Raw genomic sequence first — 56,757 nt, forward strand, 5'->3', positions numbered from 1 at the left:
GCGCAGGCTCCGGCTGTCGCGGCGGACCGCGCGCGGATCGTGTGGCGGATGCCGACCGAGTATCCCGCCAGCACCATGCCGGGCGAGGGGCTCGCCACCTTCGCGCACCTCGCAGCCGAGCGCAGCGGCGGGCGGCTCGCGGTCGCGCCGAGCTTCGATGCCGCCGCGGGCTTACGCTCCGGCGCGATGATCGACGCCGTGGCGGCCGGCACGGTCGAGGCGGCGGACGCCTTCACCGGGCCGCTGGCGGCGGTCGATCCGGTCTTCGCCCTGTCCTCCCTGCCCTTCCTGGCGACCTCGATCGAGGAGGCGAAAGCCCTTGCGGCGATCGCCCGGCCGGCCTATGCCCGGGTGCTGGCCGCGCATGGCCAGCGGCTGCTCTACGTCACGCCCTGGGCGCCGTCGGGAATCTGGTCGCGCCGTGCCCTCACCGACACCGCCGACCTGAAGGGCCTCCGGATCCGCACCTACGACGCGACCTCCACGGCTCTGTTCGCCGCGGCGGGGGCGCAGGCCGTCAACCTGTCCCAGGCCGACGCGATCCCGCAGGTGAAGGCCGGCGCCGTCGACGCGATGCTCTCCTCCGGCGACGGCGGGGTCGGGCGCCGCCTGTGGGAGCAGCTGCCGCACTTCACGGCGGTGCAATACGCGATGCCGATCTCGATCGCCGTGGTGTCCATCCGGGCCTACGAGGCCCTGCCGGAAGCGTTGCGCCAAGCCGTCGACGCGGCGGCGGCCGAGACGGAGGCGCGGCAATGGGCGGCGATCCGCACCCGCCTCGACGAGAATTTTTCCCGCATGCGCCAGAACGGCGTCGTCATCGGCGACCCGCCCGCGCCGGCGATCACCGCATTGCTCGCCAAGGCCGGCGAGGCGGCCGTCGCGGCCTGGGAGGCGAAGACCGGTCCGGAGGGTGCGCGGATCCTGGCTGCCTATCGCGGGCGCTGACGCGGTCTCACGCCTCGGCGGGAGCCTGCCGGCGCAAGCCTGCCTTCGCGGCCTCCATCCGCATCCCGGCCTCCTCGGCTGCAAGGGACGGTGCCTGCCGGCCGAGCCCCAGGGCCTCGTCGAGAATCGCCACCGCCTCGGCCCAGGCGCCGGGCCAGAACAGGGCGGCGGCCTCGACCGCGTCGGCGGCGGTGCGGGCATCGATCTCGGCGGCGAAGAGCGCGGCGCGGGCGGCCGCCGCCGCACGGGCGCCCCGCACCCAGGTGCCCTGGCGGCCGGCGGCCTCGGCCAGCGAGCCGGCCGACCAGGCGGCGTGGCGCGCCACCGTCACGGCAGCGTCCAGGTCCGGCGCCGCCCGGCAGGCGGCGGCGTGCCGCACCAGCCCGGCCCGCTCCAGCACCGGCGCCAGCAGGCGGCGCACACCCTCGTGCACGAGGTGGGCGGTGCGCGCCGCCTCGACCGCCGCGGAATCGGCGGAGCCAGCGAGGCGCAGCACGAAGGCCATCAGCCGCGGGCGCTCGGCATCCGGCATGGCGTCGTTGAGGCCGAGCGCGTAGGCCGCGAGCGGGCCCGAGAAGCAGGGTGGGCAATCGGCCGAGGAGCGGATCGCCCGGTAGGGCAGGCCCGCCGCCACCACCGCCGCCTCGTTGATGCAGGTGCCGCCATCCGGGCCCGGGAAGGTGTGCGAGCCCGGCAGCAGCCGCCAGTTCAGGATGGAGTCGAAGGGGCCGGGCATGAATTCTCCCGCCGGGGGCTTTTCGCGGTCCGTGGCCCGCGAAACTGGCAGGGTTTCCGTCCGGCGGCGAGCCCTATTCATGGAGACGGGACGGCCGCGCGCGAAGGACGACATGGAGTGCGGCATCGCGTCCCCGTCCCGATCGGGTTGCGAACTCGGAACATATAGTGAACATTAACCCGTATGGGCATCGCCCGCCCGGGCGCGCGACCATCGGGGAGAGAGGATCGGCATGACACGCTACCGCTTCCACTGCACCAACGGGTCCGAGTGCGTCCTGGATGCCGAGGGCAGTCTCGTCCGGAGCCCGATGGCCCTCGCCCGCCACGCCCGCGCGGTCGCCGAGGCGGCGATGCGGAGCCTCGACGTCGACGACTGGGCCGAGTGGCGGGTGAGCGTGCACGACCTGACCGGAAAGCGGGTCTGGGTCGAGCCATTCGTGACGCAGGACTTGTCGGCGGAAGACGCGGCGCTGGCGGCGTGAGACTCGTCGCCCGGGCGCTCAGGGGTCAGTCGCTCGCGAGGAAGGTATCGTAGACGGCGCGAATCCCCGGCAGATCCTCTTGCGCCGTCCAGGCCTCGACGATGCTGCGATAGGCCGGGCCCGGCCGATCGGTCGCCAGCACGGCGTCGATACGCGCCACCACCTCGCGCCCCCAGGGCGTGCCGGCGCACATCACCCGGGCGAAGACCGGTTGCCGGTTCTCCTCGGCGAAGGGCAGGCCCACGAAGGCGCTCGGCTGCCCGATCTGACGGGCATTGTAGGCCGCAATGCTGGAGAACTCGACGAGGTAGTCGAGCCGGTCGTTCAGCAGCATGCGGAACGCCTCGCCGAACTCGGAATGGGTCTGTCCCGGCGGATATTGCCGGAACAGCGCATCGACCGCCGGCGCGATGGCGCGGTTGCGCAGCATGCTGGTGCGCAAGTCGCGGTGCTCGGTGAGCAGGCTGCGCAGGGACAGGGGCTCGAGCGCCTCGAAGCGGGCGCGGTTCGCGGCGCGCACGACGATGCGCAGGGGATAGAACATCGCCACCGGGCGCGAGAACACCGCGAAGCCCTCGCGCTCGGGGGTCCTCACGCCGCCGACGAAGCACCATTCCTCGCCGTTCTTGAGCGAGGTCATGATGCGCGGGAACGGCACGTTCAGCGTGGCGTGAGTGTACTCGGTCAGCCGATCGCTCAGGAGCCGGCGGATTCGGTCGAAGATGCCGGTGTCGCGGTTCTCGCCCTCTGTCATCATGTAAGGGGGGGCATCGTAGACCGACCACGTGATCTGCCTGGTGATCTGCGTGTCCCGAGCCTGCGCGACGACTTGGTCCTGCGCGACGACTTGGCCCTGCGCGACGACTTGGCCCTGCGCAGCTTGGGTGCGCGCCGGCACCGGGACCGACAGAGCGAGCGCGATGACCAGACCGGTGAGACCGCGCCGCTTCACCATGACGATTCCTGCGATGTCCTTAAGGCCGGTCGTCGGTCAATGCCGGCCTCGTCTTCAAGATCGGGTTAAATACAGCCGGTTTTCGGGAAAATTTTCAAGGCATAGGCTGCCGATCGTACAATTCTAGATTGTATGTGCGGCGTCGATCCCTCGGTGATCCGGCCGTCCGGCATGAACTGCGCCGGCCTTCGCGGGTGCCCGTCGACCCGGGCCGCGCGTGACGTCAATCGCTCGCCAGGAAGGCGTCGTAGACGGCACGGATGCGCGGCAGGTCCTCCGGCGCGGCCCAGGCCTCGACGATGCTGCGATAGGCTGGGCCCGGTCGCTCGGTCGCCAGCACGGCGTCGATGCGCGCCACCACCTCGCGCCCCCAGGGCGTGCCGGCGCACATCACCCGGGCGAAGACCGGCTCGGGGCTCTCGGCGAAGGGAAGGCCCACGAAATCGTCGGCCTGAGCGATCTGGCGGGTGTGGTAGGCCGTGATGCTGGAGAAATCGACGAGGTAGTCGAGCCGGTCGTTCTGCAGCATGCGGTACGCCTCGATGAACCGGGCATAGGTTTGCCCCGGCGGATACTGCCGGAACAGCGCATCGACCGCCGGTGCGATCGCGCGGTCTCGCAGCACGCTGGTGCGCAAGTCGCGGTGCTCGGTGAGCAGGCTGCGCAGGGAGAGCGGCCCGAGCGCCTCGAAGCGGGCGCGTTTCGAGGCATGCACGACGATGCGCAGCGGATAGAACATCGCCACCGGGCGCGAGAACACCGCGAAGTCCTCGCGCTCGGGGGTCCTCACGCCGCCGACGAAGCACCATTCCTCGCCGTTCTTGAGCGAGGTCACGATGCGCGGGAACGGCACCGTGACGCTCGTGACGGCATAATCGGTCAGCCGCGAGGCCAGGAGCCGGCGGATTCGGTCGAAGATGCCGGTTCCGCGGTGATCGCCCTCGGTGATGGTGAAGGGCGGCGCGTCGAAGACCGGCCACGTGAGCGGCGTGCTTCCGGCCAGCGCCGGTTCCGGGACGACGAGGCCGAGCGCAAGGACCAGACTGACGAGATCGCGTCGCCTCACGATGCTGGTTCCCGCAAACCTCGTTCGTCCACCAATGAATAGGTGCCGTCCCTTCAAGATCGGGTTAATCGCGTGAGGCCATAGGGACCACGTCGTCTCTTGCGAGAGTCGCGCCGTGATCGGGCGCCGGAATTCGGTTCTCGGCAGGGTGGCGGCGCATTATGGGCTCACGTCGGCGGCACGATCCAGGGCACCCGGCGCCAGCGCGTCTCGCGCAAGGTGCGCTCGGCATAGGTGCCGGCCACCGCCTCCCGCCCGCCCTGGGCCGCGAGGTCGAGGACGAGGGCGCTGTGGATGAAGGCGAGGTGGCTGAAGGCCTGCGGGAAGTTGCCCAGGAAGGTGCGGTCCTCCGCCACCTCCTCGGCGTAGAGCCCCAGATCGTTCTGGAGCGCCCGCAGGGCGTCGAACCGGGTCCGGGCCTCCTCGGTCCGGCCGAGCCAGGCCAGCGCGTCGACGAGCCAGAAGGCGCAGATCAGGAAGGTGCCCTCGTGGCCGGGCAGCCCGTCGTCGTTGCGGTAGCGGTAGACGAGCGGGCCGTGGCCGAGGCGCTCGATCACCACCTCGACCGTGCGGGCGAAGACCGCCTCGTCGACCGGAAAGCCCACCATCGGGGCGATCAGCAACGCCGCATCGGGATCGTCGCCGCCGACATATTGCGGGTAGTAGCCGTCCCGCGAGTGAACCGCCTCGCCGTTGACCCGGGCCACGATGGCGTCGCGGGCCGCGCACCAATGCGGCCGCTCGCCGAACAGCCGGATCGCCCGGTCGACCGCGACCCAGTTCATGATCGCGGCGTGCAGGTAATGCTCCTCGGGCTTGCGCGGCTCCCACAGGCCGGCATCCGTCTCGTGCCAGTGGGCGGCGGCGAAATCGGCCAGCCGGATCGCCTGGCGCTCCATCGCCTCGGGGATGGTGCCGCCGAGGGTGCGGTACAGGTGGATGAGGTCGAGCACCTGACCGTAGGCGTCGCTCTGGTGCTGCTCGGCCGCCTCGTTGCCGTAGCGGACCGGGGCGCTGCCGCGCCAGCCCTCGAAATGCGCCGCCTCGTGTTCTGTCAGGTCGGTCTCGCCGGCGATGGCGTAGAGGGGGCGCAGGCCCCCCTCGTCGCGCTCGGCCAGGGTGCCGACGAAGCGGAAGAAGGCTTCCGCCTCCGCCACCATGCCGAACTTCTTCAGCACGTAGAAGGACAGGCAGGCGTCGCGGATCCAGCAGAACCGGTAATCCCAGTTGCGGATGCCGCCGATCTCCTCCGGCAGCGAGGTGGTGGCCGCCGCCACGATGGCACCGGAGGGTGCGTAGGTCAGGGCCTTGAGGGTGAGCGCGCTGCGCAGGAGCTGGTCGCGGAGCGGCCCGTCATAGGCGGCGCCGGCCGACCAGCCGGTCCAGGCCCGGCGCGCCGTCTCCATCAGCTCGCGCGGGCGCAACGCCGTGCGGGCCGCTGCGCCGCCGGGATAGAGCGCGAAGGCCTGCTCGCCGCCATGCTCGATCGTGAACCGGGCCACCGCCGCGCCGCCCTCGATCGCGAGAGGCAGATCGGTAATCACGTCCGGCAGCCCCTCGGCGCCGGCGCCGCCCGACACCGGCCTGAGCGTGGGGAAGGATTCCGAAAAACCCGCCAGCGGCCGGTAGACCGCCCGCATCGGCACCGCGCCGGACACGCCGGAGACGAGGCGCACCAGGCAGGGCAGCGTCCGTCCCGATTCTCGAGCGAGCATGAAGTCGTGCACCGTCGCCGCCCCGGTGGCGCAGGTGAAGGTGGTCTCGAGGATGTTGGTGCCCGGCAGATAGAGCCGTGCACTCTCGAACGGCCCTTCCGGCGCGAGGGCGAAGAAGCCGCCGCGCCGGCGGTCGAGCAGGCGGGAGAAGACCGGGGGCGCATCGAATCGCTCGAGGCAGGCCCAGTCGATCGAGCCGTCGCGGGCGACGAGGGCGCAGCCGTGGCAGTTGCCGATCAGGCCGTAGGCCTCGATGGGCTGGTAGGGCCGGGCGTCCGGATCGTGCATCGGCAAAGGCTCGGGCGAGAGGAGGCGGAATTGCGGGGATGGGTGCCCCGGGAACCGGCGTCGCCGCCGCCTCCCCCTGACGCCCTTGCCCCAGCGGCATTGCGGACGAATCGCGCGGTTTCGCCGGGTGTTCCTGCAGGCGAGCGGAAATTTTTCCGCGGATGAAGGCCAGGGTGAAAACGTGGCCTTCGTTTCGGCACCGCCGGTCGTTCGATGGCGTCGATGGTGCGGCTCCCGTAAAAGTTCCCGATCGCCCCGCCCGCCCCCTTCCCGTTCCTGCGCATCGGTGACATCGACCGACGTCGCGCCCGGCGCCTGCCCGAAGCCGCCCCAGGAGAAACCCCGTGATCGTCTGCTTCGGCTCGCTGAATGCCGACCTGATCTTCCGCCTCCCCGAGATCCCGCGCTCGGGCCAGACGCTGCTGGCCGACGATCTCGCCGTGCAGGCGGGCGGCAAGGGCGCGAACCAGGCCGTGGCCGCGGCCCGGGACGGGGCAGAGGTCGCGATGGTCGGCGCCGTCGGCGGCGATGCCCTCGCCGAGGTGGCGCTGTCGGGTCTGCGCGAGGCGGGTGCCGACATCGCCCGGGTCCGTACCGTGGCGGCGGCGACGGGCTGCGCCTCGATCTGGATCGACGCGGCGGGCCGCAACCGCATCGCGGTGGCGCTGGGGGCGAACGCGCAGGCCCGGGCCGATCAGGTTGCGGATACCGATCTCGCCCGGGCGACCTCGCTGCTCCTCCAGATGGAGGTCGAGGCGGCCGAGACCGCTGCGCTCCTGCGCCGGGCCCGGGCTACGGGCCTGCGGGCGATCCTCAACCTCGCTCCCGCCCTGCCGCTCGACGCCGACACCCTGCGGCTCGCCGGCCTCCTCGTCGTCAACGAGGACGAGGCGGAGGCGACCGCCGCGCGGCTCGGCTGCGCGCCGGAGGCGGCCTCCCTGCGGGCGGTGCTCGGCATCGACGTGGTGCACACCCTCGGCGAGGCCGGCTCGGAGGCGGCGACGGCGGACGGCGCCTGGCACGTCCCGGCCCGGGCGATCGACCCGGTCGACACCACCGCGGCGGGCGACTGCTTCGTCGGCGTCCTGGCGGCGGCGCTCGATCGCGGCACGCCGTTGCGCGCGGCGATGGAGCGGGCGAGCGTCGCGGCCGCCCTCGCCTGCGGGCGGCGGGGCAGCCAGGCGAGCCTGCCGTGGTGCGCGGAGACCGACCGGGCGCTCGGAGCCTGATCAGACCGGGCAGGTTCCGGGATCGGCCTGGACCGGGAAGGCGGCCTCCCGCGCCTTGATCAGGGCGACCACGGTGTCGTTGACCGGTGTCGCCACCCCGCATCGCCGGCCCAGGCGCGGAATCGACCCGTTGATCGCCTCGACCTCGCCGCGGCGCCCGGCCCGATGGTCGAGCAGCATCGAGGGCCGGGCATCGGGAATCCTGCCGCCGAGGCGGCGGATATGCTCGATCGGGTCACCGACCTGGAGGTTCACCCCCATGGCCTCCGCCACGGCGATCGCCTCCTCGGCGCATCCCTTCGCCACTCGCCAGGCCTCCGGATCGGCCATCACCCCGCCGATAGTCAGGCCCGTGAGCGTGGTGGTGCCCGAGAAGGTGACGTTCATGATCAGCTTCTCCCACACCATCCGGCCGAGATCGTCGAACAGGCTGGTCCTGAACCCGGCCGAGTCCCAGATCGCCGCCGAGGCCTCCAGGCGCTCGCGCGGCAGGCCCGCGAAGGCGCCGAAGCGGATCATCTCGAGGCCGTTATGATGCGCGTGGCCGGGGGCCCGCATCGAGGCGCCGAAGCCGCCGACCACGCCGACGGCGATCCGGTCCGGGTCGATGAATGTCGCCGCCACCTCCGGCGAGCCGAGCCCGTTCTGGATCGTCTGCACCACCGTCCCGGGCCCGATCAGCGGGGCGCAACTCCCGGCCGCCGCCGCGACGTCGAAGGCCTTGGTGGCGACGATGACGAGGTCGCAGGGGCCGATCCCCTCCGTCGTGGTGCCGGCGCTCGCGAGCCGCACGGTGCGGTCGCCGCTCGCGCCCTCGACGCGCAGGCCGTTCTCCCGCATCGCCGCCGCATGATCGGCCCAGAGCGTGACGGCGTGCACCGCGTGGCCCACCGACGCCATCAGGCCTGCATAGACCGAGCCCATGGCGCCGCATCCGACGATCGCGACCTTCGCCATCCTGTTTCCTCCCGGGGGCGTCATCCGATTCCGGAGCGCCCGTCTCGTTGGAGGACAATCGACAGGACCGGCGCGCGGCTGTCCAGACGAAAGATCGGCTCGGGTTTCCCCTCTCCCCGCGGGCGGGGAGAGGCCTGAGCTCCGAAGGGGCTCAGGGAGCCCGAAGGGCGGGGGTGAGGGGGTGTTTCCGCAGGAGCCTTACGCGTCGAGACCCCCTCACCCTCTCTCCGGCTGCGCCTCCGCTTGCTGCGTCTCCTGAACGGAGACGCAGCCCTCTCCCCGCCCGCGGGGAGAGGAGAGAACCCGCGGCCTTTCGTTTCCCGGATGATCCTCGTGCGAGACGAACGAACGGAAAATCGTGCATCGCCGCTGGCCGATCCGGCGCCGCTCCCGTATCAGGCGGTAGGAGCTTTCCTCTCATTCGTCATACCAGGAGCCCGATGCCCAAGCTGGCGAGCCTCGCCGTCGCCGCCCTGCTGGCCGGCACCGTCCTGCCGATGACCGTGGCGGCCGCGGACGGCCCACAGCTCACCTATTCCTGGCCGACCAATGTCGGGCCGCTGAACCCGCATCTCTACGCCCCCAACCAGATGTTCGCGCAGGCCAGCGTCTATGAGCCGCTGGTGAGGGCCCGCGCCGACGGCACGGTCGAGCCCTGGCTCGCCACCGCCTGGACGATCTCGACGGACGGGCGGACCTACGACTTCACCTTGCGTCCGGGCGTGACCTTCAGCGACGGGACGCCTTTCGACGCCGCGGCGGTGAAGGCGAACTTCGATGCGATCCTGGCCAACCGTGCCCGCCACGACTGGCTCGACCTGGCGCGGCAGATCGACCGCACCGAGGTCACCGGCCCCCTCGCCTTCCGGCTGGTGCTCAAGGCCGCGCACGATCCGACGTTGAAGGAACTCGCACTGCCGCGGCCCTTCCGCTTCGTCTCGCCCGCCGCCATGGGCCCGGGGAGCACCACGGCGGGCGGCATCAGGGCGCCGGTCGGCACCGGGCCGTGGCGCCTCGTCGAGACGCGGCTCGGCATCTCCGATACCTTCGCCGCCAACCCGACCTACTGGGGCGACAAGCCGGCCTTCGCGCGCCTCGTCGTCAAGGTGATCCCCGACCCCAACACCCGCGCCATCGCGCTCCAGACCGGCGAGGTCGATCTCGTCTACGGCGCCGCCGGGCAGATCCCGTCGGAGGCCTTCCTGCGCCTGCGCGAGCAAGCCCCGGCCTTCTCGGCCGCGGTATCAGGGCCGCTCGCCACTCGGGTCCTCGCGCTCAACTCCGCGCGATTCCCCACCGACGATCCCGCGGTGCGGCGCGCGATCAACCAGGCGGTCGACAAGGACACCCTGGTCCGCACCGTCCTCGACGGGATCGAGCCCCGCGCCGATTTCCTGTTCGCCCCCACCATTCCCTACGCCGATGTCGGGCTGACACCCTACGGCTTCGACCGGGCGGCGGCGGACAAGTTCCTCGACGAGGCCGGCTGGGCCCGGGGCCGCGACGGGGTACGCGCGAAAGCCGGGCGCCCGTTGGCGCTCGAACTCGACTTCGTCGGCACCAACGCCCAACAGAAGGCCATCGCCGAGGTGATCCAGGCCGATCTCGCCCGGATCGGCATCGCCGTGCGCCTCGTCGGCGAGGAGGAGAGCGCGATCCTCGCCCGCCAGAAGGACGGGCGCTTCGGCCTGATCTTCGGCGAGACCTGGGGGCCGCCCTACGATCCCGCCTCCTTCGTCAGCGCGATGCGGGCGCCCTCGCACGCCGATTACCAGGCGCAGAAGGGCCTGCCCGACAAGGCCGGGATCGACGCCGCGATCACGGCGGCCCTCGCCGCCACCGACCCGGCCGAGCGGCAACGCCTTTACGCGAGAATCCTGACCATGCTGCACGAGGCGGCGGTGTACCTGCCGATCTCCCATGCCGTGGCGATCGAGGTCCACCGCGCCAGGGTCACGGGCGTGCGGTTCGGTGCGACGCTCAACGAGATCCCCTTCGCCGCCATGCGGCCGGCCGGGGCGTCCCGCTGATGCTGCGCTTTGCCGCCGCCCGCCTGGCACTGATCCCCCCGATGCTGCTCGGCGTCTCGCTTCTCGTCTTCACCATGTTGCGGCTGGGGCCGGGCGACCCGGCGCTCGACTATCTGCGCCTGTCGCAGGTTCCGCCGACCGACGCGGCCATCGCCGATGCCCGGGCGATGCTCGGCCTCGATCGCCCCTTCGTCGTCCAGTACCTCGACTGGCTGTGGCACGCGCTGCACGGCGATTTCGGCCTCTCCTACGCCACGCGCCGGCCGGTACTGCCGGAGCTTCTCGGCTACCTGCCCGCCACGCTCCAGCTCGCCGGGACGGCACTCGTGGTCAGCCTCGCATTGAGCCTGCCGCTCGGCGCCTGGGCGGCCGGGCATCGCGGCGGGTGGCAGGACCGGCTGGTGCGCGGCGTCGCGGTGCTCGGGGTCTCGCTGCCGAATTTCTGGATCGCCTTCCTGCTCGTCGCCACCTTCTCGGTGTCCCTCGGCTGGCTGCCGGCAACGGGGAGCGGCACCGCGCTCCACCTCGTCATGCCGACGCTGGCGATCGGCCTGATGTCGCTCTCGGTCAATGCCCGGCTCCTGCGGGCGAGCATGCTGGAGGTGGCAGGCGCGCGTCACGTGCTCTATGCCCGCCTGCGCGGTCTTCCTGAGCGCGCCGTGACCCGCCGCCATGTCTTGCGCAACGCCCTCGTGCCCGTCGTCACGGCGACGGGGATGCATGTCGGCGAGCTACTGGGCGGCGCTCTGGTGGTCGAGACGATCTTCTCCTGGCCGGGCATCGGCCGCTACGCCGTCTCGGCGATCTACGATCGCGACTACCCGGTGATCCAGTGCTTCACCCTGGTGATGACGGTGGTGTTCGTCCTGTGCAACCTCGCGGTCGACCTCGCCTATGCCTGGCTCGATCCGCGCATCCGCCTCGCGGGAGACGCCGCGTGAGGATCTCCGGCCTCGCCACCGCCCGCCCCGGGCCGGTCACCGTTGCGGGAGCGCTCGCCGCCTGCTTCGTGCTCCTCGCCCTCGTCGGACCGCTCGCGGCCCCCCACGATCCCCTGGCGGTCGATCTCGCCCATCGGTTCGAGGCGCCGAACCTCACGCATCTCCTCGGCACCGACCATCTCGGCCGCGACATCCTCTCGCGGCTGATCGCCGGGGCGCGCACCACCCTCGGCTCGGTCCTGGTCGTGCTCGCGCTTGTCGTGGCGCTCGGCCTCTCGGTCGGGGGGCTCGCCGGGATGGTGGGAGGACGGGTCGATGCCGGGCTGATGCGCCTGTGCGACGTCTTCCTCACCGTGCCGACCTTCGTGCTGGCCCTGTTCATGATCGGCGCGCTCGGCACCGGCCTCGTCAACGTGGTGGCGGCCATCGTGCTGTCGCACTGGGCCTGGTACGCGCGGATCGTGCGCGGCCTCGTCCTGGAGTTGAAGACCCGCGATTACGTGCTGGCGGCGCGGATCGCCGGCGCGCCGCCGCTCGCGATCTTCGCCGAGCACGTGCTGCCCGGCGTGGTGCCGCCGCTCGCCGCGCTCGCCACCCTCGATATCGGCCACATGGCGCTCCACGTCGCCGGGCTGTCCTTCCTCGGCCTCGGCGTGCAGCCGCCGACACCGGAATGGGGCGTGATGATCAACGACGGGCGCCCGTTCTTCTGGACCCGGCCGTTCCTCGTCGTCTGGCCGGGGCTCGCGATCGCCCTTTCGGTGCTGGCCTTCAATCGCCTCGGCGACGCCCTGCGCGACCGCCTCGACCCGACGCTCGTCGCGGGACGCGGACTGTGAGCGCGCAGACGCTCCGGATCGACGGCCTTCGCGTCGAGACCTGGCGAGGGCGCGAGACACGACCTCTGGTGCGGGACGTGACCCTGGATCTGCACGAAGGCGAGGTCCTGGCCCTCGTCGGCGCCAGCGGGTCCGGCAAGTCGCTCGCCTGCGCCGGCCTCCTCGGGGTATTGCCGCCGGGCACGCGGCAGGCGGGCGGGCGCATCCTCCTCGGCGGGACGGAGGCGAAGCCGGAGGCCTTGCGCGGCCGGGCCGTCGCCAGCGTGCTCCAGGCGCCGCGCACCGCCTTCAACCCCCTGCGGACGCTTCGAGACCATGCCGGCGAGACCCTGGCGGTGGCGGGGATCCGCGGCCGGGCCGGGCGGGAGGCAATGAACGAGGCCCTAGCGGCGGTCGGGCTCGGCGAGGATCCGGGCGTGCCGGACCTCTATCCGTTCCAGATGTCGGGCGGGATGCTGCAGCGGGCGATGATCGCGCTGGCACTCCTTTCCCGGGCGCCCTTCCTCGTCGCCGACGAACCGACCACCGATCTCGACCTCGTCGCGCAGGCCGGCATCCTCGATCTCCTCGCTCGCCTCGTCCGCAAGCACGATCTGGGATTGCTGATCGTCACCCATGATCTCGGCGTCGTCGCCCGCCTCGCCGACCGGGTGGCGGTGATGGAGGAAGGCCGCATCGTCGAGACGGGCGATGTCTCCCGCCTGTTCGCAGAGCCGGCGCATCCGGCGACGCGGGCCCTCCTCGACGCCCATCGTGCGCTGCACGAGGTCCAGGCATGACGGCGCTGCTGACGGCGGAAGGGCTCGGCAAGACCTATCCGGGCGCCGGCTGGCGGAAGGCGGCCCGACCGGTCCTGGCCGGGATCGACCTCGCCCTCGCGGTGGGGGAATGCGTCGCCCTGATCGGCCGCAGCGGCTCGGGCAAGAGCACGCTGGCCCGCCTGCTCCTCGGGCTGGAAGACGCCGATGACGGAACGGTTCGGTTTCGCGGCGCGCCCCTCGGCACGCTCGACCGCGACGGCCGGCGGGCCTTCCGCGCCGCGGTGCAGATGGTGCTCCAGGATCCGCTCTCGGCGGTGAATCCCCGGCACAGTATCGGGCGGATCGTCGCCGAGCCCCTGCGCCACCTGACCGGCCTGTCGGGCCCGGAGCGGGAGGCGCGGGCCGCGGAAGTCCTCGACATGGTCGGCCTCGACCCGGCCGAAGCCGGTCGGCTGCCCGGCCAGCTCTCCGGCGGCCAGGTGCAGCGGGTCGGACTCGCCCGGGCGCTCGCCACCCGGCCCGCCCTCGTGCTCCTCGACGAGGCGATCTCGAACCTCGACGCGCCGCGCCAGGTCGATATCCTCGACCGCCTCTCGGACCTGCGCCGCCGGCACGGGACCGCCTTCCTCCTCGTCACCCACGACGTGCGGCTGGCACGCCGCTTCGCCGACCGGGTCGTGGTGCTGAGCGAGGGGCGGATCGTCGATATGTCGGCCTGCAGGTCGGGTCTCGGCAGGACTTGCCTCACCCTGTCGCACCCGGCGGCGTGCGCCCTCGTGGATGCCGTCCTGCCCGCCACGCCCAAGGAGATCGGCTGATGCAGCGGATCACCGTCACCCTCGACCCGGACCTCGTGGCCGAGGTCGACCGGATCGCCGAACGGCGCGGCTATGCCGGCCGTTCGGAGGCGATGCGCGACCTTCTGCGGCGCGGCCTCGCCGAGACCCGCCGCGCGCTCGACCCCGACCTTTGTTGCGTGGCGACCTTCACCTTCGTCGCCGAGGCCGGCCTGCGCGACCTCGGCCAGCGCCTCGCCGCGATCCAGCAGCAGCGGCACGACCTCGTGATCGCGCAGCTCCAGGTCCCCCTCGACCACGATGCGAGCCTGCACACGCTCCTCGTCCGCGGCCGGGTGCGCGAGATCCTCGACTTCGCCGACGCGGTCGCGACCCAGCGCGGCATCCGCCACGACAGCCTCTCGATCATCCCGGCCCGGATCGAGCTCGGCGACCACCGCCACGGTCCGGATCCGCATGCCTCCAGCCCGCACCCCCACGAGCATATCCGGACGTGATCCGGGCCGGCCTCGTCGCGGTGAGCCGCCCGGCGACCGACCATCCGGCCGGCGGCGCCCCGGTCCTGCCGCTTGACGGCGGCGGCTTCGACACCGCCATTCGACCGGGGCGCATCCTTCGGGCGAGTGTCGCCCGTCCGCGGCCGCCGCGATCGTCGGCGGCGTCCTCTTCCACGCCCGAGATCCTCTTCCACGCCCGAGATCTTGTCCACATCCACGACCAGGAGCCACGCATGACCCCCGAACAGAAGCTCGCCGAGCTCGGCCTGACCCTGCCCCAGGTGCCGGTACCGGTCGCCAACTACGTGCCCTACCGCATCGTCGGCGACCTGCTCTACCTCTCGGGCCAGGGTCCGAAGCGCCCGGACGGCACCTATCGCCCCGGCCGGCTCGGCCGCGACGCCACGATCGAGGAGGGCTACGCCGACGCGCAACTGGCGGGATTGCAGCTCCTCGCCGTCGCCAAGGCGGCGCTCGGCGACCTGTCGCGGGTCAAGGCGGTGGTGAAGCTGCTGGGGATGGTCAATGCCGAGCCCGATTTCGCCGACCATCCGAAGGTCATCAACGGATGCTCGGATCTTCTGGTCGACGTGCTCGGCGATGCCGGCCGCCACGCCCGCTCGGCGGTCGGGATGGGCTCGCTGCCCAACGCCATGACGGTCGAGGTCGAGGCGATCCTGCAGATCGCGCCCTGAGAGGCTGTTCGAGTGGGCCGGCCCGACGCAAACTCTCCCCGTCATCCCGGGGCCGCGAAAGCGGAACCCGGGAACCGTAACCGCGCACGGTTCCGAAGCAGGCGCACGGCGTTCCGCATCGCCCTTCGGATGAGATGAGAAATATTGCTTCGATCGATCACATGGTGATGCCCATCATCCCCGATCCGGCGATCACATCCGCGTCGGGTTTCTCATCGATGCCTCCGTGCTCCCCGCCAACCGACGGGCGTTGGCAGAGATAGACGTCGTCGAACCGGGCGACCTGCCGCAGCGCCGCGAAATCCGGGATGCCGAGCCGCTGGCGCCGCAGCGTGATCAGGCCGGCCTGGCGCAGGTCCTGGAGCGTACGGTTCACGTGGACGGTCGAGATCCCGACCGTCTCGCCGAGATCTTCCTGCGTGAGCGGCAGGATGCAGCCGTCGTGGTCGGTCAGCCCGACCGCCCGCAGGCGGGAGACGATGTCGCAGAACAGGTGCGCGATCCGCTCCTTGGCGGTGCGAAAGCCGATATTGGCCGTCCATTCCCGCTGGATGGCCGACGTCGCCAGCATGTCGAGCCAGACGGCCCGCATGATGGGCGGGTGGCCGTCCATCGCGGACAGGAGGATGGGGCCGGGGATCCGGGCGGCGCGCACCGGCGTCAGCGTGCCGACCGAGTAGTTGACGATGCCCGGAAAGACGATCGGCGTCCCGCACAGGTCCCCGGGCATGAGGTAGGCGGTGATCTGCCGGCGCCCGTCCTCCAGCTGCTTGTAGGCGCAGGCCCAGCCTTCCAGGATCGCCCATACCGCCTTGGCGGCGGCATCTTCGCGAAGGAGGTCGTGGTCGGGCCCGATCCAGTCGGCATCGCGGACGAGCCGTCCCAGCACGGCCTCGTCGTCCGGGGAGAGGCGCGCGTAGCGACCGAACTTGCGGATCAGGTGATGCGGCATCCTCGGCCTCGACGGTCCCACCGGGAGGATGGGGACCGCCAGGCTTGCCGCATTGATCTGGATCAAACGGGGCCGTCATGCGCCGGATCCGGGATGCCTCACTCGACGGTGTTGGGCGCCACCACGTTGCCGGTCCCGTGATCGCCGTTATCGATGCTGCTGCCGAACGGGTAGCCGGCATCCTCCCCACAGGTCAGCCGCCAGCCGTTGCGGGAATTCACCACGATCGCCGCGGCCGGGAAGAACCCGCCGGTGCGGAAGCGGTTTCCGGTGATAACGTTGTCCGAGGGCGTCTGGTGGCGCACCGTGCCGCCCTCCCCGCAATTGCGGTAGAGGCGCACGCCGCCCTGGCCCCGCAGGATGAAGCGGTTGCCGGTGATGCGGTTGCGCGCCGACCCGTCGACGGCGACGGCCTCGCGTCCGGTCTCGGTCTCGATGTCGTTGTCCACGATGCGGTTCTCGGCGCTCTCGGCGTCGAGGTAGAGCGCCGTCGAGACCGAGCGGCCGGCGAGACGCGAGCCCTGGAGGGTGACCCGGGTCACGCCGGGCCCGAGATAGAGCGGGATCGGCCCGGCCGCGACGATGGTCGTACCGGTGATCGTCACGCCGGTCGGCGCCGCGGCTTGCGCGCGCTCGGTGTGGCCCAGGCTGTGGGAGGATTCACGCAGGAGCGGCCCCTGTCCGTTCTCGCCCATGCCCCAGATCCGGACATGGCCGAACACCGTGCAGTCGCGGATGCGGATGTCCGAGGGCCGGTCCCACGGCTCACCCGGGCGAGCCGGGGCCTTGGAGCGGATCGCGATCGTGTAGGTGCCCAGATGCGCCGGCACGTCCGGCCGGCCGAGAGTGGCGCCGGCGCAATCGAGCGTGACGCCGGATGCGGATCCACCCTCGATCACGATGCGCTTGAGCACGTGGTCGCCGGGGGACAGGCGCAGGCTGCAGGTGAGGGAGACGGCCTCCTCGTCGGCCGTCGGCGGCGCGCGCAGGCGCACCAGAACGGCCGCGTCACAGGGCGCGGCCGTTGCAGCCCGCACGAGGGCGGGAGGATCGAGGGGGGGTAGTGCCGGGATCACACCGTGATCCGGAGGGGCGCACCCGGCCCGCCGGGACAGCGGGATGGGTGCACCGGGCGGCTTACCAACGTCCGCTGCTGGCGGAGTGCATGCTGCGCTCGACGGCCGCGAGGGCACTGGCCTCGGCCTTGGCCTCCGTCGGATGCGGACGGTCCGACCGCTCGATCAGCTTGCCGTTCCGACGGATGGCCCACTGGAACTGGCCAGCCGGCTTGGTGATGGGAGAAATCTCGATGGTGAAGGGAGTGGAAGTGTTGTCTGCCATGACACCCATATAGGGAAGAAGCGCGCGCGTTTCTACCCGTCCCCCCTCGGATCGACGCGTAGCCGTCATGCGCGGGGGTTCGGGGTGGCGTCCCGGCGCTCGGGCCTGCCACCTCCACCGCCGAGCCCGTCCTACCTTTGCTCGACGCGGTCGCGCCCGGTTGCGGGGCCCTGCCCGACGGCGTCACCGGCGGCGGCGGCGGCCAGGGCGACCCGGTCCGGCACATCCTCCTCCGAGCCCCACCAGATCGTCTCGCCGCTCGCCATGCGGGCGTAGCGGGCCTGCCCGCGAATCCCGACCTCGACGACCCGCCCGGGCCGCCCCGACTTGCGTCCGACATCCATGATCGCCGCTCCCGCGCCCCCTCCACCGAACGCCGCTCCCGGCCCCGGGTTCGAGCGGGGCCGTACGAAACGCGGGGGGCGGACCGCCCGGGCCGGCGGTCCCAGACTTACCATTTCACTTGTTCCACCCCGGGCGAAGCCTGGTTGCCGCGGTCTTTGCAAGCTTAATCCCCATGAAATCGTACGAGCGGACCGCTTTATCGGAGGGTTGTTCGGTCATGCCGGTTGACCCTGGAGCGGCAGGCGCCCATCACAGGACGGGTTGGTATTTTGGAAGAAAAAAATGGACGACGCAGTCTCCCTCACCTCTCCGATGATCGAGCTGACGAGTGACATCGTCGGCGCCTACGTCTCGAACAACAACGTTCCGGTAGCAGATCTGCCCGGCCTGATTGCATCGATACACGCAACGCTGGTCGGCCTCGATCAGCCGGCGCCCGAGCCGGTGGAGGACCATAAGGTCACCGCCGCGCAAATCCGGAAATCCGTGACGCCGGACCACATCACGAGCTTCCTCGACGGCAAGCCGTACAAGAGCCTGAAGCGGCACCTCACGACGCGCGGCTACACGCCGGACGAGTACCGCCAGAAGTTCGGCCTGCCCTACGACTATCCGATGGTGGCGGCGAGCTACGCGGCCCAGCGCTCCGAGCTCGCCAAGAGCCTCGGCCTCGGCCAGATCCGGCGCGAGCGCGCTGCGGCCCAGCGGGCCCAGGCCGAGACCAAGGCCGAGCCCGCGGCACCGGCCCGCCGCGGCCGGCCGCGCAAGTCCGAGGCCTGAACGGGTTCCGCAAGGAACGGTCGCCGGTTCCGCGACGGGAACCGGCGAGACCAGGGGAATCCGGCAGCCTGTTTGACTGGCGAGATCGGCGTCGTCATGGCATTCTCCATCCCATGAGCGAGCCCATCTCGAGCGCCTGTCTGAGCACCCAAGACTTGAGTCAGGCGGGATCGTCCTATCCTCTAACCCCATCCTGAGGTGGAAGAGTAGGATATCCATAATCCCTCTCGGTTTTTTTCAAATCACTCCGCTCAAACAGGCTCTGAGGTGCGACCGGAGGAAGCCTCGATGGAGGAGTCCACGGATCATCGCGACGTCTGGAGCCCTCCGTCGAGGCCGCGACGCGGCGCCTCGGGACGAGGTTGCGGGTGGGGGCGAGTCACCCGATCGGCCATCCAGGCTCCGAGCAGACGACACGTCGGCATCCCGACGCCCCTGGCGGTCGAGTGCCGGGCCGGTCGCCGATGGCCTTCCCCTGCCCGGCAGGCGCATCGCCCCCGCGGCATCGGCGCTTGGCGGGCGATCCGCGGCCGGTCATCCTCGCCGACCGACGGACTCGGGAGGACATGCGGATGCCGGCTCACGACACCACGCCCTATCGCACGCAGAACTGGACGGTGACGAAGCCGGTCGCGTCGGGCCGGAACGGGATCGTGGTGGCGCAGAACCGCGAGGCCGCCGAGGCGGGCGCGGCGATCCTCGCAGCCGGCGGCAACGCCGCCGATGCGGCCTTCGCCACCGCCTTCGCCCTGGCGGCGGTCGAGCCCTGGAACAGCGGGCTCGGCGGCATCGGCTTCGCCCTGGTGCTGCCGGCCGGCGCCGCGCGGGCGACGGTCGTCGATTTCGGGCCGGTGTCGAGCCGCAACACGAAGGCCGCGGACTATCCTCTCACCGGCCGGGAAAAGCGCGACCTGTTCACCTGGCCCGAGGTGGAGGGCGACCGCAACGTCCACGGGCCGCTCTCGTTCTGCATCCCCTCGGCGGTGGCGGGCTACGCCGCGCTGCACGAGGCGTTCGGGACGGGCCGCCCGGTCGCGGAATTGCTGGCGCCGGCCATCGCGCTGGCGCGGCGGGGCCTGGCCCAGGACTGGTTCACCACCCTGAAGATCGCCTCCTCGGCCTCGTTGCTGCGGCTCTACGAGGAGAGCGCGCGGATCTACCTGCCGGACGGGCTGCCGCCGGTGCCGCCCTACCAGGGCACGCCCGGCTTCCGGCCCCTCGGCCGCCTGGCCGAGACGCTGGAGCGGCTGGCGGAACGCGGCCTGCGCGACTTCTACGAGGGCGGGATCGCCCGCGACCTCGCCGCCGACGTCGCGGCCGTCGGCGGCGTGATCGACCGGGACGACCTGGCCGGCTGCTTGGCCGGCTTGCGCGACGCGCCGACCCTCGCGTGGCGCAGCGACCACCTCGTCCACCATGCGGGCGGCCTCACCGCCGCGCCGACGCTGGCCGAGGTCGTCGCCGGCATGGCGGAGGTCGCCCTCCCGCCCTCCGGCCCGGACGCCGCCTGGTTTTCCACCCTCTCGACGGTCATGCGCGACGCCTATGCCCGGCGCCTTTCGGGCTTGGGCGCGGCCGGGGAGACGGGCGACACACCTGGCGATACCTGCACGACGCATCTCACGGTCGTCGACCGGGACGGGATGCTGGTCTCGCTGACGACGACGCTGCTCTCGTCGATGGGCAGCCGGGTCGTGCTGCCGAAAACCGGCGTGCTGATGAACAACGGCGTGATGTGGTTCGATCCGCGCCCCGGCAGCGCCAACGCGATCGCCGCGAGCGCGCGCCCGCTCTGCAACATGTGCCCGGTCATCGTCACGCCGCGCACGGGCGACGGTCCGCGCCTCGCCGCCGGCGCATCGGGCGGGCGGCGAATCCTGGCGAGCGTCTACCAGACCCTCGCTTACCTCATCGATTTCGGCATGGAGGCGGGCGAGGCGGCCCACGCACCGCGCATCGACGTCTCGGGCCCGGACGGCGCCACGGCGGATGCCCGCCTCCCGCAGGCCGTGCGCGACGCCCTCGCGGCGGCGGGCCCGCTGGCGGTGGTGGAGCACGGCGTCCTGCCGATCAACTTCGCCTGCCCCAACTTCGTCAGGCTGGAAGGCGGCGAGGCTAGTGCGTGCAGCGACGTCGCCTCGCCGTGGTCGGCGGCCGTGGCGGCGGGGTAGAGTCTGCACGTGCGCGAGAGGCCGTCGTCGACGCCGGGCGCGGGGCACAAGCCGTCCGCGGCGTCCCGTCCCGTGTGGACGGGCGGCAAGTGTCCTGCTACCACGCCATCCGGCCAGGCCCCGTAGCTCAGCTGGATAGAGCAGCCGCCTTCTAAGCGGCAGGTCGTAGGTTCGAGCCCTACCGGGGTCGCCATCTCCACGTCCCCCGTTCGACGACAGGGCGCCCTCATCGGCTCAGGCTCCAATCGTACGGCCCCCCGGCGCGGCGTTTCCGGCGGCCGGCCGCGCCACGGCCGGCCTTGGGGGCCGCGACCTGTCGGACGATGCCGGCGGACGACCGGAGCCAAGGGCGACACGGCCGCCGGACCCGGCCCGAGACGAGGCCGGACCGCGCCTCCGTCCCCGGAGCCGCCGCTTCGCAATACCTTAGTATGACCGGCGCAGATCAATGTATGTGCCATTCTATATTTTGCGACGATATTTCGAATGCAGGAAAAAATTATCTTCGAGACAGACGCCGCGCTGATAGGCGGCGGAATTTCGGAGATAGTCAGATGTTGCACCGGCTGATCTTTGCCTCCGCCTTGCTGGCCGCCACCACCGGCAGCGTCCTCGCGCAGCAGACGCACACGATCGACGTGTGGGGCGCGCGGATCGAGGTGCCGAACCAGGGCCCCGGCGGCCTGTTCGGCGACGGCGCGATGCGCCCGCGCGATGGGGGTCTCGCGGCCGGTGCGACGCTGGCAGGGATCGCGCCGGCCCGGTCTTTGGCGCCTACCGCTCCCGCCCTTCTGGACACGCGCGGCCGGCGGCGGTGAGCGCAGGTTGCGCTCCCCTGCAGACCCGCATCGTGTCACCCGGGCCGGGTGACACGATGCGGGCAGCCGGGTGATGCCGGACAGGTCGCCGTCCGCGCTCCGGACGCGGTAGCAGCATCCGCCGGGCGCGTCCTCCACCCGGGGTGCCGTCGCGGATCAGCGGGATCCGGGCGGCGTAGGCGGCCCGGGCCGCCCGGTCGTGCATCGTCCTGGCGATCTCGGTCTGGAACGCGCTGCGCGCGATGGTATCGACGGTGATGGTGTGGGCGGCAAGCCCCACCGCCTGACCCTGGTCGGGAGTTCGAGCCCCGCCCTGGCCAAGCCGTAGGCCGCCTGCCCGTTGCCGCCGCGCCGGCCCGACAGCGAGGCGATACTGATGACCGTGCCGCCGCCCACGCGCATGAAGGCGGTCGCGACGGACAGGCCGATGGTCCCGCCCTGTCGACGAGGGCGGCCTTGCCCGCGAGCCGCTGCGTCGTCTCCTCACCTCCATCGTCTCACGAGGCGGCACGGCCACCCTGCTTGACGGCCAGGAAGAAATCGGGCCGGCCGACCTGGCCGCCCTTCAGCGCCAGTTCGAGCCCGTCGAGGGGCGTGTCGGGGCCATGCGCCCGGCAGACCGGCGAACCCGGATCGAGGGGCCCGAGCGCGGTGAGCGCGTCGATGCCGAGCTGCATCGCGGCATGACCCGAGGTGTCGCCGCCCGCGATCACCGCCCGGGTCAGGCCGGCGGCCCGCACGATCTCCCGCAGGGCGTGGCCGAGCCCGGCGCCAAGCCGCTCGCTCGCCTGGACCGGATCGAGACCGGCGACGGACACTGCCTCCCGCAGGGCGGCGACGCCCGAATCGTCCGGGCCGGCCGCGCTGTAGACCAGGGGATCGCGCCCCGCGCCGAGGGCGCGGAGAGCCGCCTCGACCGCCCGGCCGATCTCGCGCGCGAACGCTTGGTCATCGACCACGAGGCGGGCGTCGAGCCGGATGCCGGCAAAGCCCCGGTCGAGGGCGTGGGCGATCTGGCCGGCCGTCGCCGGCGAGACCGAGCCGGAAACCACCGCCATCCGCGCGACCGGGCCGGGCCGGGAGACCGGCGGCTCGGCCGGCAGCAGGCCGGCGGCGCGCCAATGGGCGACCAGGGCGGCCTCGATCCCCTGCGACCCGATGGCGAAGACCGGGCGCCCGCCCCGCTCCCAGATCAGCCGCCCGGCCTCGGCCAGGGTCTCGGCATCGAGCACGTCGAGAGACACGATCCGGGCGCCCTCCTCCCTCGCCCGGGCCAGCGCCGCATCGCCCGCGCCGCGTTTCATCGCCACGAAGTCGACGAGACCGATCGGGAGCGCCGTCTGGCGGGCGAGATGGCGTCCGAGATCGGCCTCGTCCATCGGCGTGACCGGGTGGCGGGCCATGGTCGGGTGACGGTCGAGGCGGTGGCCCCGGCCGTCGGCCATCGCGAACAGGTGGCCGAAGCTCTGGTAGCGCCCCATCCCCGGATCGGCGACGACCATCGGGATCCAGTCGCCGGCAAAGACGCTGTGGCCGATCTCGGCGGCCCGGCCGATGGAGCCGACATGCGGCGCCGAATCGAAGGTCGAGCAGACCTTGTAATGCGCCACCGGCGCGTCGAGCGAGGCGAGGAGCCGGAAGGCGGGCGGCAATTCCCGGTCCATCCAGGCCGGCGGCTGCGAGCGCGCCACCCCGGCGATGCCGATGGCGCGGGCGCCCGCGAAGGCCTTCAGGCGCGCCGCGCCGGGAACCGAGAGGAACAGCACGGTCTCGAGTCCGGCGAAGGCCAGCACCTCCATCGCCGCCGAGGAGCCGGTGAAATCGTCGCCGTAGAAGGCGACGAGCGGGCCGTCGGGGAGCGCACGGAAGGCCTGGATATTCGGGGTCATGCGGCGCCCTCCAGCGCCTGCGCCAGGGCCTGATGGGTGCGGGCGTGGTCGGACAGCGGAATGCCCGCCACCGCCGCCTCCCAGGCCTGGCGGAACGCCGCCACCCCCTCGCCCGGCCCGCCCGGATGGGCGACGATGCCGCCGCCCGCGGTGACGATGAGATCGGTGGAGCCGAGCGCCGCGTAGGTGCCCGGCGCCTGCCGCACCGTCTGGCCGGACGAGAAGACCGGCATGGCCAGGCACGGCTTGTCGGGGAACAGCGGGGTCAGGCAGGTCCGAGCCGAGGCGACGACGCTGTCGTCGTCCTCCGAGAACTTGTTGTCGAGGCCGTTGACGTGCATGTGGTCGGCGCCGGCGAGCCGCCAGATCTTCTGCCAGGCGACGTAGGACCACCCGAGCAGCGGGTGACGGGTCAGCGCGCCCCAGCCGTTGCGGTGGGCGTGGATCGGCAACTCGCTCATCCGCGCCAGCTCGATCATGCCGACGAGGCCGACCGAGTTGAGGCTCGCCATCACGCAGGTACCGCCGAGATCGCGCACGAGATCGTGGCGGCGGCGCATCTGATCGATCTCGCCGGTGAGGTTGAAGGCGACCATCACCTTCTTCCCCGTCCGTTCGGCATGGTCGTTGACGACCCGCATCACCGCGCGCGCCCGGTCGTCGAACGGGCAATGCGGCCCGTCGGCCTGCAACTCGTCGTCCTTGATGAAGTCGATCCCGCCCTCGCACAGGGTGCGGACCAGGGCGGCGGTCTCGTCCGGCCCGAAACCGACGCTCGGCTTGACGATGGTGCCGATGATCGGCCGCCCCTCGACGCCGGCGAGGCGGCGCGTGCCTTCGATCCCGAAGCGCGGGCCCGGATAGGCCTCGGCGAAGGCCTGCGGCAGCCGGATGTCGAGGAGGCGCAGGCCCGTGACCGGGCGCAGCTCGAACAGGTTGCCGGCCACCGTGGCGAGCAGGTTCGGCAGCGAGGGGCCGAGATTCTCGATCGGCCAGGACAGGGTGACGCGGGCACGGCGCAACTTGCCTGCGTCGATGGCGGCGGTGGTCGGCAGCGACGGGGCCGCGACGCCCTCCTCCAGCACCTCCAGCCGCTCGACCCGGGCGGCGGAACGGGCCTTGAGTTCCGGCGTCTCGCCCGGCACCGGCACGAAGGTGCCGCTCGATTGCTCGCCGGCCATCGTCTCCGCCACACGGCGGGGATCGCTCGCGGTCTCCAGGAGATAATCGGCCTCGATCCGGACCGGAGGCGCGGCGGGGTGCTGGCTCATTCACTCGATTCCGATCGCGGCGCCGATACGGGGCGCACCGACGAGTCTAGAACATCGCCCGTTCGCACTGCAATCGGTCGATGTTCTTGGCCTCGGATTTCACAGCATTTTCTATGGAGATCCGATCGTCACTCAAAGTTAGGAAGCGCTCCAAGCGGAACTGCATGTATGGACAACAAAACAGCAGGTTGCGCGGTGCCGGCGCAACAGCCGAGAGCATGAACCCTCCGTTCTCTGCGGGGGAGGGTGGACCCTGCGTCAGCAGGGGCCGGGAGAGGGGCAGCGCGACGCCGATCCAGGGAGCGCCCTTCAAAACGGTTCAGTCTTATCCGGAACCGTGGTTCCCCTCTCCCGCCCCACTCCGTGGGGCACCCTCCCCCGCAGAGGGGGGAGGGTTTGCGGCGGTCGACGCTCCCATGCTCTTGCAGCCGTTCGCGACACGTCGGGTAGACTGGATGGCACAACTCCGCTCAGCTCGGTTTCGAACTGTTTTTTGCTGGCCCCATGATCATTTCGACGGATCACACTCAGGGAAGATTCGGGCTTTCTAGATCTGGATTTCGGCGCAGAGGCTGTGAGGACAAATCCCGGCCTCCGAGGAAAACGGCTTCCGACGCCGCCTCGCCCCCGCTCAACCGGCGAACCGCATCTCCGGCACGCCGCGCACGCCCAGATCATGGATGGCGAACAGGCTGCCGCGCAAAGGCCCGTCTCCAGGGAAGCGCGGCAGGGGAGGCTTGGCCATCGAGGTCACGAACAGGATGTCGAGGTTCGGACCGCCGAACATGACGCTCGTCACCTTCTTGACCGGCATCTCGATCACGCGGTCCACCGTGCCGTCGGGCCGGTAGCGGACGAGCTTGCCGTCATAGACCAGCGCGTTCCACAGGCAGCCCTCGGCATCGACGGTCGAGCCGTCGGCTGCGCCGCCGCCCGACGTGTCGACCGGCGCGAAGGTCCGGCGGTTCGAGACGTCGCCCGTCGCGGTGTCGTAATCGTAGGCCCAGATCTCGCCCGACCAGGTGTCGTTGAAGTAGAAGGTGCCGCCATCCGGGCTCCAGCACGGGCCGTTCGAGCAGATGATGCCGGAATCGAGCCGGTGCACGGAGAGGTCGGGATCGAGGCGGTAGAGCGCTCCGTTGGCGCCCTCCTCCATCGTGTCCATCGAGCCGGCGACGAAGCGGCCCTGGCGGTCGACCTTGCCGTCGTTGAGCCGGTTCGCCGGCCGGTCGGGCTCGGGATCGTGGATCAGGGTGACCTCGCCGGTCTCGAAGTCGAGGGCGTGGAAGCCGCGCTGGAGCGAGACGATCGCCCCGCCGCCGCGGCGCAAGGCCATCGAGCCGATCTTCTGCGGCACGTCCCAGGCCCGGATCTCGCGCCCGTCCACGGTGCAGCGGAAGACCCGCCCGTCGAAGCTGTCGATCCAGTACAGGCGCTGCTCCTCCACGTCCCAGAGCGGGCCCTCGCCGAGGGTCGTCTTGACGTCCGCCAGGATCTCGATGCGCATGGACTCCTCCCGTGTCGTCTTGTTGGTGAAACCCGCCTCAATCGCGCAGGGCGAGCACGGCCCCGAGCACGACGAGGCCGAAGATGATGTCCCGCACCGCGTGGGGCAGCATGGTGCCGGCGAGCAGCGTCGAGAGCGCGGTGAGCAGCAGCACGCCGCCGAGCATGCCGGGATAGCGGCCCCGCCCGCCGGTGATCAGGCTGCCGCCCACCACCACCGCGGCGATCGAGGGCAGCAGGTACTCGTCGCCCATGCCGAGGCTGGCCTGGCCGCTGAACGAGGCGAGCAGGATGCCGACGAGCGCCGCGCAGAAGCCCGACAGGGCGTAGACCCCGATGAGCGTGCCGCCGACGCCGACGCCGCTGAAGCGGGCGGCGAGCGGGCTGTTGCCGATGGCGTAGACCCGGCGTCCGAACACGGTGCGGCCGAGCAGGATCGCGGCGGCGAGCGCGAAGGCGAGGACGCCCCACACCACCGGCGTGGCGCCGAGGAACTGGCCCGTCATCACCCAGCGCATCCCCGGCGAGGCGAAGCCCGACGGGGTGCCGCCGCTATAGACGAGCGCCGCCCCCTGGAGGATGCCGTTCATGGCGAGCGTCATCACGATCGGCGGCAGGCCGAACAGCACGATGCCGAGCCCGTTGACCGCGCCGAGCGCGGTCCCGAGGCCGAGGCCCAGCGGCACGGCCCACAAGGCCGCCTGGTCCGAGCCGCCGACGAGGCCCGCCACCACGATGCCGGTGAGCGAGATCATCCAGGGCAGGGACAGGTCGAGGCCGCCGGTCAGGATCGCCGTGCCCTGGCCGAGCGCCAGGATCGCCAGGAAGGACGACAGCACGACCAGCGAGTTGAAGAAGCCCGGATTGGTCAGCGCGTTGCCGTTGACGACTTGCGTCGCCACCAGCACCAGGACCAGGCCGACATAGGCGGGAAGCGTGTATTTCAGCGCCTCGCGATTCCGCACCAGCCAGCCGGAGGCGGCGGGCGCGTGGCTGCGGCGCGCCACCGGCGGCAGCACGAGCTTTGGACGGTGCGAGCGGTGGGCGGCGGCAAGCGTACCGTCCCGCCGGGCCTTGAGGGTGAGGAGCCCGAGCCGGAGGTAATCTGCCAGCGCCGAGTGCCGGCCGAGCGAGCCGCCGATGACGGCGAGGATCAGCAGCGTCCCTTCGGCCACCGACGAGTAGAAGGCCGGCACGTCGAGGGCGAGCAGGATGTTGACGGCGATCATCAGCGTGTAGGCGCCGATGATCGAGCCGATCGCGCCGCCGCGCCCGCCCCCCAGCACCGTTCCGCCGAGCGCCACCGCGGCGAAGATCTGGAGCAGCATGGAATTCCCGACCAGCGGATCCGCCGATCCGGTCTGCGCCGACACGAAGGCGCCCGCCGCGCCGTAGAAGGTTCCCGCCAGCACGTAGGCCCGGAAGGTGACGAAGCGGGTGTCGAGGCCCGAGGCGAAGGCCGCGTCCTCGTCGCTGCCAACGGCATAGAGACCGATGCCGAACCGCGTCGCCTTGACGAGGAGCCAGACCAAGGCCGCGCCCGCCACGACGAGCACCGGCGCCGGCAGAATTCCCGGGATCGCGTCGCCGGTGAAGAAGGCGACGAATTCGGGGGCGATGGTGCCGCCCGGCTTGTCGCTGACGAGAAGCGTCACGCCCTGGACGATGAACATCGTCGACAGCGTCACCACGATTGGCTGCATCCGCACATAGGCGACGAAGACGCCGTTGAACGCCCCGACCACGGCGCCGATGCCGAGCGCGATCAGGCCGAACAGGACCTGCGAGCCGATGCTCGGTCCCATTCCGGTCCCGAGCACGACGTTGACCAGCGAGACCACGGCGCCGGCCGAGAGGTCGAACCCGCCGGTGAGCACCACGAAGGTCTGCCCGACCGCCGCCAGCGCCAGCGCCGCCCCGCCGGAAGAGACGAAGCTGAACTGGAAGTAGTTGAACCCCGAGATCGCCACGACGACCCCGAACAGGATCGCGAAGACGGTCAGCGCGATCAGCACGCCGCGGTGGCGCGCCAGGCCCGGCCGCCACGCGCCGGGGCGGGCGCCAGGCCGCCGAGGGGCGGCGGAGGTCGCGGCGAGGCTCGTCATGCGTGCGCTCCGTGGCGCGCGGCGCCCCCGAGGGCCCCGCGCATGATCCGCTCTTCCTCGATCGCCTCGCCCTGCATCTCGTCGACGACAGTCCCGCCATAGAGGACGAGGACCCGGTCGCACAGGTTCACCAGTTCGGTGATCTCGGTCGAGTAGAACAGAACCGCGCCGCCCGCCGCCGCGAAGTCGCGCATCAGGCCGTAGAGCTGGTGCTTGGTGCCGATGTCGATGCCGCGGGTCGGATCGAACATCAGCAGCACGCGGCCGCCGGTGATCAGCCACTTGGCGATGGCGATCTTCTGCTGGTTGCCGCCGCTGAACGCACCCGCCGGGGTGAAGATGGCGCGCGGATGGATATCGACCTGTTCGAGCGCCGCCGCCACGTCCCGGCGCTCGGCCGCCCGGTCGACGAACCCGAAACGGGCATAGCGGTCGATCACCGGCAGCGAGACGTTGAAGCGGCCGTCCCGCTTCAGGAACAGGCCCTCGGTCTTGCGCTCCTCCGGCACCAGGGCGAGGCCGATCTCCGGCCGGATCGCGTCCTGCGGCGAGCGCAGGGTGATCGGTCGGCCATCGACCGACAGGGTGCCTTCGGTGAGCGGGACCAGGCCGAAACAGGCGTGGAAGAGGTCCTGCTGGCCCATGCCCTGGAGACCGGCGATGCCCAGGATCTCGCCCGGCCAGAGCGAGAAGGCGGCTTGGCGCAGCTTGCCGCCGGTGCTCAGGCCCTCCCCGCTCAGGACCGGGACGGCCCCCGCCGGGCGGGGCGCCGGCACCGGCTTTGGCGGGAAGGTGGCCTCGAGCGAGCGCCCGATGATCATCCGGATCACCGTGTCGTCGTCGACCTCGCCCACCCGGGCGGTGCCGGCCTCCTTGCCGTTGCGCAGGACGGTGAGGCGGTCGCAGAACAGGCGCACCTCGGCCATGCGGTGCGAGATGAAGATCGTCGTCACGCCCTCGGCCTTGAGCCGGGCGATGAGCCCGCCGAGCCAGTCGATGTCGCCGCCCGAGAGTGCCGAGGTCGGCTCGTCGAGGAGGAGGATGCGCGGTGTCCGATACACCGCCCGGGCGATCTCGATCTTCTGGCGCTGCGGCAGGTCGAGGGCGCGCACCTCCGCCCGGGTGTCGATGTCCGACAGCCCGATCCGGTCGAGATGGGCGCGGATCGCCGCCTCGCCCTCGCGCCGGCGCAGCAGGCCCCACCTTCCGCGGGGGGCGTAGGGCATCAGCATGGTCTCGGCGACCGTGAGATCCGGCACCAGGCTGATCTCCTGGAACGCGGTCTGGATGCCGAGCCGGTGGGCGTCCGACGGGCACGCCATCGCGGCCGGCGCGCCGAAGACCCGGATCTCGCCGGAACTGGGCCGGATCAGGCCCGAGAGCAGCTTGACGGTGGTGGACTTGCCGGCGCCGTTCTCGCCGAGCAGCGCGTGGACCTCGCCGGCCGCGACGCGGATCGTGGCGCCGCCGAGCGCCACGGTCGCCCCGTAGGTCTTGACGATGGACTCGAGCGTGAGCGCGTCGACGCTGTCGGTCATGTCGGGTTCTCGATGGGGCGAACGGTAAGGGTTCCGCCAGGCGCGCTCGAATAAGGGTCGAGCACTTCCCCCCTCCCCCACTCGGGAGAGGGAATCCCGCGCTTGACCGGACGTGACGTAGATCAAGGAGAAGCCGCGGGTGGGCGCCTTGCACTCACTGCCCCTTCTCGGGCTCCGCGTTCAGCGCCGCCTTGAGCCCGACCTCGGGGGTCTTGTCCGAGAAGATCGAGGCGAACCAGCCGGGATTCGGCACCGACGAGGGCTGGAAGGCGTTGCAGCCCTCCGCCATCTCCTGCCACGAGCCGGTCTTGCAGAGCTTCACGGTCTCGTTCGTCACCACCGGCAGCGGCAGGATCGTGTCGCGCGCCACCTCCTTGCCGTCGAGCTTGGCGAGGACGAGCTTGAGGGCGTAGGCGCCCGAATAGGGCGGCGAGGCGTAGGAGATGCGCGGCGCGCCCATCGGCGCGTAGGCGCCGTTGGCGCCCTCCACCGCGGTGCCCTTCGGCAGCATCTGGATCCGGCCGCCATTCGAGCCCTCGCCCGCGCAGGGCTTGAGCTTGTCGGCGGGGATCCCGGCCTCGAGCTGCATCTGGTTGGCGGTGAAGCAGCCGACCTGCATCCACAGCCCGTCGATCTTGTCCCAGCCCTGGGTCGCCAGGATCTTGGAGAGCTCGGTCCGGGCGACCGCCTGGCTCCACATGCCGGGCGCCTCGGCCACGATCTTGAGGCCCGGGTGCTTGGCGAACACCGCCTTGGCGGCCTCGGTCCGGCCGCTATCGATCGAGGTCCCGGGCACGCCGGTGATCGCCACGATGGTGCCCTTGCCGCCGAGCTTGGCCGCCAGCCACTCGGCGGTGACCCGTCCGGCCTCGGCCTGGTCGATATGGACGTTGTGGGCGCAAGGCTCGGTGATCTCGCCGTCATAGGCGATCACCATCACGCCCTTGGAACAGGCGTTCTTGACGACCTGGTTGAGGGCAGTGGGCGAGATCGGGAACACCACGATCGCCTTGGCGCCGGCCTGGACCATGGCGTTGATCTGCTGGATCTGCTTCTGGGCGCTGGGGCCGGCGACCTGGACCTGGAGGTCGATCTTCGCCGCGACGGCCGGGCTTGCCGCCATCGCCTTGATCATGTTGGCGGCCTCGGCCTGCCAGTCGTTCCCGATATAGCTCATGCTCAGGAAGACTTTCGCCTTCTCTTGCGCCTTCTCCTGGGCGGAGGCCGCGCCGGCCCACCCGGCCGTCAGGCAGAGGGCGGCCATCCCGGCCGAGATCAGCGTCCTGGTCATCTGAGGTCCCCTCCCGGGCGATTCTCGAGCGCTTTGCGCCTTTTTTTGATCAAAGATCACACATCGAAAACCGCCACAAGGCCTTTGTTCGGGCGGCGGCCTTGGCTAAGGTCGCGGCGTCACCCACCCGAGACCGAGCCGGATCCGACATGGCGCCCGTGCGTGCGCACCAAGAGCTGCCGTATTCGCCCGTGTCGCGGGCGACGATCCAGGATCACGTCTATCTGCGGATGCGGGAAATGATCCTGACCGGCGGGATCGAGCCCGGCCGCACGGTGACGGTGCAGAGCCTGGCTGAAGCCTTCGGCGTCAGCGCCATGCCGGTGCGCGAGGCGATGCACCGGCTGGTCGCCGAGAAGGCGCTCACCAACGTCGCCGGGCGCTCGGTCGGCATCCCGTTCCTGTCGCCGGAGCGCCTGGACGACCTCCAGCGCGTGCGGATCGAGGTCGAGGGCACGGCGATCGGATGGGCCGCCGAGAGCATGCCGCCCGAGGCTTTGCCCGTGCTGGACGGCCTCATCGCGGAGATGGAGGAGGCCAAGGACCGGGGCGACCGCGCCCGCTACGTCCCGGCGAACCGGGCCTTCCACTTCGCGATCTACCGGGCCTCGGGCTCGGAGGCGCTCCTGTCGATCATCGAGTCACTGTGGTTGCAGATCGGCCCGTTCTTCAACCTGCTGGGCGCAAGCGACGCCTGGGGCGCGTCGAACGACCACCACCGGGTGATGCGCGCGGCCATCGCCGCGCGCGACCCCGCGACGGCGCGCGCGGCCCTGCGGCGGGACATTGACGATGCCGCCGTGATGCTGCGCCGGGTGCTGAGCGAGGAGGCGGCGCCGGCGCCGCGGGCAAGACGCCGGAAGGTGGTGGTGATGGGGACGGCGTGAGCGGCGGATTGGTCGAGCTGGGATCGGCGGCGTCGCCAAGCACGCCCTTATCGACCTCCCACACCGCCGTGCCGTTCCAACATCGGTCAGAGCCTATTCGATGAGATCATCGAGAATTGACATCATCTATCTCATCCCGAAATGAAGCTTGCCAAGAAACCGGGATTCAAAAAAAGCTTTCGGTGAGGGACGAGACCGGCTCCCTTCCCCAGTAAAGCGCACGCTCGAACCCTCCCCCCTCTGCGGGGGAGGGTGCCCCACGGAGTGGGGCGGGAGAGGGGAACCACGCTTCCAGATAAGGCAGAGCCGTTCTGAAGGGCGCTCCCTAGATCAGCGTCGCGCTGCCCCTCTCCCGGCCGCTGCTGACGCAGGGTCCACCCTCCCCCGCAGAGGGGGGAGGTTTCGCGCGCACTGCTTCTTGATGATCTCGGCCCGAGCAAACCCTGCAAAACAGACAAGCCAAAATCGCATCGCTTCTGAAGATTGTTTCGAACGGACTCTCACGCGAATAGGCTGTTTTAAATATCTCCGACCGCACGACCGGCCCCACTCACCCCGCCGCCGGATAATCCACATACCCCTTCGCCCCACCCGCATACCACGTCTCGGCATCATCGGCGGAGAGTGGCAGACCCTCGGCGATCCGCCGCGGCAGGTCGGGATTGGCGATGAACGGGCGCCCGAACGCGATCGCGTCGGCCGCGCCGGCATCGAGGGCGGCCTGGCCTCGCGCCCCGTCATAGTCGGAATTGAGCACGAAGGCGCCCTGGAACGCCGCGCGCATCCGCGGCGCCACCGGCGGGCGCTCGGCCTTGCCGTTGGTGCCCTCATAGCCCGGCTCGCGCACCTCCAGGAAGGCGATGCCGATCGCGGAGAGCGCCGCCGAGGCCGCCTCGAACAGCGGCTCGGGGTTGCTGTCGTTCACCCCCTGGCGCTCCTCGTTCGGCGACAGGCGCACGCCGGTGCGCTCAGGCCCGACGATCTCGGCCACCGCCGCCACGACCTCGCGCAGGAACCGGATCCGGTTCTCGATCGAACCGCCGTAGCGGTCGGTGCGGAAATTGGCGTTGTCGCGCAGGAACTGGTCGATGAGGTAGCCGTTCGCGGCGTGGATCTGCACCCCGTCGAAGCCGGCCTCCAGCGCGTGGCGGGCCGCCTGCCGGTAATCGTCGAGGACGGCGCGGATATCCTCCTCGGTCATGGCGCGGGCCTCGACATGGGGCGCCTTGCCCTCGTAGGTCCGCGCCAGGCCCGGCATCGTGGTCGCCGAGGAGGAGACCGGCTGGCCGCGCCCGGGCAGGCTCGGATGCACCACCCGTCCCATGTGCCAGAGCTGCGACACGATCAGCCCGCCCGCCTCGTGCACGGCGGCGGTGACCGGGCGCCAGGCCTCGACCTGCTCAAGGTTCCAGATGCCCGGCGCGTAGGGCCAGCCGAGACCCTGCGGGCTGATCCCGGTCGCCTCCGAGATGATGAGGCCGGACGATGCCCGCTGAGCGTAGTATTCGACCATCATCCCGGTCGGCACGTGGTCGCGGGTGGCTCGCGCCCGGGTGAGCGGCGCCATGAAGACCCGGTTCTGCGCATCGAGCGCGCCGAGCCGGATCGGGTCGAGGAGACGGGGCATCGGGAACTCCGCTGCGTGGGAGAGGGCCTGTCGTGGTCAGCGGGTCGTCTGCTGCTGCGGCCGGCGCGAGGCGGCGAGCGCCGCGGCCTTGCCGGCGGCGGCATAGAGGTTCAGGCGCGAATAGACCCCGAAGGCCGAGCCGTCGTCGAGGAAGCCGCCGCCGGGCCCCTGCGTCTGCGTCAGGATGGCGTTCGCCTCGGCCAGGCTCACCGACGGGAAGGCCGCGGTCAGGAGGTACCCGGCCTCCGGCGCGAGCTTGCCGACATCCTCGACCGTGTTCGCGGTGTTCTGGTGGACCACCGGAAGGCCGTAGGTCTGGGTGGTGGCGTAGAAGGCCTCGTTGGCGGCAGCATCCTTGAACCGGCTGGTATCGTCGGCGGCGCAAGCCGCGACCGTGTCGCCGCAGGCATCCTTGAGGACCATCGCGAGGTCGTTGCGCGCCGCCTCCAGGGCCGCGCGGTAATCGGAGATCGCGACCGCGTCGTTGGTCTGCCGGCTCATCTCGGCGATGACCGCCGGGTTCTTGCGGATCTGGCCGACATAGGCCGGATCGTTGGCGAGCAGGTGGGCGAGCGCGTGCAACGCCACCGTGCGCCCGCCGAGCACGTCCATGGCGTAATGCGCGCCGAGGACGATGCGGTTGTTGCCGTACTCGGCCGCCCGCACGATCATCTGCTGGTAGCGTTCGGGCACCAGCAGCGCGAGGACGACCGATTCGGTGTAGCCGTAGGTGGTGTGGCCGCTCGGATAGGACGGGCTGTCGGTCAGGTTCTGGCTCGGCCCGTGCAGCCAGTCGAGGCTGTGCGAGGCGTGCTTGAAGTAATCGTCTCCCCGATAGGCGTAGAGCTGCGGCAGGGTCTGGAACGGCCGGGAATTGCCGAAGGCGTCGGCCCCCTTGCTGCCGCCCGGCCGGTCATAGGCCTTGCCGAACACGTCCGGCACGCCGCCGCGGGCCGCGAAGATGCCCTTGGCCGCCTCCGAGACCGGGTTCTTGCCGTCGGTGGTGCCGTTGGCGAAAAAGTACTTTCCGGAATTCGAATCGGATTTCGTGATGTTGTTGGTGTAGCCGAGGAGATCGGCCACCGACTGGGTCACGTTGCTGAACGTCTTGTAGTCGGCGTAACGCGCCTTGTCCTGGTAGATCGCGCCGAGCCGGCTGCCGAGCCCGTCGGCGAGTTCGGTGGCGTTGCCGTCGGTGATGAAGGCGTCGCGCAAGGCGAGCTGGCGCTGCTGGTCGAGGGGCAGGAGATGCGGCTGCTTTTGCGTGCCGAACTGGATGTCGCCGGTCACCGTCAGGTTGGCATCGAGCGCCGCCCGCCCCTCCGGCGTCGCCTGGAGCACGCTGACCGTGGCGAGCCCCTGGAGCGCGACGAGGTTCGTCGCGGTCTGCGCCTCCGCCCCGACCGGCAGCATCAGGCCGAGAAAAGCGAGACCGTGAATGGCCGCCCTGCGCATCGTGTCGCCCCCCCTGTGTTCGGGCGGCAGGAAACGACGGGAGCGGGCTCCTGTCCAGCCCGGCGGGTCGATGGCGTCTATGCGTCGGACCGGATCACGATACGGGACCGTGGCGGGACGCCGACCGGGGCCGCCATTCCCACCCGCGGCCTCATTCTGAGGTGCGACTGAAAGGAGCCTCGAAGGAGGGCTCCAGACGTCTCGGCGATCCCTGGAGCGCTCCCTCGAGGTCAGTCGATCTGCGATCGTGCGCGATCTCCGATCGCCGACACCTCAGGATGAGGTGGTGGGTGGGAGCGACGGAGCGACAGATGCGCCACCCTGACGTCTACGCATCGGACCGCTCCTTCCCCCGAACGCCTTCGCGATCATCCGCCGGCTGCTGGCCGACGCGCAGCCGCGCGACGATCGGATACACCGCCGGCAGCAGCACCAGGGTGAGGAGCGTCGCGGTGACGAGCCCGCCGATGACCACGGTGGCGAGCGGGCGCTGCACCTCGGCGCCGGCACTGGTCGAGAGCGCCATCGGCAGGAAGCCGAGCGTGGCGACGAGCGCCGTCGTCATCACCGGGCGCAGGCGGCGCTCGGCGGCCTCGGTGGCGGCCTCGCGCGGGGAGAGGCCGGCGCGCTCCAGGTCGCGCAGGGTGCTCATCAGCACCACGCCGTTCAGCACCGCGATGCCGAAGGTGGCGATGAAGCCGATCGCCGCCGAGACCGAGAACGGCAGGCCGCGGGCATAGAGCGCCAGGATGCCGCCGGTCGCCGCCACCGGCACGTTGAGGAAGATGAGGCCCGCGACCCGGATGTCGGAGAACAGCACCACCAAGAGCACCAGGATCGCCGCGAGCGCCGCCGGCACCACCACGGACAGCCGGGCGGTCGCCTCCTGGAGGTTCTGGAATTGCCCGCTCCAAACCAGGGAATAGCGCGGCGGCAGGCTCACCTGCGCCGTCACGGCGGCTTGCGCCTCGGCGACGAAGCTCTGCACGTCGCGCCCGCGCACGTTGGCCTGGACCGAGATGCGGCGCTGCAACCGCTCGCGGCTGATCTGGGCCGGGCCGGTCGCGACCTCGACCGAGGCGACGAGGGAGAGCGGCACGGTGCCCTTGCCCTTGCCCCCGACCGGGAGCGCCCGCACCCGCTCGATGTCGGCGCGGTCGTTCCCCGCCAGCCGCACCACGATGTCGGTGATGGCGTTGTCGTCACGATAGACCTGGCCCGACGGCCGGCCGCCGATCGCCTCGACCACGTCGAGGATGTCGCTGGCGCTCACCCCGTAGCGGGCGGCCGCCGCCCGGTCGACCGTGATCGACAGGGCCGGCATCCCGGCCTGGGATTCGGCCTTCACGTCGCTCGCGCCGGGCACGGCCGAGACCGCCCGCACGATGGCGTCGGCCTTGTCCTTCAGCACCCCGAGATCGTCGCCGTAGAGGCTGATCGCCACGTCGCCGCGCACGCCCTCCAGCAGGTCGTCCATCCGCATCTGGATCGGCTGCGAGAAAGCGTAGGCGACGCCCGGCACCTCCTGGCGCAAGCGGTCGCTGAATGCCGCGACGAGGCCGTCCTGGTCCTTCGCCGTGGTCCAGGTCGCGGGGTCGGTCAGCGTGATGAAGCTGTCGGTCGATTCGACGCCCATCGGGTCGGTCGGGATCTCGGCGCTGCCGGTGAGCGAGACCACCCGCTTCACCTCCGGGAACGACTTCAGCACCGCCTCGATCCGACGCATGGTCTTCAGCGAGGCGTCGAGGTTGATGCCCGGCAGCTTCTCCGAGGTGACGACGATCGAGCCTTCCGAGAGCTTCGGCAGGAACTCGCCGCCGAGCCGGGTGGCGAGGACGCAACTTCCGGCAAACAGCGCCAGGGTGACGAGGATCGTCGCCCCCGCCCGCCGCTCGGCGACGCGCAGGACCGGCGTGTAGACCGTCCGCATCCCGTGGACGAGGCGCGTCTCGCGCTCGCCGATCCCGCGCCCCGAGAGCACCAGGGCGGCGAGCGCCGGCATCAGCGTCAGGGTGAGAAGGAGCGAGCCGGCGAGCGCCAGGATCACCGCCACCGCCATCGGCCGGAACATCTTGCCGGCCACCCCTTCGAGGGCCAGCACCGGCAGGTAGACCAGGATGATGATCGCCACCGCGACCATCACCGGCCGCGCCACCTCCGCCGCCGCGTCGCGGATGACCGCGTGGGCCGGGCGCTCCGGATGCTCGCCGCGGGCGCGCAGGACGTTCTCGATCATCACCACGGCGCCGTCGACGATGAGGCCGAAATCGATCGCGCCCAAGCTCATCAGGTTGCCCGACAGGCCGAGGAAGCGCATGCCCGCGAAGGCGAGCAGCATCGAGAGCGGGATCGCGGCGGCCACCACCAGCCCGGCCCGCAGGTTGCCGAGGAGCAGGAGCAGCACCACGATCACCAGCACCGCCCCCTCGACGAGGTTGTGGGCGACGGTGTGGATCGTGCGCTCGACGAGAGCCGAGCGGTCGTAATAAGGCACGATGGCGATGCCGGGCGGCAGGAGCGGGCGCAACTCCTCGATCGTCGCCTTCACCCGCTCGACGACCGCGCTGGCATTCTCACCCTGCTGCATCATGGCGATGCCGACCACGGTCTCGCCGGCGGCATCGTGGGTCACCGCGCCGAGGCGCACTTTCGGCGCCTCCACCACCTCGCCGAGGCTCGCGACCGTCACCGGTACGCCGCCGGGATGGGTCGCCACCACGATCCGGGCGATGTCGTCGGGACCCGTCGCTAGCCCTAAGCCCCGGATCACCTCCTGCTGGTCGTTGTGCTCCAGATAGGCGCCGCCCCGGGCGAGGTTGTTCTCGGCGAGCGCCGTGTAGACCTGGCTCAAGCTGACGCCGTAGCGCTGCAAGCTCTCGGCCGAGATCCGGACCTCGTAGGTGGGCAATTGCCCACCATAGATGTTCACGTCGGCGATGCCCGGCGTGAGCTTGAGGCGCGGCGCGATCGTCCATTGCAGCAGGCGCTTCAGCTCCATCGGCGAATAGGCCGGCCCGCGCAGCTCGAACTGGTAGATCTCGCCGAGGCCCGTCGCCATCGGCCCCATCTGCGGGTCGCCGATGCCGGCCGGCATCATCGCCTTGGCCTGGGGCAGGCGCTGGAACACCTGGGAGCGGGCCTCGGTGATCGACATCCCCTCGTCGAAGGTGACGTAGACCGCCGAGACGCCGAAGCGCGAGGTCGACCGGATGCCGGTGAGGCCCGGCGCGCCCGCCATCGCGCTCTCGACCGGGAAGCTCACCAGCCGCTCGACCTCGAGCGGCCCGAGCCCGGGCGAGAGCGTCAGGATCATCACCTGCTTGGGCGAGATGTCGGGTACCGCGTCGATCGACAGGCCCCGGAGGTTGACGATCCCGCCGGCGGCACCGGCGAGCGCCACCACCAGCACGAGCCAACGGCGGCGGATCAGGAGGGCGAACCAGGCTTTCATGGCAGCCTCAATCCGTCGCGCCGAGGAGGCTGCGCAGCAGGATCGCCTTGAGGCCGAAGCTGCCTTGCGTCGCCACCGTCTCGCCGGGTGCGACGCCCTTCGTCACCTCGACCCAGTCGGCCCGCTGCACCCCGAGGGCGAGCGCCCGCTTCTCGAACCGGTCGTCGCCCGTCCGCACGAAGGCGACCGGCCCGTCCTCGGTCTGCTGCACGGCGCTCGCGGGAAGCGTCGTGCCCTCGCGGCCGAGATCGGCGGCGATCTCGACCGACACGAACATGTTGGCGCGTAAAGCCCCCCCCGGATTGGCGATCTCGATCCGGGCCGGCGCGGTGTTGGTCGCCGGGTCGATCGCGGCGTTGACCGAGCGGACCCGGCCCTCGAAGGTCGGGTGGTCGGGCACCGGCGCCCGGATGGTGGCGGCATCGCCCGGCTTCACCGCGGCGATGTCGCGGCCGTAGAGATTCGCCAGCACCTGGATCCGCGACGGGTCGGCCACCGTGAAGGCGTCGCTGTTGGTATCGACCACCTCGCCGAGGGTGATGCCGCTCGCCGTCACCACCCCGTCGATCGGCGACACGATGGCGCTGGTGCCGGCCGGCGCCCCGGGCTCGGGGGCGAGGCGGGCATATTGCGCCGAGTAGAGGTCGAGCTTCGCCTTCGCCGCCAGCGTCGCGGCATGCGCCTTGGCGAGGTCGACCTGGCGGCGATCGACCTCGGCCTGGGCGACGCCCATCACCTTGAGGAGATCCTGGCCGCGCTTCAGGTTGATCTCGGCGACCTTCTCGGTCGCCTGCGCTTCGGCGAGGCTGGCCTGCGCCTCCGCCAGGCCGTTGCGGGCCTCGAGCAGGCCGGCGGCATCGAGGGTGGCGAGGCTCTGGCCGGCCCGGACGAGATCGCCCGGCTGCACCGCCAGGGTCAGGACGCGGCCGGCGGTGCGGGGCTTGAGATGGGTGACGCGGCGCTCGTCGAAGGCGATCGTGCCCGGCGCCCGCACCGGCAGGACGATGCGCCGGGTCTCGGCCCGGCCGAAGGCAAGGCCGATGCGGGCTTGGCCGGCCTCGTCGAGGGTCACGAGGTTCGGGTCGGCCGGGGCGGCGCTTTCCTGCGGCGCCGGGGCGGGGGCCGGTGCCATGAGGCCGAGCCGGGCGAGAACGGGGGCCAGCATCGGCCCTGCGGCGTCGCGAGAGGCCCAGCCGGCGCCGGCCAGTGCCACGAGGACCGCGATGAGGACGAGGCCGCGCCAGGGCGGCCGCCGACCCGGACGCGACGGCCGGAGGGCCGGTGTCTCGGTCTTGCGCTCACGCGGACGCGCCTCGCTCTCGGCGACGCGCGCGACGGTCTCGACGGCCAGGAGCACGGCCTCACTCACCCTGCTGGATTGGAATCATTCCAACACCTATGCGCGGGGGCGGGCCTCGCCACTAAATTCGCGTTCATCCGGTGGTTTCCGCTGGGATGGCGGGGCGTTTCGGAACAAACCCTGGTTTTCGATCTGCGCCTCTCTGCCTGCTCAGCAGGGCTGTCCCGGAAAAGACGTGGCGCGGGAAATCCCCTCTCCCCGCGGGCGGGGAGAGGCCTGAGCTCCGAAGGGGCTCAGGAAGCCCGCAGGGCGAGGGTGAGGGGGTATTTCCGGATGAGCCTCACTCGTCGAGACCCCCTCACCCTCGCTCCGGCTACGCCTCCGCTTGCTTTGCCCCCAACAAGGGGGGCAAAGCCCTCTCCCCGCCCGCGGGGAGAGGGGAAACCTGCGCCACTTTTCTCCTTGGACAGTCCTTTCCACATGAGTGAAGGAAAAAATGCGAACCTTCACGGCGAATTTTTATCCATCGATAAAGCAAAAACTTGCGAGAAAACCGTGGCAAAGCTACTGCTGATCGAGGACGATGTCGCGACCGCCGAGGAGATCCTGGCCGATCTCGGCGGACGCGGGCACGCGGTGGCCTGGGCGGCGACCGGGCCGGAGGGGGCGGAGCGTGCGCGCGGGGAACCTTGGGATGCGATCGTCCTCGACCGGATGCTGCCGGGGCTCGACGGGCTGACGCTGCTGCAAGGCTTGCGTACAGCCGGCGACCGGACCCCGGCCCTGCTGCTCTCGGCGCTCTCCGATGTCGACGAGCGGATCCGGGGCTTGCGGGCGGGGGGCGACGATTACCTCGCCAAGCCCTTCGTGCTGGCCGAGCTCGCCGCGCGGATCGAGGCGCTCCTGCGCCGCCCGACCGACACCCGCGAGACGCTCCTGCGGGTCGGCAGCCTGGAGATCGACCTGATCGCCGGGACCGGCCGGCGCGGCAGCCGCGACTTGGAGTTGCTGCCGCGGGAACTCACCCTGCTCGAATACCTGATGCGCCGCCCCGGCCAGGTCGTGACCCGGGCGCTGCTGTTCGAGGAGGTGTGGAACTACCGCTTCACCCCGAAATCCAACCTGATCGACGTGCATCTCGGCCGCCTGCGCCGCAAGCTGGAGGCGGCCGGCGAGCCGCCGGTGATCCACAGCGTGCGCGGCATCGGCATCATGCTGGCTCCCGATGACTGACCTGTTTTCCTCCACCACCTTCCGCTGGGCGCTCGGGATCGCCCTGTGGTCGGCCTTGCTCGCGCTCGCCATGTTCGGCTTCGTCTACTGGCAGACGGCCGCGTTCCTGCGGGAGGAGCTGGCCGAGACGCTGCGGCTCGAAGTGCGGGCCGCCGCCGAGGACCCGGCCGGCACGGTCGGCCGGGTCGAGACCTGGATCGCCATGGACCGCCACGCCACCCATTACGGCGGGGTGTTCGGGCCGGATGGGGCGCGGCGGGCCGGCAACCTCGTCGCCCTGCCCTCCCGGCTCGCCCGGGACGGCGACGCGGCCCGGGTCGCCGCGACGATCGAGACGACGGAAGGCCCGGTCTCCGACGAGGTCTGGGCGACGGCCTTGGCGCTTCCCGGCGGCGGTACCGTGGTGATCGGCCACGACACCGACGAGATCGACCGGGTGCGGAAGACCACCTTGAGGGCGATGGGGTTGGGCCTGGCCCCCGCCCTCCTCCTGTCCGGCCTCGGCGGCCTGGTGCTGGCGAGCCGGGCGCGCCGGCGCCTCGCCGTCACCGAGGCGGCGCTCGCCGAGGTGATGCGCGGCGACCTGCGCAAACGCCTGCCGGTGGGCGCGCGGGGCGACGAGTTCGACCGCCTCGCCGGCAACGTCAACCGGATGCTCGACGAGATCGAGCGGCTGGTGGAGGAGGTCCGCAGCGTCGGCGACGCGGTCGCGCACGACCTGCGCACGCCGCTGACCCGGATGCGCGCGCGGTTGGAGCGGAGCCGCGAGCAGGCGGCGAGCGTGGAGGAGTTTCGCGACGCGATCGACCAGGGCCTCGCCTGGATCGACCAGACGCTCGCCATGGTCACTGCCGTCTTGCGCATCGGGGAGATCGAGCATGGCCGGCGCCGCGCCGGCTTCGCGCCGGTCGATCTCGCGCAGATCGTGCGCGAGGCCGCCGAGTTCTTCGAGCCGGTGGCGGAGGACAAGGAGGTCGCACTCACCGTCACGGTCGCGACGGGGGCTTTCGCCGTCGAGGGCGACCGCGACCTCCTGTTCGAGGCCGTCTCGAACCTGATCGACAACGCGGTGAAGTTCACGCCGCCCGGCGGGACGGTGCGGGTCGGGCTGGACAACGGAGAGGCCGGCTTGACGGTCGTCGTGGAGGATTCCGGCCCCGGCATCCCCCGGGGAGAATGGGTTCAGGTCTTCCGGCGCTTCTATCGGGCCGAGCGCGCCCGCCGGACGCCCGGCAACGGCCTGGGTCTCGGGCTCGTGGCGGCGATCGCCCGGCTGCACGGCTTCTCGGTGGCGGTCGGGGACACGCCCGACGGGGGCGCGCGGTTCACGATCCTCGTGCCTCTCGCCGGTTCCGATGAGGCGGGCATCCCCGCGCGTCGGGACCGACCGGCGCGCGAGCGGATCCCGAGCCGAATCCTATAGATAACGCAGCACCGGATGCCGCCCACGCCGCTTCAGCCCGACCATCCAGCGGCAGGCGCCGTAGAGCGGCAAGCCGAGCACCAGCGCGACCAGCCAGAGCTGCGCCGGCGAGCCGAGTTCGACCTTGCCGGAGGGGCCCGTCAGCCCGGCCGCGAAGGCGAGATCGTAGAGCCCGCGCAGCAGCCAGAGATGGACGAGGTAGAAGAACAACGGCGCGCCGCCGAACACCCGCAGCCAGCCGAGGCGCGATGCCGGCAGCGCCTCGAACACGGCGAGGAGCCAGAGCCCGAGCCCCAGCGTCAGCAGCAGGAAATCGGCCGAGGGCGGATACTTGGTGAGGTTCAGGAAGGACAGGATCGTCATCCCGAGGGTCGGGCCGGCCTGCCACGGCACCGGATCGCCGTAGCCGTTGAGCCCGCGCAGCACCAGGAAGCCCGCCAGGGCCGCCGCCCCGAGGGCGAGGAGCCGGCGGCGCCGGGCCCGGGGATCGGTCGCGAACCACGGCCCGAGGACGTAGCCCGCCGCCGCGACGCCGATCCAGGGCAGCACCGGGTAGGAGGTGCGGGCCACGCCCCAGGGCAGGTCGAGCAGGCCGCGCTGGTGCAGGATCGACCACGGCACGTAGCCGGCCTGGCCCGGCGCGAGCACGATCCCGTCGAGGAGGTTGTGCCCCAGCACGATCAGGAGCGCGGCCACCGCGAGGGCCGGACGCGGCAGCCGCAGGAGCCCCGCGAGCGCGATCATGCCGAGGCCGATCGCCCAGATCACCTGCAGGTAGAGGACCGGCGGCAGCATCCGGCCGGTCCAGGCGAGGTTCACCAGCGTGACCTCGAGCCCGACCAGGAACAGGCCGCGGGTGAGGAGAAAGCGCGCCGTCGCGCCAGTGCCGTGCCGGCGCGCGTAGAGGCTCGCCGAGAGGCCGGTGAGCAGGAGGAAGACCGGTGCGCAGAGATGCGAGATCAGCCGCGTCACCACGAGGTCGGGCGCGGTGACGCTCAGATCCATCGGGTCGCGGACCTGGGCGTGGACGTAGAAGATGTCCCGCACGTGATCGACCAGCATCAGCAGCATGACGAAGCCGCGCAAGGCATCGATCGAGCCGATGCGGGCGGTGGGGGTATCCGGCGCCGTCACGATGCCGTCTCGGAGGCCAGCCGCGAGAGGAGCCGGCGCACGTCGGGCGGCGTCCAGACCCGGCCGCCGCGGGGCTTGCGCACCCCGCGCCGGGTCAGGGAGGCGGCGATGCCCTCGGGCGTCCCGCCGGCCTCCGCCGTGATGGCGGCCAGGACCGGCGCGAGACGCTGGCGGTAGTGCCGGGCACGGGCGGCGGCTGCATCCCGGCCGGCATCGCCCTTGCGGAGAACGGCCGCCATCAGAACCGCACCGACAGGGTGCCGGTGAACCGCCGCGGGGCACCCGGATAGACCCGGAAGACGTTGAGCGAACTCTCGTAATAGGTGGTGTCGAAGATGTTCTCGACGTTCAGGCCGAAACGGACGTTCTCCCACTTGTAATAGGCCAGCGCGTCGACGGCGATGTAGCCCGGCAGCCGGAAGGCGCCGCCATTGGCGTCGCCCGCCCGCTCGCCGACGGCGCGCACGCCGCCGCCGATCCCGAACCCCTTCCAGGGGCCCTCCTGCGCCTCGTGCACCGCGAGCAGGCTGCCCGAGTGGCGCGGCACGTTGATGAGCGGGGCACCCACCGGCAGCACGTTGTCCTTCGTGACGACGGCGTCGGCGAAGACGTAGCCGGCCAGGACCTTGATCGACGGCGAGAGCTGGCCGGCCGCCGTGAACTCGAAGCCCTGGCTGCGCACCGCGCCGGCGGCGATCGAGAAGCCGGTGTTGTTGGGATCGGCGGTGAGGACGTTCTGGCGCTCGACCCGGAAGGCGGCGCCGGTCAGGCTTAAACGCCCGCCATACAGGTCGAGCTTGGTGCCGACCTCGTAGCCGAGGCCAGTCTCCGGCGCGAACGGGCCGTTGAACGACGAGGCGGCCGCGTCGGGCCCGATATTCGGCCGGAAGCTCGTGCCGACATTGGCGTAGAGCGACAGCTCCGGCAACGGCTGGTAGACGAGGCCGGCCCGGGGCGTGGCGGCGAAGTAGGTCTGGTCGCTCCGGACCCCGGTGGTGCGCTCGCGGAACGACTGCTCGAAGAAGTCGAACCGCACGCCGACCAGCGCCTTCCACTCGGGCGACAGCGCGATCTGGTCCTGGGCGTAGAGCGCCGTGTTGGTGACCTGCTCGAACCCGTTGGTCTGACGGGTGTAGTTCGGAAGCAGCCGGCCGTAGACCGGGGCGTAGATGTCGAGGGAATAGGGATCCTGGCGGGTGTTGGAGCGGATCTGCTGGTAGGTGCCGTCGGTGCTCTCGCGCTCGAAGCCCAGCAGCAGGGTGTGGCCGATCCCGGCGGTATCGAAGCGCCCGACCAGCTCGGCCTGGCCGAGGGCCACGGCGGCGCGGTAGTTGCGATAGTTGCGGTCGCGCAGGACCGTGCGGTTGTCGGCGGCGATGTCCCGCACCTCGACCGCCTCGCCGGCGAGCGAGTTGGAGTTGAGGTAGGTGGCAAGCCGCATCTGCCAGTCGGCATCGAAGCGGTGGTCGACCCGGATCTGCATCGAGTCGTTGGTCTGCCGGATGCTCTGGCCCGGCTCGCCGAGGAAGCGCGAGATCGGCAGGAACCCGAGCCGGTTGTCGATCGCGATGACGCCGCGGTCGAACACCGTGCGGTTCCTCAGGAACTCGGTCTCGACCGTGACCTTGGTGTCGGGCGTGACCTGCCAGCTCACGACGGGGGCGACGAACAGCCGGTCGCCGTCGACGAAATCGCGAAAGCTGTTCTGGCGCCCGGCCGCGAGGTTGAAGCGGTAGAGGAGCGTGCCGTCCTCGTTGAGCGCACCGCCCGAATCGACCGTGCCGCGGACCTGCTCGAACGAGCCCCAAAGCCCGCCCATCTCGACGAAGCGTTCCGCGGTCGGCTGCTTGGTGATGATGTTGACGAGGCCGCCCGGGTCGCTGCGCCCGAACAGGCCGCCGCCGGGGCCCTTCAGCACCTCGATCCGCTCGACGTTCTGGGCGTCGGGCGGCGGCGGGAACCCGCGGTTGAGGGGAAAGCCGTTCTTGTACAGCTCCGAGGTGGTGACGCCCCGGATGGCGTAGCTGAAGATGGTGAGGCCGCCGAAATTGTTCTGCTGCGCGACGCCCGGCATATAGGTGAGGACGCGGTCGACCCGCGTCGCCGCGAGGTCGGTGACGACCTCTCGCGGCGCGACGGTGACGACCTGCGGCACGTCGCGCTGGGGCGTATCGGTCTTCGTGCTGCTCACCGCCCGGTCGCCGCGAAAGCCCGGGGTCGGGCCGATGAGCCCGATCGTGCCGGCGGCGGAGGGCGCCGGGAGCGCAGGGGCGCCCGCCACCACGACCTCGTCGAGGGCGATGGTCTCCTGCCCGTGCGCGGTGCCGGCCGCGAGGCTCAACCCCAGGGCGGTCGCCAGGGCGGGCATGGGATGATGAAGAGGCGGGCGGGTTCTCAACGAAGCATACTCGATGTTGCCGCGCGAATGCGTCCGGGCGAGTGGCAGGCCGAAGGCCGCGCGAAAATCGCGCGGCGCACAGCCCGACCGCTCCCCCGGGCCGCACCGCCCGCGGGACGTGACCGCGCCGCGAGGCGCATGCCGAGGCAGGTCTCTAGCTCGCGGAGCACCGGTCCCGCCTCGCCTTCCCGGTGCCAGGCGCACCAGTGGCTTTCGGCGGCGGGTCATCTCCGCTCACAGTTGCGGGGGCAGCCTCGGCCTCACCGCGGATGCTCCCGCATCCGATGGGGTCACCGAGCTCCCGCTTCGCCCGCGGGCTCAGCACCCGGGGAACCTTGGCGGCACCATCCATGGCAGCCCGACCGTGCGTAAGCAACACTCGGAAACGCAATGTAATAATGTTGCCGAACTTGTGTCCACAGGAACACACCGGCCGGCGACGGGCCCGGGCCTACTCGCCGCGCAGGAAGGCCGCCGTCGCCGGATGGAGCCAGGATGCCGGAACCGCCCCCGACAGGTCGCGGGGGTCGCTCGGCCGCTCGTGCGGCAGGTGCCGGGCGAGGGCCGGCTTCGCCTTGTCGATCGCTGCGACGAAGCGGGCCACCGCCGCCGGGTCGAGGCCGGGCTTGCCGAGGATGAAGCTCCACGATCCCACGGTGTCGATTGCCGCGTCCTGGCCCGGGAAGGTGCCGGGCGCCACGGTGATGCGCCGCAAGGACGGGCTCGCCGCCAGGATCGCCGGAAGAGCCGTCGCCGGGGGGCCGAGGAAGCGAGCCCCGCCCGGACCCTCGGCCATCGCCCGGAAGCCCGGCCAGCCGGTGCCGCCGCCGAACAGGGCCGCGGCCTGGCCTGCCCGTACCATCGCCGGGCCGTCGCCGGCACGGTCGAGGAGAATCGGCCCGATGTCGCGCTCGGGGTCGATGCCTGCCCCGCGCAGGATCGTCCGGCCCATGGCGGTGAGGCCGGAACTGCGCGTGCCCAGGGCCACCGGTTGCCCGCGCAGGTCGTCGAGGCTGCGAACCGGGCTGTCGGCCGGCACCACGAACAGGCCCGGCGCCGCGTAGACCGGGGCGATCACGGTCACGGCCGGCGGCGCGCCCTGCTGGCCAAGCGCCTCGTAGGCGTATTCGCCCTGGACGAGGCCGAGATCGACCCGTCCGTCACGCAGGAGAACCAGGTTCTCGGTCGAGCCCTTGCTGGAGCGCAACTCCACGGTGAGATCCGGGTCCACCTCCCGGATCGCCGCCGCCAGCGCCTCGCCATAGGCCGGGAAGCCGCCGCCGGGCGTCGCGGTGGCCAGGACGAGGCGCAGGGGCTCGCCAGCATGGGCGGAGGTTAGGAGACCGATCCAGGCGGCTGCAGCGATCAACCTGCGATTCAACATGGGTTAAGGTGTCCTCGACCGTCCCGACGGTGGTGCCACCCGGCCCGCCTCCGCTCAAGCCACGGCTCACGCCGTCCACCGGCATAGGGGCCGCCTGCGGTGCCACGCATGCGATCGGGCCGTCACCTCCCCTGCCCGTCGACGGTCGGGTTGCCGTTCCGGCGGCGGGCCTGCCCCGCCCGCCGGAAGCCTCACGCCGCCGCGTTCTCGTCTCCAGGCTCCTCGCTCGTATGCTCGGCGAAATGGGCGATTGGGCCGGGGCGGCCGAGAAGATAGCCCTGCGCCTCGTGGCAGTTCTCGGCCCCCAGGAAGGCGAGCTCGGCCGAGGTCTCGACGCCCTCCGCCAGGACCGGCAGGCCCAGCCCCCTCCCTAAGCCCAGCACCGCCCGCATGATCGCCGCGGTCTCGTGGTTGACGTCGACGGCGCGGATGAACGACCGGTCGATCTTGATCTTGTCGAACGGGAAGGCGCGCAGGTTCGACAGGGACGAGTAGCCGGTGCCGAAATCGTCCATGGCGATCCGCACCCCCATCGCCTTGACCCGGCGCAGGGCGGCGAGCGCCCGCACCGGATCGCGCACGAGCGCCGTCTCGGTGATCTCGAGTTCGAGCCGGGCGGGAGAGAGGCCGGTGGTGATCAGGACCTCGTGGACGAGCTCGGCGAAGCCCGGGGCGTGGAGCTGCACCGCCGAGACGTTGACGGCGATGCGCAGCGGCTTGTCCCACGAGGCCGCCTCGCGGCAGGTCTCGCGCAACACCCACTCGCCGATGCCGAGGATGCTGCCGGTCTCCTCCGAGATCGGGATGAACTGGTCCGGCGGGACGTTCCCCCGCTCCGGGTGCTGCCAGCGCAGCAAGGCCTCGAAGCCGACGACGATCCCGGTGTCGATCGCCATCTGCGGCTGGTAGACGATCCGGAACTCGCCCCGCTCGACGGCGTGGCGCAGGTCGTGCTCGAGGGAGCGGCGATCGCGGATCTGCGCGGCGAGCACCGGTTCGAAGAACCGGTGGACGCCCCGTCCATGGTTCTTGGCGCAGTACAGCGCGGCGTCGGCGTGGTTGAGCAGGGTCTGGGCGTCCTCCGCGTCGGTCGGGCACAGCGCGATGCCGATGCTGGTCGCCAGGATCGGGCCGGCGCCCGCCCGCTGGTTGCCCTCGCGGATCACCCGCAGGATCTCCTCGGCGAGGAGCCCGGCCTCCTCAGCGCGCGCGAGGTCCGGCATCACGATCGCGAACTCGTCGCCGCCGAGGCGCGCCATCATCTGCCGCGGGCCGAGAACCGGGGCGATCCAGCGCGCCAGGGCCTGGAGCAGGCCGTCGCCCATGGCGTGGCCGTAGAGGTCGTTGACGTCCTTGAAGCGGTCGAGGTCGAGGCAGAGGACGGCCACGAGGCGGCCGCCGGAGCGCGCCGCGGCGATCTCCTCGTCGAGGCGGGCGCGGAAGCTCGCCCGGTTCGGCAGGCCGGTCAGGGTATCGTGGTGGGCCAGGAACTGGATGTCCCGCTCGGCCTTGCGCCGTGCCCGCAGGTCGCGGACCGCGACGGCGTGGAAGGGCCGGTTGCCGAGCGGCCGCCGGATCACGTCGACCGGCAGCGCCTCGCCGTCCGCTCCCCTGAGTTCGGCCTCGACGAGGTGGCCGTTCGGGCCGGCGTCGAGGCGCGCGACCACGACCTCGGGCAGGATCTCGGTGATCGGCCGTCCGACCAGAGCCGCCGGCGTCCGGCCGATCAGCTCGGCGAGGCTGGTATTGACGGTCACGATGCGCCGGCCCTCGCAGATCGCGATGCCCTCGACCGCGGCGTCGGCGAGGCTGTTCATCAGATCCTGCGACTCGCGCCGGCGCCGGGCGCGGCCGTCCAGAGTCAGGCCGGTGAAGGCGAGGACGAGGAGCGTCAGGCTGGCAAAGCCCAGCGAAGCGGCGAACTCGCCGCCGCTGGCCGTCGGCACGAGCCCGCCGGCGGCCAGGCTGAGCGTGACCGCGTGCGGCAGCATCACCGCGCAGGACAGGAGCAGGGCTCCGGCGCCGCGGCTCGCCGGGCTCTCCCGCAGGCTGCAATTCAGGGCGAGGCCGGCGAGCACGATCCCGGCCGCCCCGGACAGGGCGAGGCCGGCGAGCCAGGCCGGACCGCCCGCCCCCGGCAGGCTCGCCGAGGCCGAGGCTGCGACCGCGGCGAGGCCCAGTCCGATCAGGCCGCCGCCGAGAGCCGGCCCGACGCGGCGGGGCGCCGAGACGGCGGCCCGCAGGCCGCCCCCGGCGAAGAGCACCATGAGCACGAGGCCGAGCAGCAGGATCTCGCTCCGGCGCAGCATCTCGTCGGGGGCGCGGATCGCGGCCTGTGCGATCACCTGGCTCGCCCACAGCCCGAACCCGCCGGCGATGGCGGCGGCCGAGATCCAGATCCCCCGGCTGGTGCCGCTCGTGGCACGGGCATGCTGGAGCAGGTCGATCGTGGTGATCGCGGCGAGCACGCCGATCAGCAGCGACAGGCCGATAAGCCGCCCGTCATGCAGGGCAAGCAGGGTTTCGGCGGTCTGCAGCATGAGAGAGTCACGTCCAGCCTCGGCTTCCGGCACCGTGGCGGAAAGCCGGTTGCGAAGCGGTAAAATACATCGGCCGATTCCCGCATTCGCGAGCGAACCGCACGGAATTAGACCGGTTATACTGCGTCGGCGGTGCTCGATCTGCGGTTGTCGGCACCGGCGGACCCTCGGGCAGGAAAACAGTCATATCCTGCCGCAACCCGGGGCCGACCTTTCGCGAGGGCGCCGAGGACCATGACCGGGATGCCGACGAGCCTCAATCGCCGTCGAGCCGCAGGTGCGTGATCGCGCAGCCCCGCGCCACGAGATCCGTCGGGTCGAGGTCGGGAAACAGTCCGGCGTAGCGGCGCACCAGGGCCGCGGCGAGCGCCTCCGCATCCCGGATCGTCGGCAGCGAGGCTGCAAACAGCTCCGGCGTCACCGCCGCCACGGGTACGCGCTGGTGCACCGCCACGCACAGGCCGGTCCGGAATCGGCTCGGGTCGAGGACCGGCAGTTCCTCGGCGCCATCGGGCCGGCGGCGCCCGGCCCGACGGATCGGCAGCAGGGCGTAGCGCAGGCCGACGCGATTGATCGTGCGTTCGAGGTTGAAGTGGACGAGGTCGCGGCCGGGGCCCCCAACTCCGAAAAATCCGCTTCGTGCAGGCGGATCAATGCGTCGACGCCGAGCGACGCAGTAAGATCGGCGACCGCGACGACCCGCGTCGCACCGCCCTCCTCCACGGCGACGTGGCGGCTGTTCGAGATCGGCAGGGACATGGGAGACTACCGGAACGGCGGCTCGTCGAAGCTTCGCAGCTTGCGCGAGTGCAGGCCGTGGCGGTTGCGCCGCAAGGTATCGAGGGTGGCGAGCCCGATCAGCAGGTGCTCGCCCACCGCCCGCTCGTAGAAGGCGTTGGCGGCGCCCGGCAGCTTGATCTCGCCGTGCAGCGGCTTGTCGGAGACGCAGAGCAGCGTGCCGTAGGGCACCCGCAGGCGGTAGCCTTGCGCCGCGATGGTGCCGCTCTCCATGTCGACGCCGATCGCCCGGGACAGGTTGATCCGTCGCCGCTCCTGCGACCAGCGCAATTCCCAGTTGCGGTCGTCGTAGGTCACCACCGTGCCGGTGCGCAGGCGCCGCTTCAAGGCCTCCGCCTGCTCGCCGGTGACGGCGGCTGCGGCCTCCTGAAGCGCCACCTGGACCTCGGCCAGAGCCGGGATGGGGACGTCCGGCGGCACCACCTCGTCGAGGATCCGGTCGCGGCGCAGGTAGCCGTGGGCCAGCACGTAGTCGCCGATGGTCTGCGACTGGCGCAGGCCCCCGCAATGGCCGACCATCAGCCAGCAATGCGGCCGCAGCACCGCCAGATGGTCGGTGATCGTCTTGGCGTTGGAGGGGCCGACGCCGATATTGACGAGGCTGGTGCCTTGTCCGTCCCGCGCCACGAGGTGGTAGGCCGGCATCTGGAAGCGGTGCCAGGGCGAGGCGGCGATGAGCGCATCGGCCGCGGCCCCCGCCGCCTCCCCGGCCTCGACCGCGACGCCGCCGGGCAGGACCAGGCGGGCGTAGCGCTCGGGCTCGGCGGCGAGCGCCTTCAGGCCGACCCGCACGAACTGGTCGACGTAGCGGTGGTAGTTGGTGAGCAGGATCCAGGGCTGGATCTGGCGCCAGTCGGCCCCGGTATAGTGGACGAGGCGGCGCAGCGAGTAATCGACCCGCGGCCCGTCGAACAGGGCGAGCGGCCGGGGCTCGTCGCCGGCCTCCAGCCACAGCCCGTCGGCGATCTCGTCGCCGACGCTCGACAGCATCGGGGTCGGGAAGTGGCGCGCGAGGTCGCTGGAGGTGACGCCGCGGGCCAGCTCCGCCCCGGGCTCGACGACGTAGGGGTACGGGATCTCCTGGGCGCTCAGGCCCACCTCGATCGTGGCGCCGTAATCCTGCACCAGCGGCCGCAGCTGCTCCAACAGGTAGGCGCGGAAATGCGCCGGCTGGGTCAGGGTGGTGGCATAGACGCCCGGGCCCTGGAACTTCGCGGTGGCGCGGGTGATCCGCGGCATCGGCCCGGTCGGGCTGTAGGTCAGGCGCAATTCGGGGTAGCGGAAGTTGAGCCGCTCGGCGGCGTCGGGGGCTACGCCCTCCGCGAGGAAGCGCGTCAGCGCGTCCCGCAGGCTGCCGGCGGCGGCGGCGTGGAGCGCCGCCAGGCGGTCGACCGCCGTCTCGGGATCGGCCACCGTCTCCATCGGTCTCAGTTCGTCGGCGAACACGGTCGATCGGTCTCCCTGATGCCCCGGAGACGAGCCTATACCGGGCGGAGCGGCGGGGCGACCCGGATCCCGCCCCTGAAACGACGGGACACCACGATGAGCGAAGCGGATTTCGGCCCGCGGCCTGGCGAGACGAGCATCGAGTTGCCGGCGGCGTTCGACGCCGGACTCTACTTCGTCGGCCGGGTGCGCACGCCCTGGACCGCGCGGGCGGACTGCCCGCGCAACTCCGCGCAGTCGGACGCGGTCTGCACGCTGGAGGTCGATGCCCGCTTCGCCCCGGCCTTGGCGAGCCTCGAGGGCACCACCCACCTGATCGTGCTCTACTGGATGGACCGGGCGCCGCGGAACCTGGTGGCGCAGCAGCCCCGGCACGCGCCGGAGCCGCGCGGCACCTTCTCGCTGCGCTCGCCGGCCCGCCCGAACCCGATCGCCGTCTCGGTGGTCGAACTGCTGGGCATCGAGGGCGGGACCTTGCGGGTGCGCGGGCTCGACTGCCTCGACGGCACGCCGCTCCTCGACATCAAGCCCTACTTCGCCTCGACCGATGCGCGGCCGCAGGCGCAGGTCCCCCGGCGGCAGGCGGCGGCGACCGAGGCGGTCAGCGACGGCGCAGACGCGTCAGCCGCGCCTTGAGCCAGTCCTTCGCGGCGTGCTGCCGCCGGGCCAGATCGGCGAGGCGTTCCGCCGAGGGCCCGCCGGGTGGCGAGACGACGACCTCGGTGACGCGGACGCGCTCGGGATACAGGTCGTCGAGCACCGCGCTCGCCAGGGTCGCCGAATCGAGCCGGTCGGCGAAGCGCGTCTCGTGCAGGGCCCGGACGATCTCGGCTTCCAGCAGCACGCCGGGGGCGAGCGTGCGCAGGTCTTCGTCGTAGGCGGTCTTGAGCAGGGTGGCGGTGCCGCCGCAGACCAGCGCCAGGCTCGCGGCGACGACCCGCCCGTCGAGGCGCAAAAGGTCGGCCCGCGCGGTCACCGACCCGTCGCCGGCACGAAACAGGGTTTTGGCGAAATTTTCGGTCTGCCGCCGGCAGGCGAGCGCGGTGCCGGCCCGCCCCTTCCAGCCGCGGCGTTCCAGGGCGAGGAACTCCGCGACCGCGCCCGCCAGGTCGCCATCCGGCCCGACCGCCTCGACCGTGACGGCGCCGGCCTCGTCGAGGCGGCGGCGGCGGCGGCGCAGGTCCTTGAGCCGGCCCTTGTGCGGGTGCTCGCGCAGGAAGGCGTCGTGGCTCATGCGCCGGTCGAGGACAGGACGCAGGAAGCCCGCGACCTCCGCGGTGCCCCAGCCGTCGCGGGCGAGCGCGGGACGGAGGGCCGATCCCTCCGCCGGCAGGAGCGGCCACCACCACGGGTGCCCGAGCCCCCGCATGCCGGCGACGAGCGCAGCGAGCGCCGGGGCGCCCTCGGGTCCGGCAACGACGAGCGGCGCCGTCACCGTGAGGTAGGGCGAGGCGAAGGGCCGGGCGATCCAGCCGAGCCCGAGGGGCCCGCGCCCGATCCGGAAGGGCAGCAGGGCCAGAAGGTCAGACCCTGCGCGCACCGCGAGGCAAGGCAGATCCTCCGGCGCCAAGCCGTGGTCGCGATGCGCCTCCAGCACCCGCCGCGCATAATCGGGCGTCGGCCCGTCGGCGCGGGCGACCAGGGCGTCCCAGGCTGCCGGCTCCCGGCTCAACGAGGCGAGGGTCGTGACCTCGCAGGCCGGGGCGACGGTGACGATGGGGAACGGGATCGCGTGCGCGTTCATCGGGCGAAGGCCGGTGTGAGGAGACCGAGGCGGCGATGGGCGAGCCACGCCAGGACGCCGCCTCTCCCGGCGGTCACCAGGGCGGCGGCGAGCGCCGCGCCGGTGAGGCCGAGGAGGGGGACCAGCACCAGCGTGAGGACCACCGCCGCGGTAAGGAGCGCGACCGTGACGGCGGCACAGGCCCATTCCGCCCCCAGCATGGTCAGCAAGTCCTCCGCCGGCCCGAAGGCGGCGGCGAGACCGTGGCCGGCGACGAGGAGCGCGAGGAGCGGCAGGGCGTCGCGGAAATCGGGACCGAACAGGCCGAGGAGCAGCGGACCCGCCGCCACGACGCCGAGGCCGGTCGCCAGGGTGGCCAGCAGCGTGAGGCGCGACCAGCGCCGGACCAGGGCTTCGAGCCCGGCCCGGTCGCCCCGCGCCTGCGCCTCGGCAAAGCGCTGCGCGGTGACCGAGGAGGCGGCGTACTGGACGAAGACCACGAATTGCAGGAGCCGCGTCGCCGCGAAATAGGCGCCGACCTCCGCCGGCGGCAGCAGGAAGCCCAGCACCAGCACGTCGACGAAGTTGAAGCCGGAACCGGCGAGATCGATCAGCGCCATCGGCAGGGCCGCCCGCATCCACTCGCGCCACGGAAACAGGGCGCGCGCCGGCGCACGCTCCCGCCACAGGCGCCGCAGCAGGAGCGCGGCCTGGAGCGCGAGCGACAGGGCGGTGGCGGCGAGCGTGCAGGCGACGGCGATCGCGGCCTCGGCCGGCGCCCCGAACCCGACCGCCGCCAGCATCAGGGCCATCATCAGGCCCTGCCGCAGGAGGTAGGGCGGCGCGACCGCGAGCAGCGTCCAGTGACGGCCCCGCGCGACCCCCTCGCAGAAATCCTGGAGCGCAAAGAGCGGTAGCACCAGGGCGGCGACGAGCAGCGGACCCGCGTAATCTCCGGCGACGAGGCCGGGATGGAGCCAGAGGAGCCCGGCGCCGAGCCCCGCCAGGGTCGAGGCCGCCGCGAGGGAGAACAAGGCCCCGAATGCGAGGAAGCCGCGCTCCGGCCCGGCGGCGCCTTGCGCCCGGTAAGTCGGCAGGAAGCGGCAGGCGGCCTGCGACAGGCCCCAGGTCGAGGCATGGCCGAGCAAGGCGGTCCAGACCCAGATCGTGGCAAAGATTCCGTATTCCTCGCCGCCCATCAGACGGGCCATCAGCACCTGGGCCACGAAGGCGCAGGCCGCTGCGGCGATGCGCACGCCGAACACCGCGAGCGCGGTACCGGCGCCACCGCCCGCCTCCGCCTCACCGATCGAAGCCCCGGCCGCCATCCCGCCGCTCCGAATCGCGCTGCACGAGGGTCTTCAATAGCCGGTCGGGCTTGCGGGCGGGTTAAGTGGACCGGGTCAAAGCCAGGAAATCACATCCGGGGACCCGTGCCGAACTCGGGCGCCTCACGGCTCCCCGGCGGGTGCCGCCGGCACCTCGCTGTCGGCACGCGGCTCGGCATTGGCCACGGCCTTTGTGGTGAGCAGCGGTTCGAGGCGCCGGGCCAGTTCCTGGCCGAGATGGCGGGTATAGGTGCCGGTGAAGTAGCGGCCGCCGGCGCCGCGGCCGTCGAGATGGTCGCGGGCCTTGGTCATCGCGTCGACCTCGGGCCGGCACAGGAAGCCGATCACGCCCGCCGCCTCGTACCAGCGCCCGGCCCGGGCATGGGCGAGTGCCGCCGGATTGTTGCCGATGGTCTCGGCGAAGCAATCGGTCGCCGCCTGTTCCAGCGGAGTGAGCACTGCGCGCCGGTGCTCGGCGCGGGGATTCGGAGCCGCCGCCGCCGGGTGGGCCGCGGCGGTCAGCTCCAACGCCGCCAGGGTGCAGATCGCGCCGTAAAGCAGAACTCTCATATCCGGGCCTCGGCCGAATCAACCGCATCTAACCCGGCAAGCCTCATGCCGATCAAGGGCGGATCTTGGGCGAAATCCGCGCGAGATATCGAATTCCGGACCTGTGTGCTTTCGGCCCGAAGCTGAGCCGAGCAGAGAGGGCCACCCGCTCGTACGGGCTGCACCGGGGGCCGAGGCCGTCTACAACACGCCCGGCAAACAGGCGGGGCCCCGCCGGAACGAGGAAGCCGTGCCATGTCGCAGGTCGTGGAAACCCGCCGTCTGACGACCCTGGACATCGCCCGGCGCAAGGCGGACGGACGCAAGATCGTCGCGCTGACCGCCTGCCACGCGCAGATGGCCGGCCTCATCGACCCTCATTGCGACGTGATCCTGGTCGGTGACTCGCTCGGCATGGTGATGCACGGGCTCGATTCGACCCTGCCCGTGACCCTGGACATGATGATCCTCCAGGCGCAGGCGGTGATGCGGGGCACGCGACGGGCACTCGTCGTCGTCGACATGCCGTTCGGCTCCTACGAGGCGAGCCGGGAGCAGGCCTTCGCCAGCGCGGCCCGCATCCTGAAGGAGACGGGGGCAGGGGCGGTGAAGCTGGAGGGCGGCGCGCGCTTCGCCGAGACGGTGACCTTCCTGACCCAGCGGGGCGTGCCGGTGATGGGCCATATCGGCCTTACCCCGCAATCGATCCACACGATGGGCGGCTTCCGGGTGCAGGGGAAAGGGCCTGACGCCCCGCGCCTGCTCCTGGAGGATGCCCGGGCGATCAGCGAGGCCGGCGCCTTCGCGATCGTGCTGGAGGGCATCGTCGAGCCGGTGGCCCGCACCATCGCGCGTGCGCCGGAGGTGACGGCTCCCACCATCGGCATCGGCGCCTCGCCGTTCTGCGACGGCCAGATCCTCGTTCTGGAGGACATGCTCGGCCTGTCCGAGCGCACCCCGAAATTCGTCCGGCAGTACGGACGCTTACGCGCCGAGATCGATGCGGCGGTGCGCCTCTATGCCGAGGAAGTCCAGGCCGGACGTTTCCCCGATGAGGCGCATACCTACGGCGAGCGCCAGGAATTGCCGAAGGTCTGACGCGATCTCCGCTCCAGGTTTTCCGCCCCTGACCTCAG

Annotated in this window: 48 protein-coding genes, 1 tRNA gene and 1 riboswitch (1 of these 50 cut by a window edge); of the genes, 19 read left to right on the top strand and 30 right to left on the bottom strand. The window is 71.5% G+C overall.

The features are described from left to right. Positions 1-948, top strand: the 3' portion of a protein-coding gene (locus tag HBB12_RS20575) for a TRAP transporter substrate-binding protein (RefSeq protein WP_236991050.1). 75 nt of this gene lie to the left of the window's left edge; the window shows 948 of its 1,023 coding nt (coding positions 76-1,023); its start codon lies beyond the left edge, outside the window; its stop codon occupies positions 946-948. 7 nt (positions 949-955) lie between these two features. Here the strand turns inward: HBB12_RS20575 and HBB12_RS20580 are convergent, their stop codons facing one another. Next, on the bottom strand, positions 956-1,684 hold the full coding sequence (locus HBB12_RS20580) for a hypothetical protein (protein ID WP_236991051.1): 729 nt from the start codon (positions 1,682-1,684) through the stop codon (positions 956-958). A gap of 232 nt (positions 1,685-1,916) precedes the next feature. Here HBB12_RS20580 and HBB12_RS20585 point away from each other — a divergent pair, with 232 nt between their 5' ends. Further along, positions 1,917-2,168, top strand: a complete 252-nt coding sequence (locus tag HBB12_RS20585; protein WP_236991052.1) for a DUF6894 family protein — start codon at positions 1,917-1,919, stop codon at positions 2,166-2,168. A gap of 25 nt (positions 2,169-2,193) precedes the next feature. Here the strand turns inward: HBB12_RS20585 and HBB12_RS20590 are convergent, their stop codons facing one another. The 3 genes from HBB12_RS20590 to HBB12_RS20600 form a co-directional block, all read right to left on the bottom strand. Then, positions 2,194-3,123: a transporter substrate-binding domain-containing protein gene (locus tag HBB12_RS20590; RefSeq protein WP_236991053.1), complete on the bottom strand. Its 930-nt coding sequence runs from the start codon at positions 3,121-3,123 to the stop codon at positions 2,194-2,196. 223 nt (positions 3,124-3,346) lie between these two features. Then, positions 3,347-4,189: a transporter substrate-binding domain-containing protein gene (locus HBB12_RS20595; protein ID WP_236991054.1), complete on the bottom strand. Its 843-nt coding sequence runs from the start codon at positions 4,187-4,189 to the stop codon at positions 3,347-3,349. Positions 4,190-4,356: 167 nt separating this feature from the next. Next, positions 4,357-6,192, bottom strand: a complete 1,836-nt coding sequence (locus tag HBB12_RS20600; RefSeq protein WP_236991055.1) for a glycoside hydrolase family 15 protein — start codon at positions 6,190-6,192, stop codon at positions 4,357-4,359. 344 nt (positions 6,193-6,536) lie between these two features. Between HBB12_RS20600 and HBB12_RS20605 the strand changes: the two genes are divergently transcribed. After that, positions 6,537-7,421 (top strand): ribokinase, encoded by an 885-nt coding sequence (locus HBB12_RS20605; protein WP_236991056.1) that lies wholly within the window; start codon positions 6,537-6,539, stop codon positions 7,419-7,421. On the opposite strand, the gene HBB12_RS20610 is transcribed toward HBB12_RS20605, so the two are convergent. Beyond that, positions 7,422-8,378, bottom strand: a complete 957-nt coding sequence (locus tag HBB12_RS20610; RefSeq protein ID WP_236991057.1) for a ketopantoate reductase family protein — start codon at positions 8,376-8,378, stop codon at positions 7,422-7,424. It abuts the gene before it with no gap. A 440-nt stretch (positions 8,379-8,818) separates the two neighbouring features. Here HBB12_RS20610 and nikA point away from each other — a divergent pair, with 440 nt between their 5' ends. The 7 genes from nikA to HBB12_RS20645 all read left to right on the top strand — a co-directional run bounded on the left by nikA (position 8,819) and on the right by HBB12_RS20645 (position 14,938). Beyond that, positions 8,819-10,408 (top strand): nickel ABC transporter substrate-binding protein, encoded by a 1,590-nt coding sequence (gene nikA, locus HBB12_RS20615; protein ID WP_236991058.1) that lies wholly within the window; start codon positions 8,819-8,821, stop codon positions 10,406-10,408. Further along, a complete protein-coding gene (gene nikB, locus HBB12_RS20620) occupies positions 10,408-11,349 on the top strand; it encodes a nickel ABC transporter permease subunit NikB (protein WP_236991059.1) in 942 nt (313 codons plus the stop codon). The genes nikA and nikB overlap by 1 nt, the downstream gene beginning before the upstream one ends. Beyond that, complete coding sequence (gene nikC / locus HBB12_RS20625) at positions 11,346-12,188, top strand: nickel ABC transporter permease subunit NikC (protein ID WP_236991060.1); 843 nt, start codon at positions 11,346-11,348, stop codon at positions 12,186-12,188. Before nikB ends, nikC begins: the two co-directional genes overlap by 4 nt. Then, the gene (locus tag HBB12_RS20630) at positions 12,185-12,967 is read left to right on the top strand and encodes an ATP-binding cassette domain-containing protein (RefSeq protein WP_336886941.1); all 783 of its coding nucleotides are present in this window, start codon (positions 12,185-12,187) and stop codon (positions 12,965-12,967) included. The genes nikC and HBB12_RS20630 overlap by 4 nt, the downstream gene beginning before the upstream one ends. After that, positions 12,964-13,767 (top strand): ATP-binding cassette domain-containing protein, encoded by an 804-nt coding sequence (locus HBB12_RS20635; RefSeq protein ID WP_236991061.1) that lies wholly within the window; start codon positions 12,964-12,966, stop codon positions 13,765-13,767. Before HBB12_RS20630 ends, HBB12_RS20635 begins: the two co-directional genes overlap by 4 nt. Then, positions 13,767-14,243, top strand: coding sequence for a nickel-responsive transcriptional regulator NikR (gene nikR / locus HBB12_RS20640; RefSeq protein ID WP_236991062.1), 477 nt, complete (start codon positions 13,767-13,769; stop codon positions 14,241-14,243). The genes HBB12_RS20635 and nikR overlap by 1 nt, the downstream gene beginning before the upstream one ends. A 233-nt stretch (positions 14,244-14,476) precedes the next feature. Beyond that, positions 14,477-14,938, top strand: coding sequence for a RidA family protein (locus HBB12_RS20645; RefSeq protein WP_236991063.1), 462 nt, complete (start codon positions 14,477-14,479; stop codon positions 14,936-14,938). A 157-nt stretch (positions 14,939-15,095) separates the two neighbouring features. On the opposite strand, the gene HBB12_RS20650 is transcribed toward HBB12_RS20645, so the two are convergent. The 4 genes from HBB12_RS20650 to HBB12_RS20665 all read right to left on the bottom strand — a co-directional run bounded on the left by HBB12_RS20650 (position 15,096) and on the right by HBB12_RS20665 (position 17,575). Then, the gene (locus HBB12_RS20650; RefSeq protein WP_236991064.1) at positions 15,096-15,890 is read right to left on the bottom strand and encodes a Crp/Fnr family transcriptional regulator; all 795 of its coding nucleotides are present in this window, start codon (positions 15,888-15,890) and stop codon (positions 15,096-15,098) included. Positions 15,891-15,988: 98 nt separating this feature from the next. Beyond that, positions 15,989-16,885, bottom strand: coding sequence for a right-handed parallel beta-helix repeat-containing protein (locus HBB12_RS20655; protein ID WP_236991065.1), 897 nt, complete (start codon positions 16,883-16,885; stop codon positions 15,989-15,991). A 142-nt stretch (positions 16,886-17,027) separates the two neighbouring features. After that, positions 17,028-17,231, bottom strand: a complete 204-nt coding sequence (locus HBB12_RS20660) for a hypothetical protein (RefSeq protein WP_236991066.1) — start codon at positions 17,229-17,231, stop codon at positions 17,028-17,030. A 131-nt stretch (positions 17,232-17,362) separates the two neighbouring features. Next, positions 17,363-17,575: a hypothetical protein gene (locus HBB12_RS20665; protein ID WP_236991067.1), complete on the bottom strand. Its 213-nt coding sequence runs from the start codon at positions 17,573-17,575 to the stop codon at positions 17,363-17,365. A 283-nt stretch (positions 17,576-17,858) separates the two neighbouring features. Here HBB12_RS20665 and HBB12_RS20670 point away from each other — a divergent pair, with 283 nt between their 5' ends. The 4 genes from HBB12_RS20670 (at position 17,859) to HBB12_RS20685 (ending at position 21,345) form a co-directional block, all read left to right on the top strand. Next, positions 17,859-18,356: a Ros/MucR family transcriptional regulator gene (locus HBB12_RS20670; protein WP_236991068.1), complete on the top strand. Its 498-nt coding sequence runs from the start codon at positions 17,859-17,861 to the stop codon at positions 18,354-18,356. A 572-nt stretch (positions 18,357-18,928) separates the two neighbouring features. After that, on the top strand, positions 18,929-20,527 hold the full coding sequence (locus HBB12_RS20675) for a gamma-glutamyltransferase (RefSeq protein WP_236991069.1): 1,599 nt from the start codon (positions 18,929-18,931) through the stop codon (positions 20,525-20,527). 116 nt (positions 20,528-20,643) lie between these two features. Continuing rightward, positions 20,644-20,720, top strand: a tRNA-Arg gene (locus HBB12_RS20680). A gap of 361 nt (positions 20,721-21,081) precedes the next feature. Continuing rightward, on the top strand, positions 21,082-21,345 hold the full coding sequence (locus HBB12_RS20685; RefSeq protein WP_236991070.1) for a hypothetical protein: 264 nt from the start codon (positions 21,082-21,084) through the stop codon (positions 21,343-21,345). Here the strand turns inward: HBB12_RS20685 and HBB12_RS20690 are convergent. From HBB12_RS20690 to HBB12_RS20720, 7 genes are all read right to left on the bottom strand, one after another. Then, positions 21,302-21,625: a hypothetical protein gene (locus HBB12_RS20690; protein WP_236991071.1), complete on the bottom strand. Its 324-nt coding sequence runs from the start codon at positions 21,623-21,625 to the stop codon at positions 21,302-21,304. The genes HBB12_RS20685 and HBB12_RS20690 overlap by 44 nt on opposite strands. Before the next feature lie 217 nt (positions 21,626-21,842). Continuing rightward, positions 21,843-23,234 (bottom strand): four-carbon acid sugar kinase family protein, encoded by a 1,392-nt coding sequence (locus HBB12_RS20695; RefSeq protein WP_236991072.1) that lies wholly within the window; start codon positions 23,232-23,234, stop codon positions 21,843-21,845. Further along, positions 23,231-24,505 carry a ribulose-bisphosphate carboxylase large subunit family protein gene (locus tag HBB12_RS20700; RefSeq protein ID WP_236991073.1) on the bottom strand — a complete coding sequence of 425 codons (1,275 nt, stop codon included), beginning with the start codon at positions 24,503-24,505 and terminating at the stop codon, positions 23,231-23,233. The genes HBB12_RS20695 and HBB12_RS20700 overlap by 4 nt, the downstream gene beginning before the upstream one ends. A 631-nt stretch (positions 24,506-25,136) precedes the next feature. Next, entirely contained in the window at positions 25,137-26,012 is an 876-nt protein-coding gene (locus tag HBB12_RS20705) for an SMP-30/gluconolactonase/LRE family protein (protein WP_236991074.1), read from the bottom strand. Positions 26,013-26,049: 37 nt separating this feature from the next. Next, the gene (locus HBB12_RS20710) at positions 26,050-28,116 is read right to left on the bottom strand and encodes an ABC transporter permease subunit (RefSeq protein ID WP_236991075.1); all 2,067 of its coding nucleotides are present in this window, start codon (positions 28,114-28,116) and stop codon (positions 26,050-26,052) included. Continuing rightward, positions 28,113-29,654 (bottom strand): sugar ABC transporter ATP-binding protein, encoded by a 1,542-nt coding sequence (locus HBB12_RS20715; protein ID WP_236991076.1) that lies wholly within the window; start codon positions 29,652-29,654, stop codon positions 28,113-28,115. Before HBB12_RS20715 ends, HBB12_RS20710 begins: the two co-directional genes overlap by 4 nt. A gap of 154 nt (positions 29,655-29,808) precedes the next feature. Next, the gene (locus tag HBB12_RS20720) at positions 29,809-30,945 is read right to left on the bottom strand and encodes a sugar ABC transporter substrate-binding protein (RefSeq protein ID WP_236991077.1); all 1,137 of its coding nucleotides are present in this window, start codon (positions 30,943-30,945) and stop codon (positions 29,809-29,811) included. 149 nt (positions 30,946-31,094) lie between these two features. Here HBB12_RS20720 and HBB12_RS20725 point away from each other — a divergent pair, with 149 nt between their 5' ends. Beyond that, a complete protein-coding gene (locus HBB12_RS20725; RefSeq protein WP_236991078.1) occupies positions 31,095-31,832 on the top strand; it encodes a GntR family transcriptional regulator in 738 nt (245 codons plus the stop codon). A 550-nt stretch (positions 31,833-32,382) separates the two neighbouring features. Here the strand turns inward: HBB12_RS20725 and HBB12_RS20730 are convergent. The 4 genes from HBB12_RS20730 to HBB12_RS20745 all read right to left on the bottom strand — a co-directional run bounded on the left by HBB12_RS20730 (position 32,383) and on the right by HBB12_RS20745 (position 39,722). Next, positions 32,383-33,459: an alkene reductase gene (locus HBB12_RS20730; protein ID WP_236991079.1), complete on the bottom strand. Its 1,077-nt coding sequence runs from the start codon at positions 33,457-33,459 to the stop codon at positions 32,383-32,385. A 36-nt stretch (positions 33,460-33,495) separates the two neighbouring features. After that, complete coding sequence (locus HBB12_RS20735) at positions 33,496-34,914, bottom strand: phosphatase PAP2 family protein (protein WP_236991080.1); 1,419 nt, start codon at positions 34,912-34,914, stop codon at positions 33,496-33,498. 328 nt (positions 34,915-35,242) lie between these two features. Beyond that, positions 35,243-38,365 carry an efflux RND transporter permease subunit gene (locus HBB12_RS20740; RefSeq protein ID WP_236991081.1) on the bottom strand — a complete coding sequence of 1,041 codons (3,123 nt, stop codon included), beginning with the start codon at positions 38,363-38,365 and terminating at the stop codon, positions 35,243-35,245. A 7-nt stretch (positions 38,366-38,372) separates the two neighbouring features. Next, a complete protein-coding gene (locus HBB12_RS20745) occupies positions 38,373-39,722 on the bottom strand; it encodes an efflux RND transporter periplasmic adaptor subunit (protein WP_336886942.1) in 1,350 nt (449 codons plus the stop codon). Positions 39,723-40,220: 498 nt separating this feature from the next. Here HBB12_RS20745 and HBB12_RS20750 point away from each other — a divergent pair, with 498 nt between their 5' ends. Then, the gene (locus HBB12_RS20750; protein WP_236991082.1) at positions 40,221-40,898 is read left to right on the top strand and encodes a response regulator transcription factor; all 678 of its coding nucleotides are present in this window, start codon (positions 40,221-40,223) and stop codon (positions 40,896-40,898) included. Continuing rightward, on the top strand, positions 40,891-42,321 hold the full coding sequence (locus HBB12_RS20755) for a HAMP domain-containing sensor histidine kinase (RefSeq protein WP_236991083.1): 1,431 nt from the start codon (positions 40,891-40,893) through the stop codon (positions 42,319-42,321). The genes HBB12_RS20750 and HBB12_RS20755 overlap by 8 nt, the downstream gene beginning before the upstream one ends. Here the strand turns inward: HBB12_RS20755 and HBB12_RS20760 are convergent. The 7 genes from HBB12_RS20760 to HBB12_RS20790 form a co-directional block, all read right to left on the bottom strand. Beyond that, positions 42,316-43,458 carry an acetyltransferase domain-containing protein gene (locus HBB12_RS20760; RefSeq protein WP_442919373.1) on the bottom strand — a complete coding sequence of 381 codons (1,143 nt, stop codon included), beginning with the start codon at positions 43,456-43,458 and terminating at the stop codon, positions 42,316-42,318. The genes HBB12_RS20755 and HBB12_RS20760 overlap by 6 nt on opposite strands. Continuing rightward, entirely contained in the window at positions 43,452-43,694 is a 243-nt protein-coding gene (locus tag HBB12_RS20765) for a hypothetical protein (RefSeq protein WP_236991084.1), read from the bottom strand. The genes HBB12_RS20760 and HBB12_RS20765 overlap by 7 nt, the downstream gene beginning before the upstream one ends. Continuing rightward, positions 43,694-45,823, bottom strand: coding sequence for a TonB-dependent siderophore receptor (locus tag HBB12_RS20770; RefSeq protein WP_236991085.1), 2,130 nt, complete (start codon positions 45,821-45,823; stop codon positions 43,694-43,696). The genes HBB12_RS20765 and HBB12_RS20770 overlap by 1 nt, the downstream gene beginning before the upstream one ends. A 158-nt stretch (positions 45,824-45,981) precedes the next feature. After that, positions 45,982-46,205: riboswitch (cobalamin riboswitch) on the bottom strand. A gap of 99 nt (positions 46,206-46,304) precedes the next feature. Continuing rightward, positions 46,305-47,222 (bottom strand): TAXI family TRAP transporter solute-binding subunit, encoded by a 918-nt coding sequence (locus tag HBB12_RS20775; RefSeq protein ID WP_236991086.1) that lies wholly within the window; start codon positions 47,220-47,222, stop codon positions 46,305-46,307. 206 nt (positions 47,223-47,428) lie between these two features. Further along, entirely contained in the window at positions 47,429-49,777 is a 2,349-nt protein-coding gene (locus tag HBB12_RS20780) for a putative bifunctional diguanylate cyclase/phosphodiesterase (protein ID WP_236991087.1), read from the bottom strand. A gap of 256 nt (positions 49,778-50,033) precedes the next feature. Continuing rightward, positions 50,034-50,231, bottom strand: coding sequence for a hypothetical protein (locus HBB12_RS20785; RefSeq protein WP_236991088.1), 198 nt, complete (start codon positions 50,229-50,231; stop codon positions 50,034-50,036). Positions 50,232-50,542: 311 nt separating this feature from the next. Further along, positions 50,543-52,021, bottom strand: a complete 1,479-nt coding sequence (locus HBB12_RS20790; RefSeq protein WP_442919298.1) for an AMP nucleosidase — start codon at positions 52,019-52,021, stop codon at positions 50,543-50,545. Between the two features lie 96 nt (positions 52,022-52,117). Between HBB12_RS20790 and tsaA the strand changes: the two genes are divergently transcribed. Then, positions 52,118-52,657 (top strand): tRNA (N6-threonylcarbamoyladenosine(37)-N6)-methyltransferase TrmO, encoded by a 540-nt coding sequence (gene tsaA, locus HBB12_RS20795; RefSeq protein WP_236991089.1) that lies wholly within the window; start codon positions 52,118-52,120, stop codon positions 52,655-52,657. Here tsaA and HBB12_RS20800 read toward each other — a convergent pair. The 3 genes from HBB12_RS20800 to HBB12_RS20810 all read right to left on the bottom strand — a co-directional run bounded on the left by HBB12_RS20800 (position 52,623) and on the right by HBB12_RS20810 (position 55,642). Further along, positions 52,623-53,765, bottom strand: a complete 1,143-nt coding sequence (locus tag HBB12_RS20800; RefSeq protein ID WP_236991090.1) for a GNAT family N-acetyltransferase — start codon at positions 53,763-53,765, stop codon at positions 52,623-52,625. The two genes, tsaA and HBB12_RS20800, sit on opposite strands and share 35 nt — an antisense overlap. Beyond that, positions 53,762-55,072, bottom strand: coding sequence for a lipopolysaccharide biosynthesis protein (locus tag HBB12_RS20805; protein ID WP_236991091.1), 1,311 nt, complete (start codon positions 55,070-55,072; stop codon positions 53,762-53,764). Before HBB12_RS20805 ends, HBB12_RS20800 begins: the two co-directional genes overlap by 4 nt. A 123-nt stretch (positions 55,073-55,195) precedes the next feature. Beyond that, positions 55,196-55,642 (bottom strand): hypothetical protein, encoded by a 447-nt coding sequence (locus HBB12_RS20810; RefSeq protein ID WP_236991092.1) that lies wholly within the window; start codon positions 55,640-55,642, stop codon positions 55,196-55,198. Positions 55,643-55,876: 234 nt separating this feature from the next. On the opposite strand from HBB12_RS20810, the gene panB reads away from it, so the two are divergent. Then, entirely contained in the window at positions 55,877-56,719 is an 843-nt protein-coding gene (gene panB / locus HBB12_RS20815) for a 3-methyl-2-oxobutanoate hydroxymethyltransferase (protein ID WP_236991093.1), read from the top strand. Positions 56,720-56,757: the final 38 nt, after the last annotated feature.

This window comes from Methylobacterium sp. SyP6R (assembly GCF_019216885.1).
Lineage (GTDB): Bacteria > Pseudomonadota > Alphaproteobacteria > Rhizobiales > Beijerinckiaceae > Methylobacterium.

Excerpts from the sequence above, each read along its gene's own strand:
- HBB12_RS20770 (WP_236991085.1), bottom strand. The coding sequence starts at position 45,823 with ATGCCCGCCCTGGCGACCGCCCTGGGGTTGAGCCTCGCGGCCGGCACC.
- HBB12_RS20805 (WP_236991091.1), bottom strand. The coding sequence starts at position 55,072 with ATGGCGGCCGGGGCTTCGATCGGTGAGGCGGAGGCGGGCGGTGGCGCC.
- HBB12_RS20645 (WP_236991063.1), top strand. The coding sequence starts at position 14,477 with ATGACCCCCGAACAGAAGCTCGCCGAGCTCGGCCTGACCCTGCCCCAG.
- HBB12_RS20660 (WP_236991066.1), bottom strand. The coding sequence starts at position 17,231 with ATGGCAGACAACACTTCCACTCCCTTCACCATCGAGATTTCTCCCATC.
- HBB12_RS20720 (WP_236991077.1), bottom strand. The coding sequence starts at position 30,945 with ATGACCAGGACGCTGATCTCGGCCGGGATGGCCGCCCTCTGCCTGACG.
- HBB12_RS20710 (WP_236991075.1), bottom strand. The coding sequence starts at position 28,116 with ATGACGAGCCTCGCCGCGACCTCCGCCGCCCCTCGGCGGCCTGGCGCC.
- HBB12_RS20715 (WP_236991076.1), bottom strand. The coding sequence starts at position 29,654 with ATGACCGACAGCGTCGACGCGCTCACGCTCGAGTCCATCGTCAAGACC.
- HBB12_RS20610 (WP_236991057.1), bottom strand. The coding sequence starts at position 8,378 with ATGGCGAAGGTCGCGATCGTCGGATGCGGCGCCATGGGCTCGGTCTAT.
- panB (WP_236991093.1), top strand. The coding sequence starts at position 55,877 with ATGTCGCAGGTCGTGGAAACCCGCCGTCTGACGACCCTGGACATCGCC.
- HBB12_RS20755 (WP_236991083.1), top strand. The coding sequence starts at position 40,891 with ATGACTGACCTGTTTTCCTCCACCACCTTCCGCTGGGCGCTCGGGATC.
- HBB12_RS20590 (WP_236991053.1), bottom strand. The coding sequence starts at position 3,123 with ATGGTGAAGCGGCGCGGTCTCACCGGTCTGGTCATCGCGCTCGCTCTG.
- HBB12_RS20685 (WP_236991070.1), top strand. The coding sequence starts at position 21,082 with ATGTTGCACCGGCTGATCTTTGCCTCCGCCTTGCTGGCCGCCACCACC.
- HBB12_RS20635 (WP_236991061.1), top strand. The coding sequence starts at position 12,964 with ATGACGGCGCTGCTGACGGCGGAAGGGCTCGGCAAGACCTATCCGGGC.
- HBB12_RS20810 (WP_236991092.1), bottom strand. The coding sequence starts at position 55,642 with ATGAGAGTTCTGCTTTACGGCGCGATCTGCACCCTGGCGGCGTTGGAG.
- HBB12_RS20695 (WP_236991072.1), bottom strand. The coding sequence starts at position 23,234 with ATGACCCCGAATATCCAGGCCTTCCGTGCGCTCCCCGACGGCCCGCTC.
- HBB12_RS20670 (WP_236991068.1), top strand. The coding sequence starts at position 17,859 with ATGGACGACGCAGTCTCCCTCACCTCTCCGATGATCGAGCTGACGAGT.
- HBB12_RS20585 (WP_236991052.1), top strand. The coding sequence starts at position 1,917 with ATGACACGCTACCGCTTCCACTGCACCAACGGGTCCGAGTGCGTCCTG.
- HBB12_RS20735 (WP_236991080.1), bottom strand. The coding sequence starts at position 34,914 with ATGCGCAGGGCGGCCATTCACGGTCTCGCTTTTCTCGGCCTGATGCTG.
- HBB12_RS20665 (WP_236991067.1), bottom strand. The coding sequence starts at position 17,575 with ATGGATGTCGGACGCAAGTCGGGGCGGCCCGGGCGGGTCGTCGAGGTC.
- HBB12_RS20705 (WP_236991074.1), bottom strand. The coding sequence starts at position 26,012 with ATGCGCATCGAGATCCTGGCGGACGTCAAGACGACCCTCGGCGAGGGC.
- HBB12_RS20780 (WP_236991087.1), bottom strand. The coding sequence starts at position 49,777 with ATGCTGCAGACCGCCGAAACCCTGCTTGCCCTGCATGACGGGCGGCTT.
- HBB12_RS20725 (WP_236991078.1), top strand. The coding sequence starts at position 31,095 with ATGGCGCCCGTGCGTGCGCACCAAGAGCTGCCGTATTCGCCCGTGTCG.
- tsaA (WP_236991089.1), top strand. The coding sequence starts at position 52,118 with ATGAGCGAAGCGGATTTCGGCCCGCGGCCTGGCGAGACGAGCATCGAG.
- HBB12_RS20580 (WP_236991051.1), bottom strand. The coding sequence starts at position 1,684 with ATGCCCGGCCCCTTCGACTCCATCCTGAACTGGCGGCTGCTGCCGGGC.
- nikB (WP_236991059.1), top strand. The coding sequence starts at position 10,408 with ATGCTGCGCTTTGCCGCCGCCCGCCTGGCACTGATCCCCCCGATGCTG.
- HBB12_RS20730 (WP_236991079.1), bottom strand. The coding sequence starts at position 33,459 with ATGCCCCGTCTCCTCGACCCGATCCGGCTCGGCGCGCTCGATGCGCAG.
- HBB12_RS20600 (WP_236991055.1), bottom strand. The coding sequence starts at position 6,192 with ATGCACGATCCGGACGCCCGGCCCTACCAGCCCATCGAGGCCTACGGC.
- HBB12_RS20650 (WP_236991064.1), bottom strand. The coding sequence starts at position 15,890 with ATGCCGCATCACCTGATCCGCAAGTTCGGTCGCTACGCGCGCCTCTCC.
- HBB12_RS20800 (WP_236991090.1), bottom strand. The coding sequence starts at position 53,765 with ATGAACGCGCACGCGATCCCGTTCCCCATCGTCACCGTCGCCCCGGCC.
- HBB12_RS20765 (WP_236991084.1), bottom strand. The coding sequence starts at position 43,694 with ATGGCGGCCGTTCTCCGCAAGGGCGATGCCGGCCGGGATGCAGCCGCC.
- HBB12_RS20740 (WP_236991081.1), bottom strand. The coding sequence starts at position 38,365 with ATGAAAGCCTGGTTCGCCCTCCTGATCCGCCGCCGTTGGCTCGTGCTG.
- nikA (WP_236991058.1), top strand. The coding sequence starts at position 8,819 with ATGCCCAAGCTGGCGAGCCTCGCCGTCGCCGCCCTGCTGGCCGGCACC.
- HBB12_RS20700 (WP_236991073.1), bottom strand. The coding sequence starts at position 24,505 with ATGAGCCAGCACCCCGCCGCGCCTCCGGTCCGGATCGAGGCCGATTAT.
- nikR (WP_236991062.1), top strand. The coding sequence starts at position 13,767 with ATGCAGCGGATCACCGTCACCCTCGACCCGGACCTCGTGGCCGAGGTC.
- HBB12_RS20675 (WP_236991069.1), top strand. The coding sequence starts at position 18,929 with ATGCCGGCTCACGACACCACGCCCTATCGCACGCAGAACTGGACGGTG.